At 62.5% G+C, this 55,431-nt stretch carries 55 protein-coding genes and 2 pseudogenes (2 of these 57 running past the window's edge); 31 read left to right on the plus strand and 26 right to left on the minus strand.

The features are described from left to right. A protein-coding gene (locus IB249_RS29115) for an NADH:flavin oxidoreductase (protein ID WP_192309746.1) crosses the window boundary here: on the plus strand, positions 1-581 show its 3' portion. It extends 523 nt beyond the left edge of the window; the window shows 581 of its 1,104 coding nt (coding positions 524-1,104); its start codon lies beyond the left edge, outside the window; the stop codon is at positions 579-581. 122 nt (positions 582-703) lie between these two features. On the opposite strand, the gene IB249_RS29120 is transcribed toward IB249_RS29115, so the two are convergent. Beyond that, positions 704-1,903: a glycosyltransferase family 4 protein gene (locus tag IB249_RS29120; protein WP_192309749.1), complete on the minus strand. Its 1,200-nt coding sequence runs from the start codon at positions 1,901-1,903 to the stop codon at positions 704-706. Between the two features lie 40 nt (positions 1,904-1,943). After that, complete coding sequence (gene cysZ, locus IB249_RS29125) at positions 1,944-2,696, minus strand: sulfate transporter CysZ (RefSeq protein ID WP_192309751.1); 753 nt, start codon at positions 2,694-2,696, stop codon at positions 1,944-1,946. A 313-nt stretch (positions 2,697-3,009) separates the two neighbouring features. Between cysZ and trxB the strand changes: the two genes are divergently transcribed. Beyond that, positions 3,010-3,972, plus strand: coding sequence for a thioredoxin-disulfide reductase (trxB, locus tag IB249_RS29130; RefSeq protein ID WP_192309753.1), 963 nt, complete (start codon positions 3,010-3,012; stop codon positions 3,970-3,972). 174 nt (positions 3,973-4,146) lie between these two features. On the opposite strand, the gene IB249_RS29135 is transcribed toward trxB, so the two are convergent. The 7 genes from IB249_RS29135 to IB249_RS29165 form a co-directional block, all read right to left on the minus strand. Further along, entirely contained in the window at positions 4,147-5,397 is a 1,251-nt protein-coding gene (locus IB249_RS29135; RefSeq protein WP_192309756.1) for an aspartate aminotransferase family protein, read from the minus strand. A gap of 146 nt (positions 5,398-5,543) precedes the next feature. Beyond that, a complete protein-coding gene (locus IB249_RS29140) occupies positions 5,544-5,882 on the minus strand; it encodes a HopJ type III effector protein (protein WP_192309758.1) in 339 nt (112 codons plus the stop codon). After that, positions 5,875-6,171 (minus strand): DUF1244 domain-containing protein, encoded by a 297-nt coding sequence (locus tag IB249_RS29145; protein ID WP_192309761.1) that lies wholly within the window; start codon positions 6,169-6,171, stop codon positions 5,875-5,877. Before IB249_RS29145 ends, IB249_RS29140 begins: the two co-directional genes overlap by 8 nt. Positions 6,172-6,268: 97 nt before the next feature. Continuing rightward, entirely contained in the window at positions 6,269-6,640 is a 372-nt protein-coding gene (gene folX / locus IB249_RS29150; RefSeq protein ID WP_108218231.1) for a dihydroneopterin triphosphate 2'-epimerase, read from the minus strand. Positions 6,641-6,642: 2 nt separating this feature from the next. Then, positions 6,643-7,218: a GTP cyclohydrolase I FolE gene (folE, locus tag IB249_RS29155; protein WP_192309763.1), complete on the minus strand. Its 576-nt coding sequence runs from the start codon at positions 7,216-7,218 to the stop codon at positions 6,643-6,645. Positions 7,219-7,239: 21 nt separating this feature from the next. Further along, a complete protein-coding gene (gene folM / locus IB249_RS29160) occupies positions 7,240-7,950 on the minus strand; it encodes a dihydromonapterin reductase (RefSeq protein ID WP_192309765.1) in 711 nt (236 codons plus the stop codon). A 115-nt stretch (positions 7,951-8,065) separates the two neighbouring features. Next, a complete protein-coding gene (locus tag IB249_RS29165) occupies positions 8,066-8,626 on the minus strand; it encodes an antibiotic biosynthesis monooxygenase (RefSeq protein ID WP_192309768.1) in 561 nt (186 codons plus the stop codon). Between the two features lie 210 nt (positions 8,627-8,836). Here IB249_RS29165 and IB249_RS29170 point away from each other — a divergent pair, with 210 nt between their 5' ends. After that, on the plus strand, positions 8,837-9,793 hold the full coding sequence (locus IB249_RS29170) for a MerR family transcriptional regulator (protein ID WP_192309770.1): 957 nt from the start codon (positions 8,837-8,839) through the stop codon (positions 9,791-9,793). A gap of 1 nt (position 9,794) precedes the next feature. Here the strand turns inward: IB249_RS29170 and IB249_RS29175 are convergent, their stop codons facing one another. After that, positions 9,795-10,400, minus strand: a complete 606-nt coding sequence (locus IB249_RS29175) for a hypothetical protein (RefSeq protein ID WP_192309773.1) — start codon at positions 10,398-10,400, stop codon at positions 9,795-9,797. Positions 10,401-10,472: 72 nt separating this feature from the next. Next, a complete protein-coding gene (locus IB249_RS29180; protein WP_192309775.1) occupies positions 10,473-10,931 on the minus strand; it encodes a PAS domain-containing protein in 459 nt (152 codons plus the stop codon). 100 nt (positions 10,932-11,031) lie between these two features. Here IB249_RS29180 and IB249_RS29185 point away from each other — a divergent pair, with 100 nt between their 5' ends. Next, positions 11,032-11,487 carry a flavodoxin gene (locus IB249_RS29185; RefSeq protein WP_192309777.1) on the plus strand — a complete coding sequence of 152 codons (456 nt, stop codon included), beginning with the start codon at positions 11,032-11,034 and terminating at the stop codon, positions 11,485-11,487. Here IB249_RS29185 and IB249_RS29190 read toward each other — a convergent pair. Beyond that, entirely contained in the window at positions 11,468-12,364 is an 897-nt protein-coding gene (locus tag IB249_RS29190) for a LysR family transcriptional regulator (protein ID WP_192309780.1), read from the minus strand. The two genes, IB249_RS29185 and IB249_RS29190, sit on opposite strands and share 20 nt — an antisense overlap. A gap of 93 nt (positions 12,365-12,457) precedes the next feature. Here IB249_RS29190 and IB249_RS29195 point away from each other — a divergent pair, with 93 nt between their 5' ends. The 5 genes from IB249_RS29195 to IB249_RS29215 all read left to right on the plus strand — a co-directional run bounded on the left by IB249_RS29195 (position 12,458) and on the right by IB249_RS29215 (position 16,518). Further along, positions 12,458-12,844 (plus strand): CidA/LrgA family protein, encoded by a 387-nt coding sequence (locus IB249_RS29195; protein WP_192309782.1) that lies wholly within the window; start codon positions 12,458-12,460, stop codon positions 12,842-12,844. Continuing rightward, entirely contained in the window at positions 12,834-13,520 is a 687-nt protein-coding gene (locus tag IB249_RS29200; RefSeq protein WP_192309784.1) for an LrgB family protein, read from the plus strand. The genes IB249_RS29195 and IB249_RS29200 overlap by 11 nt, the downstream gene beginning before the upstream one ends. Before the next feature lie 131 nt (positions 13,521-13,651). Further along, positions 13,652-14,434 (plus strand): class II aldolase/adducin family protein, encoded by a 783-nt coding sequence (locus IB249_RS29205; protein WP_192309787.1) that lies wholly within the window; start codon positions 13,652-13,654, stop codon positions 14,432-14,434. Next, positions 14,434-15,336, plus strand: coding sequence for an alpha/beta fold hydrolase (locus IB249_RS29210; protein ID WP_192309789.1), 903 nt, complete (start codon positions 14,434-14,436; stop codon positions 15,334-15,336). Before IB249_RS29205 ends, IB249_RS29210 begins: the two co-directional genes overlap by 1 nt. Before the next feature lie 270 nt (positions 15,337-15,606). Further along, entirely contained in the window at positions 15,607-16,518 is a 912-nt protein-coding gene (locus tag IB249_RS29215) for an SDR family oxidoreductase (protein WP_192309791.1), read from the plus strand. Positions 16,519-16,572: 54 nt separating this feature from the next. On the opposite strand, the gene IB249_RS29220 is transcribed toward IB249_RS29215, so the two are convergent. Beyond that, positions 16,573-17,340 carry an N-acetylmuramoyl-L-alanine amidase gene (locus IB249_RS29220; RefSeq protein WP_192309794.1) on the minus strand — a complete coding sequence of 256 codons (768 nt, stop codon included), beginning with the start codon at positions 17,338-17,340 and terminating at the stop codon, positions 16,573-16,575. A gap of 584 nt (positions 17,341-17,924) precedes the next feature. Between IB249_RS29220 and IB249_RS29225 the strand changes: the two genes are divergently transcribed. From IB249_RS29225 to IB249_RS29240, 4 genes are all read left to right on the plus strand, one after another. Beyond that, positions 17,925-19,718 (plus strand): DUF1302 domain-containing protein, encoded by a 1,794-nt coding sequence (locus IB249_RS29225; protein WP_192309796.1) that lies wholly within the window; start codon positions 17,925-17,927, stop codon positions 19,716-19,718. Between the two features lie 23 nt (positions 19,719-19,741). Then, on the plus strand, positions 19,742-21,109 hold the full coding sequence (locus IB249_RS29230; protein ID WP_192309799.1) for a DUF1329 domain-containing protein: 1,368 nt from the start codon (positions 19,742-19,744) through the stop codon (positions 21,107-21,109). A 140-nt stretch (positions 21,110-21,249) separates the two neighbouring features. Continuing rightward, positions 21,250-23,802 (plus strand): helix-turn-helix transcriptional regulator, encoded by a 2,553-nt coding sequence (locus IB249_RS29235; RefSeq protein ID WP_192309802.1) that lies wholly within the window; start codon positions 21,250-21,252, stop codon positions 23,800-23,802. A 192-nt stretch (positions 23,803-23,994) separates the two neighbouring features. Next, entirely contained in the window at positions 23,995-24,321 is a 327-nt protein-coding gene (locus IB249_RS29240) for a hypothetical protein (RefSeq protein ID WP_192309805.1), read from the plus strand. Between the two features lie 24 nt (positions 24,322-24,345). Here IB249_RS29240 and IB249_RS29245 read toward each other — a convergent pair whose 3' ends face one another. Continuing rightward, positions 24,346-25,140 carry an IclR family transcriptional regulator gene (locus tag IB249_RS29245; RefSeq protein WP_192309807.1) on the minus strand — a complete coding sequence of 265 codons (795 nt, stop codon included), beginning with the start codon at positions 25,138-25,140 and terminating at the stop codon, positions 24,346-24,348. A gap of 162 nt (positions 25,141-25,302) precedes the next feature. On the opposite strand from IB249_RS29245, the gene hmgA reads away from it, so the two are divergent. Genes hmgA through maiA form a run of 3 tightly spaced genes read left to right on the plus strand, consistent with a single transcriptional unit; the run spans position 25,303 to position 28,562 of the window. Further along, positions 25,303-26,607, plus strand: coding sequence for a homogentisate 1,2-dioxygenase (hmgA, locus tag IB249_RS29250; protein WP_192309809.1), 1,305 nt, complete (start codon positions 25,303-25,305; stop codon positions 26,605-26,607). Between the two features lie 3 nt (positions 26,608-26,610). After that, the gene (gene fahA, locus IB249_RS29255) at positions 26,611-27,915 is read left to right on the plus strand and encodes a fumarylacetoacetase (protein ID WP_192309812.1); all 1,305 of its coding nucleotides are present in this window, start codon (positions 26,611-26,613) and stop codon (positions 27,913-27,915) included. A gap of 11 nt (positions 27,916-27,926) precedes the next feature. Next, a complete protein-coding gene (gene maiA, locus IB249_RS29260) occupies positions 27,927-28,562 on the plus strand; it encodes a maleylacetoacetate isomerase (protein ID WP_192309814.1) in 636 nt (211 codons plus the stop codon). A gap of 117 nt (positions 28,563-28,679) precedes the next feature. On the opposite strand, the gene IB249_RS29265 is transcribed toward maiA, so the two are convergent. Next, positions 28,680-29,483, minus strand: coding sequence for a SirB1 family protein (locus IB249_RS29265; RefSeq protein ID WP_192309817.1), 804 nt, complete (start codon positions 29,481-29,483; stop codon positions 28,680-28,682). A gap of 173 nt (positions 29,484-29,656) precedes the next feature. Here IB249_RS29265 and IB249_RS29270 point away from each other — a divergent pair, with 173 nt between their 5' ends. Next, on the plus strand, positions 29,657-30,676 hold the full coding sequence (locus IB249_RS29270; protein ID WP_192309819.1) for a Glu/Leu/Phe/Val dehydrogenase family protein: 1,020 nt from the start codon (positions 29,657-29,659) through the stop codon (positions 30,674-30,676). A gap of 176 nt (positions 30,677-30,852) precedes the next feature. On the opposite strand, the pseudogene IB249_RS29275 reads toward IB249_RS29270, so the two are convergent. Continuing rightward, positions 30,853-31,092, minus strand: a pseudogene (locus IB249_RS29275) (YebG family protein); the annotation flags it as partial. Between the two features lie 283 nt (positions 31,093-31,375). Between IB249_RS29275 and IB249_RS29280 the strand changes: the two are divergent. Further along, positions 31,376-31,876 carry a phosphate-starvation-inducible protein PsiE gene (locus tag IB249_RS29280; RefSeq protein ID WP_192309824.1) on the plus strand — a complete coding sequence of 167 codons (501 nt, stop codon included), beginning with the start codon at positions 31,376-31,378 and terminating at the stop codon, positions 31,874-31,876. On the opposite strand, the gene IB249_RS29285 is transcribed toward IB249_RS29280, so the two are convergent. Then, entirely contained in the window at positions 31,873-32,190 is a 318-nt protein-coding gene (locus IB249_RS29285; RefSeq protein WP_192309825.1) for a DUF3509 domain-containing protein, read from the minus strand. The two genes, IB249_RS29280 and IB249_RS29285, sit on opposite strands and share 4 nt — an antisense overlap. A 505-nt stretch (positions 32,191-32,695) precedes the next feature. Between IB249_RS29285 and IB249_RS29290 the strand changes: the two genes are divergently transcribed. Beyond that, complete coding sequence (locus tag IB249_RS29290; RefSeq protein ID WP_192309826.1) at positions 32,696-33,103, plus strand: HPF/RaiA family ribosome-associated protein; 408 nt, start codon at positions 32,696-32,698, stop codon at positions 33,101-33,103. Between the two features lie 84 nt (positions 33,104-33,187). On the opposite strand, the gene fecA is transcribed toward IB249_RS29290, so the two are convergent. From fecA to IB249_RS29305, 3 genes are all read right to left on the minus strand, one after another. Next, positions 33,188-35,521 (minus strand): TonB-dependent Fe(3+) dicitrate receptor FecA, encoded by a 2,334-nt coding sequence (gene fecA, locus IB249_RS29295; RefSeq protein ID WP_192309827.1) that lies wholly within the window; start codon positions 35,519-35,521, stop codon positions 33,188-33,190. Positions 35,522-35,623: 102 nt separating this feature from the next. Then, positions 35,624-36,562: a FecR domain-containing protein gene (locus tag IB249_RS29300; RefSeq protein WP_192309828.1), complete on the minus strand. Its 939-nt coding sequence runs from the start codon at positions 36,560-36,562 to the stop codon at positions 35,624-35,626. Next, a complete protein-coding gene (locus IB249_RS29305; RefSeq protein WP_192309829.1) occupies positions 36,559-37,047 on the minus strand; it encodes a sigma-70 family RNA polymerase sigma factor in 489 nt (162 codons plus the stop codon). The genes IB249_RS29300 and IB249_RS29305 overlap by 4 nt, the downstream gene beginning before the upstream one ends. A gap of 183 nt (positions 37,048-37,230) precedes the next feature. Here IB249_RS29305 and IB249_RS29310 point away from each other — a divergent pair, with 183 nt between their 5' ends. The 6 genes from IB249_RS29310 (at position 37,231) to IB249_RS29335 (ending at position 43,643) form a co-directional block, all read left to right on the plus strand. Further along, entirely contained in the window at positions 37,231-37,536 is a 306-nt protein-coding gene (locus tag IB249_RS29310; protein WP_192309832.1) for a DUF3649 domain-containing protein, read from the plus strand. After that, entirely contained in the window at positions 37,533-39,113 is a 1,581-nt protein-coding gene (locus tag IB249_RS29315; protein ID WP_192309834.1) for a PepSY-associated TM helix domain-containing protein, read from the plus strand. The genes IB249_RS29310 and IB249_RS29315 overlap by 4 nt, the downstream gene beginning before the upstream one ends. Continuing rightward, positions 39,114-39,437 carry a DUF3325 domain-containing protein gene (locus IB249_RS29320; RefSeq protein WP_192309837.1) on the plus strand — a complete coding sequence of 108 codons (324 nt, stop codon included), beginning with the start codon at positions 39,114-39,116 and terminating at the stop codon, positions 39,435-39,437. A gap of 6 nt (positions 39,438-39,443) precedes the next feature. Further along, positions 39,444-40,007 (plus strand): RNA polymerase sigma factor, encoded by a 564-nt coding sequence (locus tag IB249_RS29325; RefSeq protein WP_192309839.1) that lies wholly within the window; start codon positions 39,444-39,446, stop codon positions 40,005-40,007. Next, a complete protein-coding gene (locus IB249_RS29330; RefSeq protein WP_192309841.1) occupies positions 40,004-40,990 on the plus strand; it encodes a FecR family protein in 987 nt (328 codons plus the stop codon). The genes IB249_RS29325 and IB249_RS29330 overlap by 4 nt, the downstream gene beginning before the upstream one ends. A gap of 223 nt (positions 40,991-41,213) precedes the next feature. Next, positions 41,214-43,643, plus strand: a complete 2,430-nt coding sequence (locus tag IB249_RS29335) for a TonB-dependent siderophore receptor (RefSeq protein ID WP_192309844.1) — start codon at positions 41,214-41,216, stop codon at positions 43,641-43,643. Positions 43,644-43,695: 52 nt separating this feature from the next. Here the strand turns inward: IB249_RS29335 and IB249_RS29340 are convergent, their stop codons facing one another. Further along, positions 43,696-44,571, minus strand: a complete 876-nt coding sequence (locus IB249_RS29340) for a helix-turn-helix domain-containing protein (protein ID WP_192309847.1) — start codon at positions 44,569-44,571, stop codon at positions 43,696-43,698. 136 nt (positions 44,572-44,707) lie between these two features. On the opposite strand from IB249_RS29340, the gene IB249_RS29345 reads away from it, so the two are divergent. Continuing rightward, positions 44,708-45,610, plus strand: coding sequence for a DMT family transporter (locus IB249_RS29345; RefSeq protein ID WP_192309849.1), 903 nt, complete (start codon positions 44,708-44,710; stop codon positions 45,608-45,610). A 233-nt stretch (positions 45,611-45,843) separates the two neighbouring features. Here IB249_RS29345 and IB249_RS29350 read toward each other — a convergent pair whose 3' ends face one another. Together IB249_RS29350 and IB249_RS29355 are read right to left on the minus strand one after the other, a co-directional pair. Continuing rightward, positions 45,844-46,818: a 2-hydroxyacid dehydrogenase gene (locus IB249_RS29350; protein WP_192309851.1), complete on the minus strand. Its 975-nt coding sequence runs from the start codon at positions 46,816-46,818 to the stop codon at positions 45,844-45,846. Positions 46,819-46,992: 174 nt separating this feature from the next. Continuing rightward, positions 46,993-47,961: a LysR family transcriptional regulator gene (locus IB249_RS29355; protein ID WP_192309853.1), complete on the minus strand. Its 969-nt coding sequence runs from the start codon at positions 47,959-47,961 to the stop codon at positions 46,993-46,995. Positions 47,962-48,156: 195 nt separating this feature from the next. Here IB249_RS29355 and IB249_RS29360 point away from each other — a divergent pair, with 195 nt between their 5' ends. The 4 genes from IB249_RS29360 to IB249_RS29375 all read left to right on the plus strand — a co-directional run bounded on the left by IB249_RS29360 (position 48,157) and on the right by IB249_RS29375 (position 53,016). Beyond that, positions 48,157-49,656, plus strand: coding sequence for an efflux transporter outer membrane subunit (locus IB249_RS29360; RefSeq protein WP_192309856.1), 1,500 nt, complete (start codon positions 48,157-48,159; stop codon positions 49,654-49,656). A gap of 115 nt (positions 49,657-49,771) precedes the next feature. Next, on the plus strand, positions 49,772-51,952 hold the full coding sequence (locus IB249_RS29365; protein ID WP_192309858.1) for an FUSC family protein: 2,181 nt from the start codon (positions 49,772-49,774) through the stop codon (positions 51,950-51,952). Next, positions 51,942-52,142, plus strand: a complete 201-nt coding sequence (locus tag IB249_RS29370) for a DUF1656 domain-containing protein (RefSeq protein ID WP_192309861.1) — start codon at positions 51,942-51,944, stop codon at positions 52,140-52,142. Before IB249_RS29365 ends, IB249_RS29370 begins: the two co-directional genes overlap by 11 nt. A 10-nt stretch (positions 52,143-52,152) precedes the next feature. Beyond that, the gene (locus IB249_RS29375) at positions 52,153-53,016 is read left to right on the plus strand and encodes an HlyD family secretion protein (protein WP_192309863.1); all 864 of its coding nucleotides are present in this window, start codon (positions 52,153-52,155) and stop codon (positions 53,014-53,016) included. 35 nt (positions 53,017-53,051) lie between these two features. On the opposite strand, the gene IB249_RS29380 is transcribed toward IB249_RS29375, so the two are convergent. The 3 genes from IB249_RS29380 to IB249_RS29390 all read right to left on the minus strand — a co-directional run bounded on the left by IB249_RS29380 (position 53,052) and on the right by IB249_RS29390 (position 54,891). Continuing rightward, on the minus strand, positions 53,052-53,447 hold the full coding sequence (locus tag IB249_RS29380; RefSeq protein ID WP_192309865.1) for a DUF4440 domain-containing protein: 396 nt from the start codon (positions 53,445-53,447) through the stop codon (positions 53,052-53,054). A 124-nt stretch (positions 53,448-53,571) separates the two neighbouring features. Then, positions 53,572-54,396 (minus strand): SDR family oxidoreductase, encoded by an 825-nt coding sequence (locus IB249_RS29385; protein WP_192309867.1) that lies wholly within the window; start codon positions 54,394-54,396, stop codon positions 53,572-53,574. A gap of 30 nt (positions 54,397-54,426) precedes the next feature. Further along, positions 54,427-54,891, minus strand: coding sequence for a multidrug transporter (locus IB249_RS29390; protein ID WP_192309870.1), 465 nt, complete (start codon positions 54,889-54,891; stop codon positions 54,427-54,429). A 159-nt stretch (positions 54,892-55,050) separates the two neighbouring features. On the opposite strand from IB249_RS29390, the pseudogene IB249_RS29395 reads away from it, so the two are divergent. After that, positions 55,051-55,431 (plus strand): annotated as a pseudogene (locus IB249_RS29395) (toxin); its annotated part runs 734 nt beyond the window's last position; the annotation flags it as partial.

Raw genomic sequence — 55,431 nt, forward strand, 5'->3', positions numbered from 1 at the left:
TGGTGGACCAGTTCTTCTGGGAAGGCAGCAACCAGCGCACCGACGAATACGGCGGCAGCCTGGCCAACCGTTCGCGCTTTGCCATCGAGCTGATCCAGGCGGTACGTGCGGCGGTCGGTGAAGGTTTTCCGATCATCTTGCGCTTCTCCCAGTGGAAGCAGCAGGATTACACCGCTCGCCTGGTACAGACCCCGCAAGCGCTGGGGGAATTTCTCAAGCCGTTGTCCGACGCCGGCGTGGACATTTTCCACTGCTCGACGCGGCGTTTCTGGGAGCCGGAATTCGACGGTTCCGAACTGAACCTGGCCGGCTGGACGCGCAAACTGACCGGCAAGCCGACCATCACCGTAGGCAGCGTCGGCCTGGATGGCGAGTTCCTGCAATTCATGGTCAACACCGACAAGGTCGCGCAACCGGCCAGCCTGGAAAAACTGCTGGAGCGCCTGAACAACGACGAGTTCGACCTGGTGGCGGTCGGGCGGGCGCTGCTGGTGGACCCGGACTGGGCGCAGAAGGTGCGTGACGGTCGGGAGGAAGACATCCTGCCGTTCAGCCGTGAGGCGTTGATGACCTTGGTTTAAGCGGCGCCTGGTCTAAAGCTATCGCGAGCGGGCTCGCTCCCACAGGAAATCTTCTGTGCACCAGAGATCCGGTGTGGGAGCGAGCCTGCTCGCGATGACGGCCTCAAATCCAACAAAAAATCTCAAGGCAGGGAAGCAGCTCCACGCACCACCGCCTCCCCCACACACGCCCCCCGCAACTGCCCCTCGAACTGCTCGATAATGGCTGCCCAGCCCTGACGGCTCGCATGCTGGCGCGCATTGAGCCGCACGCAACGCAGGGTCTCGCGCTCCTCCAGCAGCCACGCGGCGGCATCGCAGAACGCTGCTTCATCCCCTGGCATGGCCAGCACGCCGTTGTAGCCGTGGCGAATATGCTGCGCCGCTGCCGCCTGATCGTAGGCCACCACGCCCAGCCCCGACGCCAGTGCTTCAAGCACCACATTGCCAAAGGTTTCGGTCAGACTCGGAAACACGAACACATCACCTGACGCGTAATGAGCAGCGAGGGCTTCGCCACGTTGCGCACCGCAGAAAATTGCCTCCGGCAGGTTCTTCTCCAGCGCGGCCCGTTGCGGGCCGTCGCCGACGATGAGCAATTTTATTTTTCGCTGTGGATAAGTCGTTGTCAGCGTGTCGAGGCAACGCTTGAGCAAGCCGAGGTTTTTCTCCGGCGCCAGGCGTCCGACGTGGATGACGGCAATGTCTTTCTCGCCCAGCCCCCATTGTTCGCGCAGTGATTGCAGGCGCTTGCTCGGGTGGAACAACTGGCTGTCGACCCCTCGGGACAGCAGCGCCAGGCGCTCGAAATGCCGGCGCTCCAGTTCCATCCGCTGGCTGACGCTCGGCACCAGGGTCAGGTTCGAGCGATTGTGGAACCAGCGCAGGTAGTGGGTCAGCAGCCGTGTGAGCAGGCCGAACCCATACTGGTCGGAGTACTGCTGGAAATTGGTGTGGAAACCGCTCACCACGGAAATCCCCAGGCGCCGCGCCGCACGCAACGCGGACAGGCCCAGCGGACCTTCCGTGGCGATGTAGAGCACGTCCGGGCGCTGGCGCGTCCAGCGTCGCAACAGTTTGTGCATCGACGACTGGCCCCATTGCAGACCTGGATACCCCGGCAGCGGCCAGCCGCGGCACAGCAGCAATTCATCGTCGCTGCCCGCCTGCTGATCGCATCCCTGTCGTGGCCGCACCAGCTCCACCTGATGCCCGCGCGCGCGCAGACCGTCGCACAAGCGGCCAAGGGTATTGGCCACGCCGTTGATTTCGGGAGGGAAGGTTTCGGTGATCAGGGTGATATGCAGAGCTGTCGTCATGGCCTCAGTGTCGACTGAGGCCATGTCGCCGGTGTGGCGGTTTGATGATGGATTTGTGACCGGCTCAGCGCTGGCTCACCAGGCTCTCCGCGCCACGCTCACGCACCCAGAACAGCGTAGCGCCAGCCACGGCGGCCGGCATCATCAGGATGTTGACCAGCGGAATCAGCAGCGCCAGGTAAACCATGCCGCCGAAGCTCATGCTCTGCCAGCGCTTCTGCCGCAGCCAGGCGAGCATCTCGTTCCAGCCCAGCTTATGGTTGTCCGCCGGGTAGTCGATGTACTGGATCGCCATCATCCAGACGCCGAACAGCAGCCACAACGGCGCGGCGATGATGTTGACCACGGGGATGAACGAGAGGATGAACAGCCCGATGGCGCGTGGCAGGAAGTAGCCGAGCTTGCGCATTTCCCGGGCCAGGGTGCGCGGGACCATGGCGATCAGTTCGCCCCAGCTGAACGCCGGGAAATCATCGGTGCCGCGCACCACCACTTCGACTTTCTCGGCGAGGAAGCCGTTGAAGGGGGCCGCGATGATGTTGGCGAGCATGGTGAAGGTGAAAAACACCATCAGTACTACCAGCACCACGAAGATCGGCCAGAGGAGGTAACTGAGAAAACCCAGCCAATCGGGCAGGGTTGGCATCAGTGTATCGACCCACAGGCTGAACTGATGGCCGGCCAGATAGATCAATCCGACGAACAGCACCAGGTTGATCACCAGGGGAAGCAATACGAAAAGCCGCAGGCTGGGGCTCAGAACCAGCTTGAGGCCTTCGCGCAGGTATTGTGGGCCGGACAGAACAGGTGCGGGCATATCGTGCTCCGAGAGAGGGGAAACGCGCCGACCTTACCGGCTTTGCCGGGCGGGCGAAAGCACGGGCAATGGATCGACATCAGCGGTAACAAAGGCGCCTGTAAACACGCGGCAACAGGATAGAGACCACCTATGAGCTGGATTGTTAAACCGTATTTCCTTAATCTTCGCCCCCTCGATACATTGCACCCATTCTTTTACAGGACTGTCGAGTTCAAGCCTTCCCCAAGTGCTTTCAATGGTCCTTTTTTATTCACGCCGGCAACCCGGCGTTCCGCGCCAGTCGTTTTGGGCCGGTCAACAGGAGCAGGTCATGTCTGAAGTCCGTCATTCGCGAGTGATTATTCTCGGTTCCGGCCCTGCCGGTTACAGCGCTGCGGTCTATGCCGCCCGTGCCAACCTCAAGCCGCTGCTGATCACCGGCATGCAGGCCGGCGGTCAATTGACCACCACCACCGAAGTCGACAACTGGCCGGGCGACGTCCACGGCCTGACCGGCCCGGTGTTGATGGAACGCATGAAAGAGCACGCCGAGCGCTTTGAGACCGAGATCGTTTTCGATCACATCAACGCCGTGGACTTCGCCGCCAAGCCGTACACCCTGACCGGCGACAGCGCGACCTACACCTGTGACGCCCTGATCATCGCCACCGGCGCCAGCGCCCGCTACTTGGGCCTGCCCTCGGAAGAAGCGTTCATGGGCAAGGGCGTTTCGGCCTGCGCGACCTGCGACGGTTTCTTCTACCGCAACAAGCCGGTGGCCGTGGTCGGTGGCGGCAACACCGCTGTCGAAGAAGCACTGTACCTGGCCAACATCGCCAGCACCGTGACCCTGATCCACCGTCGCGATACCTTCCGCGCCGAGAAGATCCTGATCGACAAGCTCAACGCCCGTGTGGCCGAAGGCAAGATCATCCTGAAGCTGAACTCGACCCTGGACGAAGTCCTGGGCGACAACATGGGCGTGACCGGCGCCCGTCTGAAAAACAACGACGGCAGCTTCGACGAAGTGAAAGTCGACGGCGTGTTCATCGCCATCGGCCATACCCCGAACACCTCGCTGTTCGAGGGCCAGCTGACGCTCAAGGACGGTTACCTGGTGGTTCAGGGCGGCCGCGACGGCAACGCGACTGCGACCAGCGTCGAAGGGATCTTCGCCGCCGGCGACGTGGCTGACCACGTTTACCGCCAGGCGATCACCTCGGCGGGTGCAGGCTGCATGGCGGCGCTGGACACCGAGCGCTACCTCGACGGTCTGCAGAACGCTTCGTTCTGAGACTGTTGAAATGAAAAAACCGGCTTCGGCCGGTTTTTTTGTGCCCACGTTTAATGCCTGATCACGTACCCTGTGGGAGCGGGCTTGCTCGCGAAGGCGGTGTGGCAGTCAACATTGATATCGCCTGACACGACGCTTTCGCGAGCAAGCCCGCTCCCACAAGGGATGGTGTTATCAGGCCAGTTTCTGCAGACATGCTTCAAAAATGTCCAGGCCTTCCTCCAGGACTTCGGCCTCAATGGTCAACGGCGCCAGCAACCGGATGATGTGGCGGGACTTGCCGCTGGGCATCAACAGCAAGCCGGCGTCACGTGCCAGGGCCAGCAGTTGGGTCAACTGGGCCGGGGCTGGCGTGCCGTCGGCGTTGGCCAGTTCGATGCCGCGCATGGCGCCGACGCCTGTCAGGCGTCCCAGGTACGGCGACAGGTTGTCGGCGCGCCAGGCTTCGTAGCGGCTGACGATCGCTTGCTCCTGCTGCGAGCCCCAGTTGTGCAGGTTGGCATCGGTCATTTCGTCCAGCGTCGCCAAGGCGGCGGCGCAGGCAATCGGGTTGCCCGAGTAAGTGCCGCCGAGCCCACCCTTGGGCAAGATGTCCAGCAGCGCCTTGCGTCCAACCACCGCGCCCAGCGGAATGCCACCGCCGATACTTTTGCCGAGCAGGATCAGGTCCGGCTCGATGCCCAGCCGTGTAAACGCAAAGCGCTGACCGGTGCGTCCGAACCCGGACTGGATTTCATCGGCAATCAACAGGATGTTCTTTTCATCGCACAAACGGCGCAGGGCCTTGGCGAACTCGATGTCCAGTGCCAGGAAACCGGCTTCGCCCTGCACCGGTTCGACGATGAAACAGGCGATGTCTTCGATATCGATTTCGACGCTGAACAGCCTGTCCAGCGCCTTCAAGGCGTCCGCACAGGTCACCCCGTTGTCTTTGCTGGGGAAGGGCAGGTGATACACCGGGCCGGGCAGCACGCCAACCTTTTGCTTGTAGGGCGCGACCTTGCCGTTGAGATTGAGCGTGCCGAGGGTGCGGCCGTGGAAGGCGCCGTCGAAGGCGATGACGGCGGTGCGACCGGTCGCGCCACGGACGATCTTCAAGGCGTTCTCGGCCGCTTCCGCGCCGCTGTTGGTGAGCATGCCGCTGACGGGGTAGTCCAGCGGAACGAACCCGGCCAGGCGCTCCATGAAGTCCAGATAGGGCGTGTGCGCAGCGGCATTGAACGCGTAATGGGTCAGCCGCGTGGCTTGCTCGCGGATGGCCTCGACGATGCGCGGGTGACAATGACCGAGGTTCAACACGCCGATGCCGCCCACGAAGTCGATGTAGCGTTTGCCGGCGGTGTCCCAGACCTCGGCATTTCTGCCGTGGCTGAGGGTGACGGGGTGGACGACGTTGATCGACTGGCTGATGGATTCGCTGCTCATGGATGACCGACTCGGAAGAAGGAGAACGTCCATTTATCTAAGCCGCGAGCGGTGGTGCCCGGCAAACGAAATAAAGTTGCCGGGTCAATCTTAAAAGTCGGGATGTGCGCCGTGGGAGCGAGCCTGCTCGCGCCCAGCGTGCAGATTCAGCGGCGGGTCAGTGGCGGCTGGTTGAACTTCACCCCGGCCAGGCCGTGGGCGATCAGTGCGCGGATGTTGCCGTGATCGCTGCCCTCAGGCGTGGCGACGACGCTGCGGTAATGCTCGCCGAAGGCCAGCAGCGCTTCTTCGTCGCTCAGGCCTTCGAGCAGGGCCAAGCCCAGGGTCTTGCACGAACCTTCGTTCTGCCCGGCGGCATTTTCCACGCCGCCGTTGTTGAAAGCCTGCGGCTGGTAGTCGTAACCCGCGGCAATGAACGCCAGGGTGTCGGCAAAGACGTGTTCGCCGCTCTTGAGGCGGGTGCGCAGGGTGTTCAAGTCAGTCATGGGGCTTTCCTTTGGCGAACGCCGCCTGTTGTTCGGCGCTGGCTTCTTTCTGGTATTGGGCTTTCCACTCGGCGTACGGCATGCCGTACACGACTTCGCGGGCGTCATCGAGGCTGACCTCGATCTGGCGTTCGTCGGCGGCGGCCTTGTACCACTTGGAGAGGCAGTTGCGGCAGAAACCCGAGAGGTTCATCAGGTCGATGTTCTGCACGTCCTTGCGGCTGTCCAGGTGCGCGACCAGCCGACGGAAGGCGGCGGCTTCAAGTTCGAGGCGTTGTTGCTCGGTCATGGGGCGTCTCTGCGAGACAGCTGTCAGCGGCGAGCTTCAAGCTGCAGGATGGGTGGTGGTGGATCGAAGTTTACAGCGTGCGGCGTGAAGCTTGTAGCTAGCGGCTCGCTGCCAAGGTGATTGACACCGACTCGGCGAAACGCAGGGCGTGGGGTTTGTCGACCTCCACTTCGGCGTACAGCACCGACGCGTTGGCCATGACCAGGTCAAGAATTTCCTGGGTCAGGCGTTCGAGCAGGGCAAAGCGATTGCCCTCGACGTGGGCGATGATTGCCTTGGTGATGGTCCGGTAATTCAGCGCGTGATCGATGTCATTGTCACGCACCGCTTCCTGGGCTGCGTAAAGGATGGTCAGGTTGATCAACACATCCTGCTTGTTGAGGATCTCGTCCTCGTTGATACCGATGTAGGTGCGCAGGCACAGATCCTTTACCCGGATGCGTGCCATGCCTGGTTGAAGTTGTGGCATTACTACTTGCTCCGTCCAATCAATTGCAGGAACTCCTGGCGGGTGTTGCTCGACTCGCGGAAAGCGCCGAGCATCACCGAGGTGTTCATGGTCGAATTCTGTTTCTCGACGCCGCGCATCATCATGCACATGTGCCGGGCCTCGATGACCACCGCGACACCGGCCGCCCCCGTGACCTGTTGCACGGCGTCGGCGATTTGCCGGGTGAGGTTTTCCTGGATCTGCAGGCGTCGGGCGAACATGTCCACCAGCCGTGCAATCTTCGACAGGCCCAGCACCTTGCCCGTTGGAATATAAGCCACATGCGCCTTGCCGATGAAGGGCAGCATGTGATGTTCGCAGAGCGAGTACAACTCGATGTTGTCGACGATCACCATTTCATCGTTGTCGGAGGCGAACAGCGCGCCATTGACGATCTCTTCGACACTCTGCTCATAACCGTGGCAAAGGTACTGCATGGCCTTGGCCGCGCGCATCGGGGTGTCGAGCAGGCCTTCACGGTCGGGGTTCTCACCCAGGCCGATGAGAATCTCGCGATAGCTTTGGGACAGCGCATTCTGGTGCAGGGAAAACGTCATGGATGATCCTCGCTGCGTCGCCTACTTGAGGTGCCGTCCGCCGTTGACGGTCAGGGTCGTGCCGGTGACATAAGGGTTGTCGAGCAAATAACGCAGGCTCTGGTAAATCACTTCGCTGCCGGGTTCGATGCCCAGCGCCGACTTGGCCAGTGCCTTGGCGCGATACGTCGCGTCGTCGTGCGGATTGAACAGTAGCAGGGCCGGGGCAATCCCGTTGACCTTGATGGCGGGCGCGTACTTCGCCGCAAAGGACAGGGTCAGGCTGTCGAGCCCGGCCTTGCTGGCGCAGTAGCCGATGTGCTGGCTGCTGCCCTTGCGGGTCACGTCATCGCTGATGTGCACGATATCGGCCGGGTTCGAGCGCCGCAGCAGGTCGACGCAGTGCAGGTTGATCAGGTAGGGCGCCAACATGTGCACGCTGAACAGGCGGGTGAAGGCCTCGGCGTCGGTGTCCGGGGTCTCGGCCAGCCATTCGGAGGCGTTGTGGATAATTGCCCGCAGGCTGTCGGTGTGGTTTTTCAGTTCGCCGATGAAAGCGAAAATGCCGGCTTCGCTGGACAGGTCGGCGAACAGCGCCGTTGCACCCAGATCACGCAGCGTCTGGACGCCGGGGCGTTCCGTGCGGTAGCTGAAAATCACCGCATGCCCGTCTTCGAGCAACCGCTGTGCACAGTGCAGGCCGACCCGTTGGGCGGCACCGGTAATGAGGATCGGGGCGGATGAAGAGGTCATGAACGGCTCGCGTTGCGGTCAGTGCAAAACTATACCAGCGCAACGCGAGGTTCACCTATGGGCTGCCATTGCGTCAGCCTTGCCGGCGCACACTCGCTCCGGCAGGAAGGAGACTTCAGCGGATGGCTTCGGTCGACACTCGCCGCAGCGGGGTGCTGTTCAGCCAGCCCGCCAGCAGCCGGGTCGACAACGGAATGAAGAAGTAGACCATCAGCGGCGTCAGGCACAGCGTGCTGATCAGCACCCGTGGCAGCAGGCTCATTTCGCCCAGCAGCGGACCGAGGACAAGGTTGAACAGCAGCGATACCGGAAAGAATGCCAGCCAGATGGCCACTGCCTGTTTCCAGCGAGGCGGGCGCTGGCCGGCCGCACCGAACCAGCCTTCGATGCCGCTCACGCGATGTTCGGTCTTGTGCGCGAACAGGTCGCTGCCGCGGGTCAGCCAGGCCGTGCGCGAGGCCGAGTGCTCCCAGGCGTGCATGGTCTGTTCATTGGCAAAGCGGAAGATAATCTGGAATTCGTCGCCGCCGGGTGGCGGGGCAAGCACGCCAGAGCCGAGATAACCCTGGAAGTCGGTGGCCAGTTGTTCGCCTTCGCGAAGCCAGGCCATCAGGTCCTGATAGCGTCCATCGGCGACGCGGCGCGCAACCATCAGTGTGACGGGTGAGGTAGTCATCATGTAACTCCGTAAGTCGAACGCGTCACTCCGGATAGGAGTTTCGCCAGGCGCAGCGCCGGGGTGGTGGGCTGCGTCTTGGTACAAGCAAGGAATACGCCGGATTCTACAGGTTATCGGATGACAATCCTCATTGACCTATGTCTTGAATGAAGAGGGGGTAGGCGAGGTAAGATAGGATCCAATTTACCCAAAAGCGTTGTCTGCCCAATGCCTGTCTTGATTGACGATGTCACTGGTTCCCCGACGGCTGTTTCCCTGGACCAGGAAGAACTGTTTCCGATTCGCGAGGTGTCTCGGCTGACGGGCGTCAACCCCGTCACGCTGCGTGCCTGGGAGCGTCGTTATGGTCTGATCCAGCCGACGCGCACCGAAAGCGGGCATCGATTGTATGCGCTGGCCGATATCGAGCGGGTCCACAGCATCCTTGGCTGGCTCGACCGCGGCGTTGCCGTCAGCAAGGTTGGCCGGATCCTGGCCAAATCTGCGCCGCTTCAGGCGCTGTCGCACATCATCCCCAATGAACTCGTACAGGCCGACTACGCGCAATGGCAGCAACAGGTCCATGCCGCCGTCAGCGCCTTTGACGACGTTCAGCTGGATCAGGTCTACGGGCAGATCTTTTCCAGCTACTCCCAGTCGGTGGTGTTCCAGGACATTCTGATCCCGCTGTGGAAGCGGCTGCTGCAGCACCAGGACCAGTTTGGCCAGACCAGCGAGTGGCTGTTCTACGACGGCTACCTGCGTACGCGGGTATTGCAACGCCTGCTGCTGATGCGCAATTCACCCCGTCGGGTGATCATCAGCGCCCTGGCGGGCCAGTGCCGTGAGCTCGAATTGCTGATCGCGGCATTGTTCCTGAGTGGCAATGACATGGGGGTGCGGTTGCTGACCATTGGCCAGCCGCTCGATGAGCTGACGCTGGTCTGCGAAAAGATCAAGCCGCAGGCGCTGGTGCTGTTTTCCAATCACGCACCGGCTCCCGACCTGCCGCGCCGGCTCAATCGATTGGCCATGAGCCTGGACTGTCAGTTGATGCTGGCGGGGGATGCGTCCGACCTGGCGCAGGAGAGTTTGGCCGGAACGTCCATCGGATGCCTGGGCAACGAGGGAACGGAAATGCGTCAGCGCTTGAAGCAGTTCCTGGCGGGCACCCTGGATACCTGAATCAGAGGTGCAGGGCGGGATGCGTCAGCCGGTGCTGCTGGAGGATGAACTGGCGCAGGCGCTCGGTTTCGTCCGTGTCGCTCTGGCTCAACTGATAGGCGTAGAAGCCGTTTTCGGCTTCTTTTTCGAAGGTGCCACGCATCGCGATGCGTTCGTAGCCTGAAGGGCTGAACCACAGGGCGAAATGCTTGGGCGGTTTGGTCTTGTTGCGCACTTCCAGCAGGACACCCTTGAACGACACCTCGTGCACCCACAGCGTCCCGGGCTGGCCACTGGCGTTTTCCAGGGCAACCGGTTCCTCGAGTACCAGACGCCATGGCCGTACCGACGGCCCGTCCTCATAGATGCTGGGAACGCCCAGGCGCAGATGCAGGGCATGAAATTCATCTTCCACCAGGTGCAGCGGGAAGGTCATCTGCTGGTTTTCGAAACTGGCCTGGATGGTCACCTGCTCGTGCGCCGCCAGGCGCGTGAGCAGGTCACGGATTTGCGAACCACCGTTGACGAGCAGACTCGACGTTGCATCCCGCACGTTGAGTTGCGGGTTGTGTTGCATGGTCTGGATAAAATCCAGCTCATCCTGGGTCAGGAGTGCGTCACGTTGCATGATCTGCTCGAAAGAAAAAGTTACAAAGGCATCGGTGATTGTAGTTAATGACACTCAATTCTTTATTTTGTTTTAACCGTTCGTCGCTTTTAGTGCGGCCAGCTCGTTTTGCAGCTCGGCGACCTGCGCTTCCAGCTGCGCAACCCGCTGTTGTACCTTGACCTGAAGGGTGATGTCTTTCTGTACGCCGACAAAATACGTTTGGCCGTCTGCGGTGTTTTGCACTGTCGAAAGCGACAGTTCATTCCAGAAGGGGGTGCCGTCCTTGCGGTAATTGCGCAGGGTCTGCCGGCACGCGCCGCCGCGCTGCAAGGTGTCGCGAATCACCGCCAGCCCCTCCTGATCACGGTCGCCGGACTGCAGGAAGCGGCAATCCTGATAGAGGATTTCTTCGCTGCTATAGCCGGTCATGCGTTCGAACGCCGGGTTGACGTAAATCAGGATGTTGTCGTGTTCGCCTTCCTTCTCTGCGATCACAATGCCGTCGTTGGACGCGTTGACCACCATTTGCAGTAGATGGGCGTTGATCATTTGATGTTTTTCTCATTGTTGGACCTGCTGAAGTCTAAAAGAACATTCAGGACGGTGCTGTTAATATCCCGGTCTTTTACACAGCTCCAGGATCAGATTGATGAAAGTCGCCATCCTTTCCGGCTCGGTGTACGGCACGGCTGAAGAAGTCGCCCGCCACGCCGCGAACCTTTTGAAGACCGCAGGTTTCGAGGTGTTCCACAATCCTCGCGCGAGCTTCGCCGATGTCCAGGCCTTCGGCCCCGAAGCGTTCCTGGCAGTGACCTCGACCACCGGCATGGGCGAGTTGCCAGACAACCTGCAACCCTTGTACTTCGCCCTCCGCGATCAGTTACCGGCGGCCTGGCGCGGTTTGCCGGGTGCGGTGATCGGCCTGGGCGATGCGAGTTACGGCGACACGTTCTGTGGCGGCGGCGAGCTGATGCGTGAGTTGCTGGGTGAAATGGGGGTTCGCGAAGTGCTGCCGATGCTGCGCCTGGACGCCAGCGAAAGCGTGACCCCGGAAACCGACGCCGAGCCCTGGCTGGCGCAACTGGTCAGCGCTCTGCACGGCTGACGGGCCGCTCGCGCAACAGCGCGAGCCAGGCTTGTGCGGCCTTTGACAGGTAGGCGCCCTCGCGCCAGATGAACGCGATGTCCCAGCGCAGGTAGGCGGGGGCCTTCAAGGTCAGGCGGACCACGCCCGGTCGCACCAGCCCCCGCGCCACCACTCGTGGCAACAGCACCACGCCTTGACCGGCAGCCACCAGCGCGGCGAGGAAGTCCGCCTGGCCGCTGCGTCCGCCTTCCTTCGGGGTGAAACCCACTTGCTGGCAGGCTTGCAGCAATCGGTCGTTGAGCACGAAGCTGCGCTGATACAACAGAAACGGCGTATCCGCCAATTCCTCCAGCCTGATCGCGGTCTTTGTCGCCAGTGGGTGATCGGTCGGCAACAACGCGTCCATCGGTTCATCGCAAAACGGCTGGAAGGCGAACTGCGGGTCCTTGGGCAGCAAGCTGCCGCCCAGTTCCAGCTCACCGCTCAGGACACCCTGCTCGATGTTCAGGCTGCCGCCTTCGAGCAAGTGAATGCTGATGTTGGGGTAGCGACGCCGGTATTCGGCGAACAACTCGGCGAACAGCGCATCGCTGCCCAGCAGTGGCAACCCCAGGCGCAGTTCGCCCCGGGCCAGTTGGCTCAAGTCATCGAGCTCGCTGAGCAGTTCGTTGCGCAGGCGCAGCATGCCTTCGGCGCGCTGCAGCACCACGCTGCCGGCGGCGGTCAGGCGCAATTGCGAGCCGAGGCGTTCGAGCAGCGGCGTACCGAGGCTCTGTTCCAGTTGGGCGACCTGCTTGCTCACGGCCGACTGACTGATGTGCAGGGTCTTGGCCGCCTGGGTGAAGCCCCCTTGGTGCATGACTTCGACGAAGCTGCGCAGCTGTTTGAATTCCATTGCCTGATTCCATTGTGGAATGGCTTTGAGTCTAACAATTCGCTTCGGGGATGGCAGCCCGCTCCGTAAAATGAGCCGGCGAGGACTGAAGACATGAATGCATCCACCCTGAAAAACCTGGCCCGGCTGGCCACCGAACTGGCGGTCCTGCTGGCGATCTATGGGCTCGGCTGCCGGCTGGCTGTCTGGTCGGGCTGGCCGATTCCCGGTGGTGTCATCGGCATGGCGCTGTTGCTGCTGGCGTTCGCGCTGGGGCTGGTCAAGCCGGCCACGTTGCAGAAGGGCGCCGGTCTGTTGATGGCCGAGATGCTGCTGTTCTTCATCCCGGCGCTGATGAGCCTGCTCGATTACGGGGGGCTGTTGCGTGACGAAGGCTGGCGCATCCTGCTGGTGATCGGCGTCAGCACCCTGGTCGTGATGCTGGTGACGGCGTTCACCGTCGAATGGGTGGTGCGCTTGAGGAGGATCCGTGAAGCTTGAGTGGATGCCGATGTTCTGGCTGATCTTCACGCTGCTGGCGTATGGATTCAGTCGCTGGATCTATCAGCGCACCGGGCGTTACCTGCTGTCGCCGCTGATTCTGGTGCCGGCCTTGCTGCTGGCGCTCGCCGTGCCGCTGCACACTGCGTACGCCGAATACTCGAGCAACACTCATTGGCTGATGGGGGTTCTGGGGCCGGTGACCGTCGCATTCGCGGTGCCGATCTGGCAGCAGCGCCAGGTGCTGATGCGGCATTGGTCGGCCCTTCTGCTCGGGATGCTGGCCGGCAGCGCGGCGTCCATCGGCAGCTCGTTCGGGCTGGCCCGGGCGCTGGCGCTGGACAGCTCGGTGACGATGTCGCTGGTGCCGCGCTCGATCACTACGCCATTCGCCATGCCCCTGGCCCACGACCTGGGAGGCGTGCCTGAGCTGACGGCGGTGTTCGTCATGTTCACCGGGGTGTTCGGGGCGATGCTTGGCGGCATCCTCCTCAAGTGGCTGCCCCTGCGCAGTGCCCTGGCCCGCGGCGCCCTGTTCGGTGTCGGCGCGCACGGTGCCGGGGTCAGTCGGGCGCGTGAAGTCGGCGGCGAGGAAGGCTCGGTGGCGGGGCTGGTGATGGTGCTGACGGGCCTGTTGAATCTGTTCGCTGCGCCCTTGTTGGCGTCGGTCCTTTGACATGGATCCAGACGACTTCGCGGACTGACTCGCTCGGCCATCAAGCTGGCTGCCAATGCAACTACAGGAACCTCGCTGCCTGACTAGACTGCTTCACGTGAGCAGAATAATAAGAACAGGAGTTCCTTGCCGTGAGCGTAGCCCCCGTCCAATCGCCCCACTCTGTCAGAGATCAGGTCAGTGCCGCCGAGTGGCAGACCCGTGTCGACCTGGCTGCCTGTTACCGCTTGGTCGCCCTGCATGGCTGGGACGATCTGATTTTCACCCACATTTCCGCCAAGGTGCCCGGCACCGAAGACTTCCTGATCAACCCGTTCGGGTTGATGTTCCACGAGATCACCGCATCGAGCCTGGTCAAGGTCGACCAGGCGGGCAACAAGCTGATGGACAGCCCTTACGAGATCAATCCGGCGGGCTATACCATCCACAGCGCCGTGCACGAGGTGCGCCACGATGTGGCCTGCGTGCTGCATACCCATACGGCATCGGGCGTTGCCGTGTCGGCGCAGAAGCAGGGCATCCTGCCGATCAGCCAGCAGTCGTTGTTCGTCCTGTCCAGCCTGGCCTTTCATGCCTACGAAGGTGTCGCGCTGAACCCTGAAGAGAAGGCGCGGTTGCAGGCCGACCTCGGTGAAAGCAATTTCCTGATGCTGCACAACCACGGCCTGCTGACCTGCGGCGGCACCATCGCCGACACGTTCCTGATGATGTTCATCTTTCAGCGCACCTGCGACATCCAGGTCATGGCGCAGAGCGGCGGTGCCGAACTGATTGCCATCCAGCCGCCGATTCTGGCGGGCGCCAAGGCGATGATCGCCGGTGTCACCAAAAGTGCTCAAGGGATGGGCGGCGCACTGGCCTGGCCAGCGTTGCTGCGCAAACTCGATCAACAAGACGCGGGATACAAACTCTGATGCCTCTTGCCGAGATTCCCCTGAGTGTCTGGCGCAAACGCGGCCAGTCGTTCGTGTTCCATGGCCAGACCGTGCGTTACTGGACGGCCGGGCAGGGTGAGCCGCTGCTGCTGATCCATGGCTTTCCCACCGCCAGCTGGGACTGGCATTACCTGTGGCAGCCCCTGGCCCAGCGCTATCGCCTGATCGCCTGCGACATGCTGGGCTTCGGTGATTCGGCCAAACCGCTGAACCACGAATACAGCCTGCTGGAACAGGCCGATCTGCAGCAGGCGCTGCTGGAGCATCTGGGTGTCGAGCAACCGGTGCACGTGCTGGCCCACGACTACGGGGACAGCGTGGCTCAGGAATTGCTGGCCCGGCACTACGAAGCGCGCATTCATCTGGCCAGTTGCGTGTTTCTCAACGGTGGCCTGTTTCCGGAAACCCATCGCCCGGTACTGATGCAGAAACTGTTGCTCAGCCCGCTGGGCTGGATGATCGGTCGTGCGTTCTCTCGCGATGCGCTGGTAAAAAGTTTCCGGCAGATCTTCGGTCCGCAGAGCCGGCCAACCGAAAGTGAACTGGATGATTTCTGGAGCCTGGTGGAGAGCAATCGCGGACCACGGATCCTGCACAAACTGATCAGCTACATTCCCGAGCGGCGGGTCCAGCGCGACCGCTGGGTCAGCGCCATGCAGCGCGGCGAAGTGCCGTTGCGGGTCATCGATGGCGAAGTCGATCCAATCTCCGGCGCGCACATGGTCCAGCGCTATCGGCAACTGATCCCCAGCCCGGACACGGTGTTGTTGCCCGGCATCGGCCACTACCCGCAGACCGAGGCGCCGGCACAGGTATTGGAGCACTACCTGGCGTTTCGCGACCGGCTGACGCCTGCGCCGCTCAAAGTCGCGTGCTCGTAGGACCAGCTTCGGCTGCTGTGGCAACGAGCTTGCTCGCGAAAAGCGTCCGGACATCTCGCGCTTTCATTGAAGACCCTCGCCGGAACGCCGCCCGGAGCCGGCGCGCGCTCCCACGCGTTCCCCCATAAAGGGCATGCAGACAGTCCAGTCCGCAGGCGCATCATCCCCCAGCCTTATCGCACACCATTCAGCCTTGCCCGGGATCATTGTGACCCGACCCTGCGTGGCCGACACTCGGATTCATAGTCCCTGGCCTGCTGGAGTCCCGCAATGAACGAGTCTGTGCGTTTCGAAGATAAAGTCGTGATCATTACTGGCGCCGGCGGCGGCCTGGGGCGTGCCCACGCGTTGCTGTTCGCCCGCCACGGGGCCAAGGTGCTGGTCAACGACCTCGGCGGCTCGACCCAGGGTGAAGGTGCCAACGCATCGGCCGCCGATCGCGTGGTGGCGCAGATCCGCGAGGCGGGTGGCATTGCCGAAGCCAACCACGACTCCGTCACCGACGGCGAAAAAATCGTTCAGAACGCCCTCGATGCCTTCGGCCGTGTCGACGTCGTGGTCAACAACGCCGGCATCCTGCGCGACAAGACCTTTCACAAGATGGACGATGCCGATTGGGACCTGGTGTATCGCGTGCACGTCGAGGGTGCCTACAAAGTCACCCGCGCCGCCTGGCCACACCTGCGCGAGCAAAACTACGGTCGGGTGATCTTCACGGCGTCGACCTCGGGCATCTACGGCAACTTCGGTCAGTCCAACTACGGCATGGCCAAGCTTGGCCTCTATGGCCTGACTCGCACCCTGGCCATCGAAGGTCGCAAGAACAACATCCTGGTCAACGCCATTGCCCCCACCGGCGGCACCCGCATGACCGAAGGCCTGATCCCGCCGCAGGTGTTCGAGCAACTCAAGCCGGAACTGGTCAGCCCGCTGGTGGTGTACCTGGCCAGCGAAAACTGCCAGGAAACCTCCGGGCTCTTCGAGGTGGGCGGCGGCTGGATGGGCAAGGTGCGCTGGGAGCGCAGCCTCGGCGCGGGGTTCGATCCACGGGCCGGGTTCTCGCCTGAAGACGTGGCCGCCCACTGGCAGCAGATTTGTGATTTTGAAGGCGCGGCGCACCCGAAAGACAACATCGAAGCGCTGAAGGAAATGATGAACAACCTGCAGAAGTACGCGATCTGACGATCCGGCCTGTGGGTGGGAGCGAGCAGGGTCGCTCCCGCAGTGTCTCAACATTTACGCAAAGTACTTGCTGACCAGCGCCGCCAGGTTCGCCGCGGTTTGCACATCCATGACCCCGTCGTATCGCTCGGGGCGGAAGTGCAACTGAAACGCCCGCACCAGTTGGGTGAAGCCTTGATCGTTGACCGCGCCGCAAACGTCATAGCCATAGGTCTTGAACAGCCTGAGCAATTCGGCCCGCTCCGGCATTGCCGTTTGCGTGTACTGATCCTGGAAAGTCTGTTGGGTGGCTTCATCGAACCAGGCGCCGACGCCCTTCAAATACAGCGCATGCCAGGGAAACCTCGGTCCCGGGTCGCTTTTGCGACCGATTGAAATGTCCGAATGACCGAGAACCTGGGTCGGAGCGATATCCGGGTAACGTCCCAAGATGTTCAACGCCAGCGTTTCAATCGCCTCGATCTGCGCCGGATGATAGGGCGGAAACGTGAACACGCCATCCTTGAAGGATGCAAGGTTGACGATTTCCACGCCTATCGCGGTGTCGTTCAAACTGGTTCGACTGCCCCAGGCGCTGACGCCCGCGTGCCACGCGCGATGCTGTTCGTCGACCAGATTGAAGACTTCCTGCTCACGATAGCCCGCATCCAGATAACTCTGGTCCGTCATGTCGGGGATCAGGTAGTGGGCGCTCACATTCGGACCCGTCAGTGTGCTGAGGGAATTGGAAAAGTTGCCGGCGGTGTAATGGAAAACAAGAAAGCGGATGCGGCTGTTGTAACTTTTTATGGAGCGGAATTTGTTATAGAGGATGGGCTTCATAAAAATGCTCTTGTATGAGTGGGTTGATCCTGCGATTGCGGCAGTGATCAGCTTTGCTCATTCGGCATTTCGCGTGGTTACAGATTCCTGTAGTCACTTTCCTCAAGTGACGTCAGTCATCAAAAACTCACCCAAAAAAAAGGCCGCTGCAAACGCAGCGGCCAAGGTAAGACGTTGGATTAAGGAGCTACAAATCAACGTCAGTGCACACAGGGTGAAGAGCCGAAAACCTTCGACTCCTCTGAATGTTGTCGCCGCATCACACCGCGTCGCGACGGGCTTCCAGGCGGTCCTCGTGAAAGCCAGACAAGAATAAGCGACTGAACCCAAAGGAAAAATAGCGATTCCCGACATGCAGTATTGCAGGCTGAGCAACAGTCGGGGGCCGGGGATTCGATTGGCTCTGTTACATCATGCGTCTGAATGATCAGCCCCTATCCACTGCGTCCATGCCTGGCGCAATCCCGTGCGCTGCAAGGCCATTCATCCTTTCGAGCGACACCGCAAATACCTCCTTCGTGCGCTTATCGCCTCCCGGCGGCGGCAGTAGGGTGTGGCCTTCTGTCACTCACCGGGGAAGACGCATGACAAAAACAACAATGCGCGCCATCTTCACGCCGCAGGCGCTGGCCACTGCGGTGGCCTTGGGTTGCTGTGCCCAGGCGCAGGCAGTCTCATTCAACATCGGAGAAATCGAGGCCACGTTCGACTCTTCGCTTTCGGTCGGCGCGAGCTGGGGCATGCGCGATGCCAAGCAGTCGCTGGTCGGCACCGTCAACGGCGGCAGCGGGCAGGCATCGACCGGTGACGACGGACGCCAGAACTTCACCAAGGGTGAAACCTTCTCGAAGATCTTCAAGGGCATCCACGACCTCGAGCTGAAATACGGCGACACCGGCGTGTTCGTGCGGGGCAAGTACTGGTACGACTTCGAACTGAAGGATGAAGACCGGCCGTTCAAGCCGATCAGCGATCACAATCGCAAAGAGGGTTCCAAGTCGGCCGGTGCGGAAATCCTCGATGCCTTCGTCTATCACAACTATTCGATCGCCGACCTGCCGGGCTCGGTGCGTGCCGGCAAGCAGGTGGTCAGCTGGGGGGAAAGCACGTTCATCGGCAACTCGATCAACAGCATCAACCCGATCGACGTTTCCGCGTTTCGCCGTCCGGGCGCCGAGATCAAGGAAGGCCTGATACCGGTGAACATGCTGTTCGCCACCCAGGGCCTGACCGACAAGCTGACGGTGGAAGGCTTCTATCAACTGGAGTGGGACCAGACCGTTCTCGACAACTGCGGCACCTTCTTCGGCGGTGACGTCGCGGCGGACGGTTGCACCACCGGCTACACCGTCGCCAGCCCTGCAATCGCCCCGTTGCAACCCATTGCCGCAGCGTTTGGCCAGGGCTTCCAGGTCGGCAGGGAAGGGGTGATCGTGCCCCGTGGCGGCGACCGCGATGCCCGCGACTCCGGACAATGGGGCACGGCGCTGCGCTGGCTGGGTGACGACACCGAATACGGCCTGTACTTCATGAACTACCACAGCCGCACGCCGTACGTCGGCACCAGCACCGCCGGGCTGGGTACGCTGGCGCGGCTGCCGGCGATCATCGCAACCGCGAACGCCATCGCCCCCGGCAGCGGTGCAGGCTTGGCCCAGAGCGTGATGCTCGGGCGCGGCCAGTATTACCTCGAATACCCGGAAGACATCCGTCTCTATGGCGCCAGCTTCTCCACCACCTTGCCCACCGGCACCGCGTGGACCGGCGAGATCAGTTACCGGCCCAACCTGCCGGTGCAGATCAACAGCACCGACCTGACCCTGGCCATGATCAACCCGATTGCAGGCGGCGCGGCATCGCCGATTGCCACTCGGCCCGGGGCTGACAACAAAGGCTATCGGCGCAAGGAAGTGACGCAGGTCCAGAGCACCCTGACGCATTTCATCGATCAGTTCGCCGGGGCCGACCGGCTGACCCTGGTGGGCGAAGCGGCGGTGGTTCACGTCGGTGGCCTGGAGGACAAAAGCAAACTGCGTTACGGCCGTGATTCGGTCTACGGCCAATACGGCTTCGGCGGCGACACCGACGGTTTCGTCACGTCGACCTCCTGGGGTTATCGCGCCCGCGCGATCCTCGATTACAACAACGTGATCGCCGGGATCAACTTCAAACCCAACCTGTCGTGGTCCCATGACGTCGCCGGTTACGGCCCCAACGGTCTGTTCAACGAAGGCGCCAAGGCGATCAGCGTCGGCGTCGATGCGGACTACCGCAACACCTACACCGCGAGCCTGAGTTACACCGACTTTTTCGGTGGTGACTACAACACTCTGGAAGACCGTGACTTCCTGGCGTTGAGCTTTGGCGTGAACTTCTGATCTGGCTGAGAAGGATGATTTCAATGCGCAAGATGATTTTTCAGTGCGGCGTTCTGGCCCTGGGCCTGTTGGCTGCCAATGTAATGGCCGCGGTGTCGCCGGAAGAAGCGAACAAGCTCGGCACCAGCCTGACACCGTTGGGCGCAGAAAAGGCCGGCAATGCCGATGGCTCGATTCCGGCCTGGACCGGCGGCCTGCCGAAAAATGCCGGCGCGGTGGACAGCAAGGGCTTCCTGGCAGACCCCTTCGCCAATGAGAAGCCGCTGTTCACCATCACGGCGGCCAACGTCGATCAATACAAGGACAAGCTGTCCGACGGGCAGGTCGCGATGTTCAAACGCTACCCACAGACCTACAGGATTCCGGTCTATCCGACGCATCGTACGGCGGCGGTGCCGGCGGACATCTACGAATCGGCCAAGCGCAGTGCGCTGAACGTAACACCGATCAACGACGGTAACGGCCTGGCCAATTTCACCGGCAATCGTTACTACGCCTTTCCGATTCCGAAGAACGGCGTCGAAGTGATCTGGAACCACATCACCCGTTATCACGGCGGCAACCTGCGTCGCACCATCACGCAGGCCACGCCGCAGGCCAATGGCGATTTCACCGTCATCCGCTTCAAGGATGAAGTGGCCGTGCCTTCGCTGCTGGGCGATCTCAAGCCGGGCAGCGACGATAACGTGCTCAATTACTTCAAACAGGAAGTCACGGCGCCGGCGCGGCTGGCGGGCAACGTGCTGCTGGTTCACGAGACCCTCGACCAGGTCAGGGAACCGCGCAAGGCCTGGATCTACAACGCTGGCCAGCGTCGGGTGCGGCGTGCGCCGCAGGTGGCGTATGACGGCGTCGGCACCTCGTCCGACGGGTTGCGCACCACCGACAACTTCGACATGTTCTCCGGCGCGCCGGATCGCTACGACTGGAAGCTGATCGGCAAGAAGGAAATGTACATTCCCTACAACAGCTACAAGCTCGACTCGCCGGACCTCAAGTACACCGATGTGATCAAGGCCGGGCACATCAACCAGGACCTGACCCGCTACGAACTGCACCGGGTCTGGGAGATCGTCGCCACGGTCAAGCCCAACGAGCGCCACGTCTATGCCAAGCGCCACATGTACATCGACGAAGACACCTGGCAGGTGGCACTGGCGGACCACTACGACGGTCGCGGGCAACTGTGGCGTGTGGCCGAAGGGCACGCGCAGAACTACTACGATCATCAGGTGCCGGCCTATACCGTTGAAGCGTTGTATGACCTGATCGCCGGACGCTACATCGCCCTGGGCATGAAGAACGAGGAGAAGCGCAGTTTCGAGTTCGGCATCGAAGCCAAAGCGGGTGACTACACGCCGGCAGCGCTGAGGAGTACAGGCGTTAGGTAACCATTCCTACGTGCTCAACAGAAAAAGGTGACTTTGCGGTCACCTTTTTTATAGGGGCCAATCAGTGTGTTGAATACTTCTTCAACAAGCCGTGTGGAGAGGACTAGGGTGACGCTACAAAAATAACAAGGCGCACCGCTATGACCGCCATGACAGCATGGCCGGACCGTCCTGGATTCCTGCCCCGTCTATCCACCCATCACCTGTCTCGCGAGCGACTGACCGAGCCTCTGCTGGCCTCGAACGCACGGGTCAAGCTGATCTGCGCACCGGCCGGCAGCGGCAAGAGTGCGCTGCTCATCGAATGCCTGTTGCGTGCGCCGGCGTCCTGCCAGGTCTGTTGGCTGCCGTTGGCCGGGGCGTCGATCAGTGCCGCTGAGTTTGTCCTGCGCCTGGCGCAGGGGCTGGGATCGGACGCGGTGGACGAGGCCGGATTGCGCGCGCACCTGGCACGGGTGCAAACGCCGATCTGGCTGTGCCTGGATGACTATTGCCGCACGCCCAATCCGGAGCTGGACCCGTTGCTCGACCGCCTGCTGGCCGACAGCAGCCCGGCGGTCACCTGGTGGTTGAGTGCGCGCCGGCGCCCGCTGTGCAATTGGCCACGGTTATTGCTCGCGGACGAACTGTACGACTGCGAACGTGAAACCCTGGCGTTCACCCAGGCCGAAATCGCCGGGCTGCTGCGTCACCTGGAGCCGGAGCAGGCCGCCAGGCGTGCCGGTCGAATCATCGAATTGAGCGGCGGCTGGTGCGCGGGCGTGCGCATTGCCCTGCTGCAAAAGTGTGACAGGTCGCGCAATGAGCAACTGCACGGCCGGCCGGACACCCTGCATGACTACCTCGAACACGAGCTGTTCGGCATTCTCACCCCGCAACTCAGTGAGGCCTGGCGCGTGCTGGCTCATTTGCCGCGATTCAACGCCCGCTTGTGCGAACACCTGTTCGGTGCCGGGGAGGGGGCCCAGTGCCTGAGTACGTTGCAGGCGTTGGGTTGTTTCATCGAACCCTGGCGGGACTCCACGGACTGGTTGCAGGTTTTCGCGCCGCTGACCCAGTTGATGCGTGAGGAACAGTGGCCGCAGGCGCGATCCTGGCATCGTCGCGCCTGCCAGTGGTTCACGGCCGAGCACGACTGGAAAGCGGCCTTCGAGCAGGCCTTGCTGGCCGAAGAATTTGAAGTCGCGGTCAGCCTGTTGCGGCATTTCAGTTTCGAGCACCTGTTCGAGGAACAGACCATCGTGCTGTTGTTGCGCCTGCATGAGCGCAAGGGGGAGGCCCTGATGCTGGGTTCGCCCCAACTGGTGGGGCTGATCAGCGCTGCCCTGCTGGTCGCCGGGCGTTTCGAGCAGGCGGGTGAGTGCATCGACAATCTGTCGCGCTTCCTGCCTCAGCCGTCGGCGCTGCTGCAACGCCAACTGATCGCGCGCTGGCAGACATTGCAGGGGTGGCTGCTGCATTTGCAGGGGCGCATGGAACCGTCGCAGGCCCATTTACAGGCAGCGCTCGGCGAGCTCGGCCCCGAGGTCTGGAATGCCCGGGTGATGTGCCTCTCGGGGCTGACTCAGCAGGCCCTGTTGCGTGGCGAGCTGGATGTGGCGCAAGCCCTTAACCGTGAAGCCTTGTGCCTGGCGCGTGCGCAGGATTCGCTGGTGTTCGAGGGGCTGCTGGAACTCGATCATGCGCAGTGCCTTGAGCAGCGAGGGGCGCCGTGTCGGGCGGAGAATCTGCTGGCCCATCTTCACCAATGGTTGAGTGATCGCGCCGAGTGCGCCGTTCCGCTGTTGGGGCGAATCGCCCTGCGGCGAGGTCGTCTGGCCCTCAGTCGTGGCGAGGACGAGGTCGCTCGTGGTTTCTTTCAGGCCGGCCTCGAGCATTGCCTGCACAGCCAGGATAAACGCGTGCTGTATGGGTTTCTCGGGCAGGCGCAGCTGGCCGCCAATCAGCGCGATTACGCCCAGGCGTTCAATCGCCTGCGCGACGCCGAGCGGTTGATGCAACAGCGGCAGATTCCGGACACCGTCTACCGGGGGGCGTTGCTGCAATTGAGCAGTCAGTTCTGGCTGCAACAGGGGCGCCCGGAACTGGCCTGCGAGGCCCTGACCCGGGTGCTGCGGCATTACCGCGGGCCTCACGCACGCCAGGCCCCGCCGGCCACGTTGCAATTGATCGCCCGTATCGAGTACCAGTTGGTGCTGGCCGAGACCTATCTGCAAAAAGCGCAAAACCCCCTCGACACGCTGGGGGCTTTGCTCGAACGCGCGCAGGCTCAGGGGATGCTGGCCCTTGAGTGCGAGCTGCATCTGGCCATCTGCGAAGTGGCGGACCTGACAGGCCAACCCGCGCGCGCCAGCGCTGCGCTGCAGACAGGCCTGGAGCTGGCGGCCCGCTGTAATTTACAGCAACCCCAGCGCGAACTGCGCCTGCGCCGGCCGAGCCTGTTCAGTCGATCGCAAGAGGGAACGCACGTGATCCCGGGGACAACGGACGCCCACTTGCTCAGTGGACGTGAGCTCGAAGTGTTGAGCCTGATTGCCCAGGGCAACTCCAATCAACAGATTGCCGAGCAATTGTTCATTTCGCTCCACACCGTCAAAACCCATGCGCGGCGAATTTACAGCAAGTTAGGTGTAGAACGACGTACGCAGGCGGTGGCACTGGCAAAAAAGTCTGGGTTCATTACTTTGGCCTGATGCAAGTTTTGTCCTGTTTGTCGTCTGTCTTTGTTAGTTGCTGTTTTATTGTTTTCTGCGCAACAAATTAAAACACACCGCACGATTACAAGTGTCGTTGTTTTAACTAATATCCGCTCCAGTGCTTAAATATCAAACAGTCATGGAATGGCTGGGTGGGCACTGTCATTTTATTAATTAAGGATTGAAGAAATGGAAAGTCTTAATATTGATCGCGTGCGTGCCATCCTGCATGCGCGGGTAAGTGGTCGCGGCATCGATGTCGATAAAGTTTATATTACCGGTGTCAATACGCCTCAGGAAAAGTTGGTTATCTACTCGGAGTCCCTGGTGTGGGCGTGCTTTCTAATGTTGCAGGAAGGACAAGTACCAAAGTTCGGCGGCGAGCACATGGGCGTTTTCTCCGAACGTCATACATTCGACGATAAATACCGCTTCAAAGGTCTGGAGTTTGATGAAATCAATGGCCTGGGTGCGGACATGGCCAAGGTTTTTCTGGCTGAACCTGCGATGGCCTGAAACCGGGTGGTAAACCCCCGTCTTTCATGAACCCGGAGCGGTGGATTCAAATCCCATCCGCCAACTCACGGCCCGTGTCGCCGCCAGCAATCGCTGCGCCGCCGGGCCGTTTTCGTCGGCGTGAAACAGGGACGCCGGGCCAACGATGGTCATCACCGCAACCACGTTGCCCAGTGCATTGAACACCGGCGCCGACAACGCGTCGACACCCGGCATCAGCAAGCCATGCACATGGTGCAGGCCACGCTGACGGATCTGCTCGCACAGTGTGGCGTAAGCCTGATCATCCGCCAGTGCATGGGCCTTTACGTTGTGCAGTTCCTGGACGCGCAAGTCGATGGTTTCACGCTTGGGCAAAAAAGCGCCGAACACCAGCCCGGTGGATGAACTGAGCAGCGGCAGCACCGAGCCCAATTGCGTCACCACGGTCACCGCGCGCACGGCCGGCTCGATGTGCACCACCGTTGCCCCCTGATTACCCCACACCGCCAGGAAGCAGGTTTCATTCAGCTCGTCGCGCAACTCGGCCAGGGGCAGGGCGCCGACTTTCAGCACGTCCATACTGTTGAGTGCGGCCAACCCCACGCGCAGGGCTTCGCGCCCCAGGCCGTAGTGGTTGGTGGTGACATTCTGTTCGGCAAAACCGCTGGCGATCAGTGCCTGCAAATAACGATGGACCTTGCTCGCCGGCATCTGCACGTGCTCGGCCAGGCGCGACAGCGAAGTCGACGGCGCCAATTCGGCCAGTGCCTTGAGGATGTCGGTGCCGACCTCGGCCGAGCGGACTTTCTGTTTATCGTTGTTGCGCGGCGTTTCCATGGTGGCGATCTGATCCGGGACGAATGGGCGTCTTTATAGCTTGACGGTCAATACCGATCAAATTACGTTAAGCGTAATTGAATTACGATAAAATAACCCAGGCGTGCCGCCACCTCTGCAACAGAGTGCCGGCCATTGCCTACGCCCTGTTCAGGAGGCTCCATGAACCTCGATTCAACGTCGCCAGCGCTGGCTTATCAGTCGGGCTTCGGCAACGAATTCAGCAGCGAAGCGTTACCCGGCGCGCTGCCCGTCGGCCAGAACTCCCCGCAAAAAGCCCCCTACGGCCTGTACACCGAACTGCTGTCCGGCACCGCGTTCACCATGCCCCGCAGTGAAGCGCGACGCACCTGGATGTATCGCATCCAGCCCTCGGCGAATCACCCCGCCTTCGTCAAGCTCGAGCGGCAACTGTCCGGTGGCCCGTTGGGTGAAGTGACGCCCAATCGCCTGCGCTGGAATGCCCTGGAGATGCCTGCCGAACCGACGGATTTCATCGATGGCCTGGTCAGCATGGTGGCCAATGCCGATGCCGATAAACCGACCGGCATCAGCATCCACCAGTACCGCGCCAATCAATCGATGGAGCGGGTGTTCTACAACGCCGACGGCGAACTGTTGCTGGTCCCGCAACTCGGGCGCCTGCGCATTGCCACCGAACTGGGCATGCTGGACGTGCAACCGCTGGAAATCGCCGTGCTGCCACGGGGCCTGAAATTTCGCGTCGAGTTGCTTGATCCGCAGGCGCGCGGGTACGTCGCCGAGAACCACGGTGCGCCGCTGCGTCTGCCGGACCTGGGGCCTATCGGCAGCAACGGCCTGGCCAATCCGCGAGACTTCCTGACCCCGGTCGCGCACTACGAACACCTCACGCAACCGACGATGCTGGTGCAGAAATTCCTCGGTCAGTTGTGGGGCTGCGAACTCGATCATTCGCCCCTCAACGTGGTCGCCTGGCACGGCAACAACGTGCCGTACAAGTATGACCTGCGTCGGTTCAACACCCTCGGCACGGTCAGCTTCGATCATCCAGACCCGTCGATTTTCACCGTCCTGACGTCGCCGACCAGCGTTCACGGCCTGGCCAACCTGGACTTCGTGATCTTCCCGCCCCGTTGGATGGTGGCCGAGAAAACCTTCCGGCCGCCGTGGTTCCACCGCAACCTGATGAACGAGTTCATGGGCCTGATCACGGGCGAGTACGACGCCAAGGCCGAAGGCTTCGTGCCCGGTGGTGCGTCGCTGCACAGCTGCATGAGCGCCCACGGCCCGGATGGCGAAACCTGCACCCGGGCGATCAACGCCGAACTGGCCCCGGCAAAAATCGATAACACCATGGCTTTCATGTTCGAGACCAGCCAGGTGCTGCGTCCGAGCCGTTTCGCCCTGGATTGCCCACAACTGCAAACCCGCTACGACGCCTGCTGGGCCACGCTGCCCGCCACTTTCGACCCGACCCGGAGATAACCCATGACTCAGACTTCCATCACTCGCAGCTGGGTAGCCTCCGCCAATGGTCATGGGGATTTCCCCCTGCAGAACCTGCCGCTGGGCGTGTTCAGCGTGCAAGGTTCGGCGCCGCGCAGCGGCGTAGCCATCGGTGAGCATATCTTCGATCTGGAAGCGGCACTGGAGGCCGGCCTGTTCGAGGGCGCTGCGAAAGCCGCCGTGCAAGCCACCCGTGGCGGTCAGCTCAATGCCTTTTTCGAACTGGGCCGCGACGCACGCATTGCCTTGCGTGAACGCTTGATCGAGCTGCTCGGGGAAGGCAGCACCCTGCACGGCAAGATCGAAGCCCAAGGCGCAAAACTGCTGCCGCTGGCGGCCCACTGCGAGATGCACCTGCCGGCCAGGATCGGCGACTACACCGACTTCTATGTCGGTATCGAGCACGCGCAAAACGTCGGCAAGTTGTTCCGCCCCGATAACCCCCTGCTGCCGAATTACAAGCACGTGCCGATTGGTTATCACGGTCGGGCCTCGACCGTTCGCCCCTCCGGCACCGACGTGCGTCGTCCCAAGGGCCAGACCCTGCCGGCCGGTCAGACCGAGCCAACGTTCGGCCCGTGCGCACGCCTGGACTACGAGCTGGAACTGGGCATCTGGATCGGCCAGGGCAATGCGATGGGCGAGCCGATTGGCATTGCCGAGGCTGGCGACCACATCGCCGGCTTCTGCCTGCTCAACGACTGGTCGGCGCGGGACATCCAGGCCTGGGAGTACCAGCCGCTGGGACCGTTCCTGTCCAAGAGTTTCATCACCAGCGTTTCGCCGTGGGTGGTGACCGCCGAAGCGCTGGAGCCGTTCCGCCGTGCGCAAGCGGCGCGACCCGAAGGCGACCCGCAGCCGCTGCCCTACCTGTTCGACAGCCGCGACCAGGCCGCGGGCGCTTTCGACATCGAGCTGGAAGTGCTGCTGATCACCGAAGGCCTGCGCGAGCAGAATTTGCCGGCCCATCGCCTGACACTGAGCAACACCCAATACATGTACTGGACCGTGGCGCAGATGGTCGCGCACCACAGCGTCAACGGCTGCCAGTTGCAGGCCGGCGACCTGTTCGGTTCGGGCACGTTGTCGGGGCCGGAAAGTGGCCAGTTCGGCAGCCTGCTGGAAATCACCGAAGGCGGTAAAAAGCCGATCGAACTGGCCTCTGGCGAAGTGCGCAAGTTCCTGGAGGACGGCGACGAAATCATCCTGCGCGCGCGCTGCCGTCGCGACGGCTTTGCCTCCATCGGTTTCGGTGAATGCCGTGGCAAAGTGCTGTCGGCGCGTTAGGAGGACGAGGTATGGAGCTCTACACCTACTACCGTTCGACTTCGTCCTATCGGGTGCGGATTGCGCTGGCGCTCAAGGGGCTGGATTACCAGGCATTGCCGATCAATCTCGTCGCACCGCCCGGCGGCGAGCATCGCCAGGCGCCTTACCTGAGCATCAACCCACAAGGCCGGGTGCCGGCCTTGCGCACCGAAGAAGGGGAGCTGCTGATCCAGTCACCGGCGATCATCGAGTACCTGGAAGAACGTTATCCACAGGTGCCGCTGCTGTCGAAAAGCCTCGCTGCCCGCGCCCGTGAGCGCGGTGTGGCGGCGGTCATCGGTTGCGACGTACATCCGCTGCACAACGTCAGTGTGCTCAACCGCCTGCGCCAGTGGGGGCACGATGAAACGCAGGTGAGCGAGTGGATCGGTCACTGGATCGGCCAGGGTCTGGCGACGGTCGAGCAGTTGATTGGCGATGAAGGCTTTTGCTTTGGCGAGAAGCCGGGCCTGGCGGACGTGTATCTGATTGCGCAGCTCTACGCCGCCGAGCGCTTCAAGGTTTCGCTGGAGGCGTACCCACGGATTCGTCGGGTGGCGGAGCTGGCGGCGCAGCATCCCGCGTTTATCAAGGCTCACCCATCGAATCAGCCGGACACACCTTGAGGCACACGCACGAGATTGTGGGAGCGAGCCGGCTCGCGAAGAGGCCCGCTCAGTCAACGTCCATGGTGCCTGATACGCCGCCATCGCGAGCCGGCTCGCTCCCACAGGAGTTTGGGGTCAGTGGACGATCGAGTTGGGCGGCAAATGCCCCAGCCGTTCGGTCAGGCGAATCCGCTGGATCGGGTCGTCGGTGAGCAGCAGGGCATGCTCCAGGTCGAAGCGCTCGGCGTTCGGGCAGTCCAGCCGCTGGTAAAGACTGGCACGGGCCAGGTAGTCGGCCGTCGTGCCATTGCCCAGCTCCAGCACACGCTCGGCGTCGACCAGCGCACTGATGTAGTCGTCGTGGGAAAGGTACAGCTGGCGCAGGTTGCGCGACAGCCGTTGCAACATTTGCCTGGGTTCGGCGGTGAGCAGGTGCTCGGCGCTGAGCTTCAGGTTCGGGCCGTATTGGCGTTGCAGCAGTTCGCGGCAATCGTTGGGGTACAGCCGGCGTCCGCCGCACGGGTCGAGCAGGTGGTCGGCCCCTGGCACCCGCAACAGGAAATGCCCCGGAAAGTTGACGCCCACCAGGGGGATTTCCAGGCCCCTGCCCAGTTCCAGCGCAATCAGCCCCAGAGCCAGGGGTTGACCGCGCCGGCGCTCCAGCACCTTGTCGAGCAATGCAGCTTGCGGGCGCAGAGGAGTGAAGTCGTCCTGGGCGAAGCCCAGGTCATTCAGGCGGCGCAACAACGGTTGCGCCAGCTCGCTCACGGACAGCATCGGCAGGCCCTGACTGACGCGCTGTTGCAGGTCCCGCAGGTTGGCCAGTACCGTCGCTGGATCCACTTCCCTGTCGTGTTCGACGGCGATCCACAGCGCTGCCTCGAACAGCGCGGGCGGTGATCGTTGCAGGCAATCGAAGAAGTGTTGGCGCGGCGTCATCAGAATCTCCGGTGAATGCCTCGTTTTAGCCCCGTCGCCGACATTCGTCCAGTGGCAGGCCAGGTTATGTCCGAAACCCCGAATAGTGTCGCTGCTTATTCCGGCGTGCTTCAGCAATTTTTGGGCGCGAGCCTATACTGGCGACTACAAGAAGTGATTCGGGAGCCCTTACGATGTTCGCTCTCATGCAAAGCACTCGCCTTGAATCGCTGCATCTGAGCGTCGACCCGGTCACCGGGTTGAAGGCGGTCATTGCCATCCATAACAGCCGTCTGGGGCCCGCCCTGGGAGGTTGTCGTTACCTGGCCTATCCCAGCGACGATTCAGCGGTCGAGGATGCGATTCGCCTTGCCCGGGGCATGAGCTACAAGGCGGCGCTGGCGGGACTCGCGCAGGGCGGCGGCGTGGCGGTGATTGTCCGTCCGGTTCACGTGGAAAATCGCGCCGCGCTGTTCGAAGCGTTCGGCCGCTGCATCAATCAGCTCGACGGTCGCTACATTACCGCGATCGACAGCGGCACCTCGGTGGCGGACATGGACTGCATCGCCCAGCAGACCCAGCATGTCACCAGTACCACCTCGGCCGGCGACCCGGCGCCCCACGCGGCGATGGGCGTGTTCACCGGCATCCGCGCCACGGCCATGGCCCGCCTGGGCAGCGATAACCTTGAAGGTCTGCGCGTGGCCATCCAGGGCCTGGGCAATGTGGGTTACGCGTTGGCCGAACAGCTGCACGCCGTGGGTGCCGAACTGTTGGTCAGCGACATCGATCAAGGCAAGGTGCAACTGGCGATGGAGCAGCTCAACGCCCATCCGATTGCCAACGACGCATTGCTCAGCACCCCGTGCGACATTCTTGCGCCATGCGGCCTCGGCGGCGTGCTCAACAGCCATAGCGTGTCGCAACTGCGTTGCTCGGCGGTGGCCGGTTCGGCGAACAATCAACTGACCCATCTGGACGTCGCCGATCAACTGGAGCGACGGGGCATCCTCTATGCGCCGGATTACGTGATCAACTCCGGTGGGCTGATCTACGTGTCGCTCAAGCACCGGGGCGAAGAGCTGGCGACCATCACGGCCCACCTGTCGAAAATCAGTTCACGGCTGACCGAAGTGTTCGCTCATGCCCAGGCGGAAAAACGCTCTCCGGCGCGGGTGGCGGACGAATTGGCAGAGAAAGTCCTGTACCGCTGATACCTCGCCTTTAGCCCGGGCATGAAAAAGGCCCTGAGCCATTCGACTCAGGGCCTGTTCAATCCTGGGGCCTACTTCGCTGTTTTAGCGGCCTTGGCCGGCTTGGCCGGCGCAGGTGCTTGCGCCTCTTCAACGGCCGGGGCCTGTTCTTCGGCAACTTCAACCGGCGCATGAATCAGTTCGGACAGGGCGTCCGGCTGGCTCTTGAACGCCTTGGCAAATACCTCGCGGTTCTTCGCCATGTAGATCCCGACCTCGTCCACCTGCTGTTCGCTCAGGGACGGGACGGCTTTTTGCAGCACTTCAGCCAGCAATTCGGCCAGTTCGAGCATTTTGTCATGACGGTCAGCTTCGGCTTTATCCATGAACAAGCGCTCCAGATCTCGGCTGCTGCGGTATACCACTTCGACGGCCATTCACCACCTCACATGCCTTCACGATAGTTGTCTGTTTCGACCACTGTATTTATATACAGCGAAAAGGATAAGCGAATCCCTGCGCTTTGGGTAGTGGCTTTTTAATGTAGACCGGAATCAGGATTTGTCAGCATCCCTGGCAGGTGCGACCAAACGCCACGGCGCGCGTTTTCGGGGCGCTCGCCATCATGTTGCGGGCGCCCCTGGCCTTTTTTCTGCATGCAGAACAACCGTCACGTCCAACCCGCATCATCCGCTCGAACCGAGCTAAGGAAGAATCATCGTGAAAATCAACTGGGCCGAAAACCTGCGGCAGAACGTGCATGAACTGGCCGAGTCACTGGGCAATCTGTTTGTCGAGAGCTTCCACTACCTGGCGCTGTTCGCCATTGGTGCGGTGACCGCCTGGGCGGCGGTGATGGAATTCCTGGGAATGCTCGACAAGGGCCACATCAAGATCGACGACATCCTGCTGCTGTTCATCTATCTGGAGCTGGGGGCAATGGTCGGGATTTACTTCAAGACCAACCACATGCCGGTGCGTTTCCTGATCTACGTGGCAATCACGGCGTTGACCCGCCTGCTGATCTCCAACGTCTCGCACCATAACCCGCCCGACCTCGGCATCATCTACCTGTGTGGCGGCATTCTGCTGCTGGCGTTTGCGATCCTGGTGGTGCGTTATGCCTCGTCGCAGTTCCCCTCGGTGAAGATCGACCACCCGCAACGCAAGATCGGTGCGGGTTCCGCCGAGCATCCCGAGGTGGAGAAGGGCGAACTCTAAAGGCGCAGGTCCGGCCGTTGCTGCCCCTTGGCGGGCGGTGGCGGCAGGGTGCGGCTGTCGCCATCGGTCATGGCTTCGAGGATGGTCATGGCGCTATGACCCTGCTCGATGGCAATGCCGAACTGGATGCTTTGCACCAGGCGCTTGAGGCGCTTGGGGTCGTTGCGCTGTTCGCTGCTGATCATCCGCTTGGCCACGATTCGACCGCTGTTGGACAGGGTCAGCATGATGCTGCCATCAAGCCCCTGAATGCTCAGGTTGATCTGGTAGTCCGGTGCGAAGGCATCGGTAATGATCTGAAAAGGGTTGTCCATGATGCGTCACCGCCTGATTGAACGTGCAGTTGTTGACCGGCCACGATCGGGTTGGTTCGCAACTCCGGACCACTGGGCACGTTGCAAGCGGCATGCCCATCGCAAGCGCCGCTTCTCCGGCAGGAGCGAGCTCGCTGGCGAAAAACGCGAGAACCACTCGGTACAGCGGGCTGAACGCAAGCCGCAACCGTTCATCGCAAACGGAAATTGCCGTCGAAATGTCTTCGGATTGATTGCCCGATTCAGGGCATGGAGGGGGTTTGATGAGCGCTGAAGGAGCGGCAGATGTGAGCAATTATGACAGGGAAGCGAAGCGACCCAACTCCCGACCTTACCAGCGCTTTTACCCGTTGTCCGGCTTTTTTTGCGAATGAATATTTATCTTTTTTTAGGGGTTGAATTGTTCGGCGCGCAGACCGATTGTGTAAGCAAGAGGTCACGGTGACGACGCCCAAGGGCCAGCCGAAGGGGCCTCTAGCGAGCTAGCTGAAATAAGGGATGAACTATGCAAATCCAAGTCAACAGCGATAACCATATTCAAAGCAGCATCCGACTGGAGGAGTGGGTACGTACTACCATTGAGAGCACGCTCGAACGATATGAAGAGGACCTGACACGCGTCGAGGTTCACCTGCGGGACGAGAACGGCGACAAGCCGGGTCCCCACGATTTGCGCTGCCAGCTGGAGGCGCGGCCAAAAGGCCATCAACCAGTTTCCGTCACTCACAAAGCCGACACCCTGGAGCAAGCGATCGACGGTGCGGCGGAGAAACTCGAACACGCACTGGAGCACCTGTTCGGCAAACTGCGAGGCAAGCCACGTGCCGCAGTAGTGCCATTCGACAGGGGCACCGCCGATGCGCTGCTCGAAGATGAATTTCTCGAAAACGAACAGGCTGCACAAAACGGCTGATGCCTGATTCGCCTGTTACTGTCCACCACTGAAAACGGGCCTGCTGATGCAGGCCCGTTCTTGTTTGTGCCCTTGCGATTGTGATCAGAAAGCGACCGAAGTCTGCACATACACCGTCCGCGGTTCTCCCACGTACTTGCCCTTGTTGTTGTCGTCGAATGAGCGGGTAAAGTACGGGTGGTTGAAAATGTTCTTCACCCCGACCGCCACGTTCAGGTCCGACAGCTTTGGCCCGAAATCATACGCTGCCCGGCTGCTGAACAGCATGTAGCCCGGGATCTTGCCGGTGCTGCCATCGGCGGATTCGCTCGAAGTGTTGGCGTTGTCGGCGAACTGGTCGCTCTGATAGCTGCTGTCCAGGTTGAGCTTCCACGCGCCTTCGGTGTAGCCGAGCCCCAGGGTGCCCTTGTGTTTCGAGGAGAACGGCACGCGATTGCCCTTGTTCGGTCCGTCCTCGCGGATGGTCGCGTCCACGTAGGCGTACGTGGCGTAGACATCGAAGCCGGCCAGCGTCGGGCTCAAGTCATCCAGCGCATAATTGATGCTGGTTTCGATGCCCTGGTGACGGGTCTCACCGCGAGCGATGACCGAGTCGTTGGTCTGGTTGCTTTCGTACTGATTGTCGAAGTTGATCAGGAATGCGCCGATTTCCGCACGCAACGCACCGTTGTCGTAACGGGTGCCCAGTTCCCAGGTCCGCGCCTTTTCCGGTTTCACTTCACCGCTGGTGACTCGGTTGGGCATCTGGCTGTACTGCACGCTACCGAACGAGCCTTCGGTGTTGGCGTACAGGTTCCAGCTGTCGCTCAGGTGATAAAGCACATTCAACGCCGGCAGCGCGGTGTTGTAGTCGCCCTTGTATTTCTGGTCCGTCAGGTTGTTGGTCTGTTGCGAGTCGATCATTTCGTAGCGGATGCCCGGCGTGATCGTCCATTGGCCGATGTCGATCCGGTCGTCGAGGAACAACGCGTTGGCCTCGGTGCCGCCGCGGGTGTCGCGGTCGTTGCGGCTGTTGGTGGTCGGGTACTGGTTGCTGGCAATCGGCGTGCGATAGCGTAGTTCGTGACCGGCCTCGTTGATGTAGCGGTAGCCGACGCCGACTTCGTGACGGGTCGGGCCCAGGTCGAATCCCTGGGCGAAACGGGTTTCCAGGCCCCTTACCCAATACTCGCGCGGTGACAGCGAGAGGAAGGTACCTTGGTCCAGGTAGCCGCTGCGCAGGGTTTTGGTGAAGAAGGTGCTGGCCGTGAATTCGCGGCGATCCTGTTGATAGCGATAGCCGAAGTTGAACATCGTGCGGCGCCCCCAGAACTGGTCTTTCGGGCGGGTGGACTGGTAGGGGTCGGCGTCATAATCGGCAACGCTCAGGCCACCGGGCATGTCGGCCTTGCCTTCGTAATACTGCGCCATGGCGTTCAAGCTGTTGGCGTCGTCGAGTTGATAGTTGCCCTTGAGGATCAAGTCATCGATTTCAGTGTCGCTGTGCTCGCGCCAGTCGCCACCGCGCGTGCCGGAGTACAGCACGGCGCCACCCAGGCCATTGTCGGCGGTGCCGCCGGCCAGCAGGTTGCCGGTGGTCTTGAAACCGTCATGGCTGGAGGACGGGCTGGTTTCGGTCTGGAAGCCGCCCTTGACCGTCGGTTCATCGGGAATCGCGCGGGTCACGAAGTTGACCACGCCGCCCACGTTCTGCGGGCCGTACCGCACGGCACCGCCGCCGCGCACCACGTCGACCGCGTCCATGTTGCCCATGCTGATCGGTGCGAACGACAGTTGCGGTTGGCCATAAGGCGCAAAGGGCACCGGTATGCCGTCCATCAACACGGTCGAGCGTGAAGCCAGGCGCGGGTTGAGGCCACGGATGCCGAAATTCAGCGCCATGTCATGGCTGCCGGTGCCGTTGTTGTCCGGTGCGTTGACACCGGGGATACGGTTGAGCACGTCCCTGGCCTGCGTCGCGCCCTGGCGTTCGAACGCTTCGCGGCGGATCACGTCACGGGCGCCAGGATGCTCGAACACGTTGATCTGCGCGGCGTCGCCCAGCCAGTCGCCGACGATCTTCGAGGCGTCCAGTTCCAGTGGCGCGTCGATCGTCGGATGCAGGCTGAACGCCTTGTCACCCTCAGCGCGAGCCTGCAGGCCCGTGCCTTCGAGCAGGGCGTTCAAACCCTGTTCGGTGGTGTAGTTGCCTTCCAGCCCACGGCTTTGCACGCCGTGGGTGACCTGCGACCCAAACGAAATCAACACGCCAGCCTGCCGGCCGAACTGGTTGAGGGCGGTTTCCAGCGAGGACGGGGCAATGTGGTACGACTTGGCGTCGTCGGCCAATGCGAGCGGCAGAGCACCGAAGCTCAGGCTGGCGCCCAGCAGCAGTTGACGCAGGGTGCGGGCCAGCGGGGTGAGACGAGTGGGTTGCATGAAGGACAATCCTGAGAAGGTGAAATCAAGGTGGCTTTCCTTCTCTGTCACGCCAGCTCCGCAAATCGGCTCATTTATTTTTTCATCGGTGAACAAGCGTGTTCAGGCCCGTGCTTCGACCGTTACCCAATACCGGGTAAAGCGCCGGACTTTCACCGGCAGGCTGATTTCCAGCAAATCCAGAATTCGCTCGCTGTCGTCCAGCGGATAGGTTCCGGAGATCAACAGGTCGGCAATCTTTGCCTCGCACTTGAGGTGGCCGTGACGGTAGCGGGCGAGTTCGGCGAGGAAATCCGCGAGGCGCATGTGGGCGGCCACCAGCATGCCATCCGCCCAGGCGCCGCTGTTGGCGTCCAGCGCTTGTGGTGGGCTGATGTCATGGGCGCTGAAGCTCGATTGTCGGGTGCTCGCCAATGTCAGTGGCGAGCCCCTGTCCGGGTTCAACCGGACACTGCCTTCGAACACCGCGACCTGGGTGCGGTCGGCAAACTGCCGAACGTTCAGGCGCGCCCCGTTGGTGCTCAGCAGGCCCTGGGCGGTGCGCACCTGGAAGGCTTTGGCGGTCGTCAGCAGCATCTCGCCTTCGAGCAAACGGATCAGCCGTTGTGCACCGTCGATCTGCACGTCCGCCGAGCTTGCGGTGTTGAGCTGCAATTGGCTGCCGTCATCGAGGGCGATTGTGCGGCGCTGGCCGACCGGGCTGCGATAATCCGCCAGCAACGGCGGCAGCAGGTCGCGCTCGCGCACGCCCCAGGCCACGGCACTGCCGGCGCCCAGGATCAGCAACAGCTTCAGTGCCTGGCGACGGGCGCTAGAGGTCGGTGCGTTCAAGGCGGCGTGGGCCAGCGGCGAGGACAGGCCCCGCAGCCGCTGGTTGACCCGTTGAATATGCTCCCACGCCCGCTGATGTTCGCTGTGCCCCTCCAGCCAATGCTGCCAGGCGACTTGCTGGCGCGGGCTCAACGGTCCCTGCTGCATTTTCATCAGCCATTGCACAGCCTGCTCGGCGATCTGGGGCGAGAAATCCGTGGGTCGATTCATAGGGCGAAGTAGCAGCGCATCGCCGCTTTGTTCAGGTGGCGCTTGACCGTGGCGATGGAAATCCCCAGTTCGTTGGCGATCTGTGGATAAGTCAGGCCGTCGACCTGTGCCAGCAGGAACGCACGCTTGACCAGGTGCGGCAAGCCGTCAAGCAACTGGTCCAGTTCCATCAGGGTTTGCAGGATGATCGCCCGTTCTTCTTCGGACGGCGCGACGTTCTCCGGCATCTGGGCCAGGGCATCGAGGTACGCGCGCTCCAGATCCTGGCGACGATAGTGGTTGAACAGCACGCGTTTGGCGAGGGTCGTGAGGAACGCGCGCGGTTCGATGATCTGTGGGGCTTCCCTTGCGTTCAGGATCCGCATGAAGGTGTCCTGGGCCAGATCTGCCGCGCTGTCAGGGCAGCCGAGCTTGCGCCGCAACCAACCGGTGAGCCAGCTGTGATGGGCGTGATAGAGACCTTCGACGGGATTGTCTGGCTGCAACGGGATACTCCGAGCGCACACGGATACGTTAGAGAACAAGAATTGTTCGCATTGTAGTGGGGTCGATCTGCATCAGGCAATCGGATCTGTTTTGCGTATGAGAATATTTATCATTAATATTGCAGCTTGGCTGGCCCGCAGGGCTGGCGGTGAATTCGCTTCCGAGCATCTCCAGGTCTGAACATGAAAGGCAAAACCCGTTCGCTCCCCGTGTCCTATCGGCTGGCCGTTGCCTCACGGGTGCTGGCCGCCGTGTTGGGCGGCTACATCGTCGCTGCACTGGCCAGCGTCAGCCTGAGTTCGTGGGTGCCCATGGCCCGGGCGGACGCCGTGGTCACCGGCATGATGACTTCTTTTCTGGCTTACCTTGGCGCGGTGATCTGGTGTTTCGCCTGTCGCACGGCAGGTCGGGCCTGGCTCGGATTGATCGTGCCGGGCCTGATGCTGGCGGCGGTGTCGGGGTTGGCGTATTGGGTGGAGCGCTCATGAAAGAGGGTTTTCGTCAGGCGATGGCCTGGCTGCACACCTGGGCCGGCCTGACCTTCGGCTGGTTGCTGTTCGCGATTTTCCTGACCGGCACGCTCGCCTACTTCAATGATGAAACCAGCCACTGGATGCAGCCGGAAATCCCGGCCCGTTCGGTGAGCTCCGAAGCCAGTCTGAACGTGGCGCAAAACTACCTGGAGCAACACGCGGCCGGTGCCTCGCGCTGGTTGATCGAGCTGCCGAATGCCCGTGAACCCGGCCTGTCGGTCCGCTGGCAACAGACGCCCGCCAAGCGCGGCGAGCGTGGCCAGTTCACGGAAAAACGCCTCGACCCGCAAACCGGTGCCGAAGTGCAGGGCCGGGAGACCAGCGGCGGCGAGTTCTTCTATCGCTTCCACTTCCAGCTGCAAATGCCTTATCCGTGGGGCCGCTGGCTGTCGACCATCGCGGCGATGGTGATGTTTGTCGCGCTGATCAGCGGGATCATCACTCACAAGAAAATCTTCAAGGACTTCTTCACCTTCCGCCCGCGCAAGGGCCAGCGTTCCTGGCTCGATGGCCATAACGCGGTGGCCGTGCTGGTGCTGCCGTTCCATTTGATGATCACCTACAGCAGCCTGGTGATCTTCATGTCGATGGTGATGCCGGCCAGTATTCTGGCCTCTTACAAAGGCGATGTTCGGGGGTTCTTCGACGAGGTGTTCCCGGCTTCGACGACGCCTGAGCTGTCAGGCCAGCCCGCCGCGCTGGCGCCGTTGGCTCCGCTGCTGGACAAGGCTCGCGAGCAGTGGGGAGGGGGGCGGACCGGGCGTCTTACGGTGAACAATCCGGGGGACACGAACGCCTCGGTGGTGCTGGTGCGTGACGGTGCCGATCGCGTGGTGCATGACTTCGGCAGCGCGGTGACCTTCAATGGCGTCACCGGGCAGTTGCTTGGCACGACCCCGGAGCCGTCGCTGCCGAGGGCGATTGCCGGCAGTTTCTACGGTTTGCACATGGGCCATTTCGCGGGCCCGGTGCTGCGCTGGCTGTACTTCGTTTTCGGGTTGGCGGGCACGGCGATGATCGGCACCGGGTTGGTGATCTGGCTGGGCAAGCGTCAGCTCAAACATGCCAAGAGCGCGGCGATGCCGTTCGAGTTGCGGCTGGTGGAGGTGCTGAACATCGCTGGCATGTCCGGGCTGATGGTCGCGGTGGCGGCATTTTTCTGGGCCAATCGTCTGTTGCCGCTGGGGCTGGCCGGACGTGCGGCGTGGGAGGTGAACGCTTTTTTCATCGTCTGGGGCTTGAGTTTGCTGCACGCCGTGGTGCGCCGTGGCCGTCGGGCCTGGGTCGAGCAGTTGGCGCTGGCGGCGTTGCTGTTTGGCGCGGTGCCGCTGTTGAACGCCCTGACTACGCCGTATCACCTGGGCGCCAGCCTGGCACAGGGCGATTGGGCCATGGCCGGTTTCGATCTGACCTGCCTGGCCACGGGTGTGTTCTTTACCTGGGCTGCCTGGAAAATGCAGCGTGCCGCACAGCCGGAACGCGTGATCCGGGTGCGCGCACAACCGATCACCCTTGAGCAGGAGGCGCACTGAATGCTGCTCGCCCTGTTGCTCTGTTATGTGGGTTTTACCGCCCTGTGTCTGGCGATGGATCGGCACCATGTCGAACTGTTGGGGCGTCAATCGTCCCCGCACCGTCGTCAGGGCCTGAGGCTCGGCGGTGGATTGTTGCTGGCCTTGGCGTTGTGGCCGGCGGTGGCGTCCTCCGGTTGGGGCCTGGGGCTGGTGCAGTGGTGTGCCGTGTTGATGCTCAGTGCGTTGCTGCTGGTGCTGTTGATCCCGTACCGGCCACGCCTGGCCCTGTCGCTGGCTGGCCTGAGTCTGCTCGCCAGTCCCGTTGCCATTTTGGCGCAGTAGGCATCGATGATCAGTACGCCTCCGGACGCCCGTGACGACGAACCGCACGGCGCCCGTGCGCATTTCCTCAAGGTGTTTCTGTCCCAGCGCTCGCAAATGGAGGCGTTGGTGAACCGTCGCGTGGGCTGTCGGGCGACGGCGGCGGACCTGGTGCAGGATCTGTTTCTGCGCTTCTGGCGGCGGCCGCTGGTGCAGGTCGAAGAGCTCAGCACCTACCTGTTGCGCTGCGCCGGCAACATCGCCATTGACCATTTGCGCAGCGAAGGCACGCGGGTCCGGGTCAACGAGGGCTGGCAACCGGATGAACCGGACAGCCACGGCAGTGAACCGCAGGCGGCGCTGGAGGCCGGCAATGATTTGCGCCATGTCGAAGCGGCGTTGCGCGCATTGCCCGAGCGCACGCGGCAGATTTTCCTGCTCAATCGCATCCATGGACGCAAGTACGCCGAGATAGCCAAGGCAATGGGCTTGTCCCAAAGCGCCGTGGAAAAACATATGATGCGCGCCCTCGACGCCTGCAAGGCCAGCCTGCGGGACCATGAACCGCGCACGCCAAGGAAAGCCCCGTGAACCAGCTTGATCACGTCACCCCGACGCCCGCCCAGGAGCAGGCTGCTTTCGCCTGGCTGAGCCTGTTGCACGATCAACCCAGCAGCGGTGACCAGGCAACGTTCAGCCAATGGCTGCAAGCCGATCCGGCCCATGCCGAGGCCTACGCCCGGGCGCAGGTGGTGTGGGAGTTGAGCGAGGGGCCGGCGCGCACCCTGGCCGATGAAGACGCCTTGGCCTTGCAGCGCTACCTCAACGTGATGAATGCGCCTCGTCGCCCCAGCATTCGACGCGTGGGCGGGGCGCTGGCGATGGCGGCCTGCCTGATGTTGATGATCAGCCTCGGTGCCGGCTGGCAGCCGTTGCGCTGGGTCGATGACCTGGGGGCTGACTACGTGTCGGCGCCGGGTGAAATCCGCACCGTGACACTGGCCGATCAATCCCGGGTGACCCTCGACGCGGACAGCGCCATCGCAGTGGATTTCAGCGCTGGCGAACGCCATGTGCAGTTGCGTCGCGGCGCGGGCTTTTTCAGCGTGACGCACACCGGTGAGCCGTTCGTGGTCGACGCCGAAAAGGGCCAGGCGCGGGTGCTGGGCACGCAATTCGAAGTGCGCCTGCAGGACCACGGTGCCCAGGTCACGGTGTTGTCCGGGCGAGTGGGCGTGACGGCGCACAGGCACGCTGAACAGCAAGTCCTGAGCGCTGGCCAGCAAGTGGCTTACGGCAACGGCGTCGCGGAAAAACTTCACGCCGTGGACAGCGAGGCGCAGTTGGCGTGGCGCCAGGGCTGGCTCAATTACTACAAGGCGACCCTGGCCGAGGTGGTGGGGGATTTGCAGCGCTACTACCCGGGCAGGATTGTGCTGCTCAATGATCAACTGGCGGCGCGTCGGGTCAGTGGCAGTTTTCCGAGCAAGGATCCGCAGGCGGTGCTGGGATCATTACAAGGCGTGATGGGGTTTGAGCAGCACAGCGTGGGGCCGCTGATCATTTTGCGGTGAGGCAGCCGGCCCCATCGCGAGCAGGCTCGCTCCCACAGTGATCGGTGGGGTTCGCAAAACCTGTGGGAGCGAGCCTGCTCGCGATGGGGCCAGAACAAACCCCCCATTACGCAACTAAAAATAATTTCAAAAATCCAGTGAGGTAAACCCGAACCCCATCCGTGTAGTGACTGAAACTGCGAGTCATTCGCATCCGTAGCGGTTCTACACAGGTCATTGAGCAATGAAGTCCAGGGCAAAATCCGGTTCGGTCAAACAGTGGTTGGGTGCTTCGGCACTGGGTATTTCGGCGTTGGCGTTGCTGCCGTTGAGCGTGGCACTGGCTGCCGAGTCCGGCGCGGCGCAACAGCAGGCGCAGTTTCGTTTCGCAATGGCCGCCAAACCGTTGCCCCAGGCCCTGAGCGACTTCAGCCGGATCACCGGCCTCAGCGTGGTCTACACCGATGAAGCCCCCTATGGTCTCACCGCACCGGCGGTCAGCGGGCAGATGAGTGCCGAACAGGCGCTGCAGCGTTTGCTCAGCGGTTCGAATTTCACCTTCCGCCGCACCGACGCCCACACCCTGGCACTGGAACCGCTGCCGACCGCAGGCGCCTTGAACCTGGGCGCCACCACCATCACCTCGGTGATGGATCAATCCATGAGCTACCAGCCGCCACCCACCAGTTCGGTGATGCGCTCCTCGGCCCTGCTCCAGGAAACGCCCCAGACCGTCAACGTGATCCCGGCCCAGGTCATCCGCGACCAGGCCCCGCGCAACCTCGACGATGCGCTGGCCAACGTCAGCGGCATCACCCAGGGCAACACGCTTGGCAGCACCCAGGACTCGGTGATGACCCGGGGGTTTGGCGACAACCGCAACGGTTCGATCATGCGCGACGGCATGCCGGTGGTGCAGGGGCGTGGCCTGAACGCCACGGTCGACCGGGTCGAAGTGCTCAAGGGGCCGGCCTCGTTGCTCTACGGCATCCAGGACCCGGGCGGTGTGGTCAACATGGTCAGCAAGAAGCCTGAACTGCAGCAGTACAACGCCCTGACCCTGCGCGGCTCGACCTACGGCGACGGCAAGAACGGCAGCGGTGGCGGCCTCGACAGCACCGGCGCGCTGGGCGATTCCGGGTTGGCGTACCGCCTGGTGCTGGACCACGAGGACGAAGATTACTGGCGCAACTTCGGCACCCACCGCGAGTCCCTGGTGGCGCCTTCGCTGGCCTGGTTCGGCGAGCGCACCACGCTGTTGTTCGCCTACGAACACCGCGAATTCCTGACCCCGTTCGACCGTGGCACGCTGATCGACCCGCGTGACAACCATCCGCTGGACATCTCCCGCGACCGGCGGCTCGACGAGCCCTTCAACAACATGGAAGGGCGCTCGGACCTCTATCATTTCGAAGCCGATCACGAGCTCAACGACAACTGGAAGGCTCACCTGGGCTACAGCTGGAACCGTGAAACCTACGACGCCAGCCAGGTGCGCGTCACGGCCATCAACACCGACAAGGGCACGCTGACCCGCAGCATGGACGGCACCCAGAACGCGATCAGCACCGACCGCTTCACCACCGCCAGTTTCGAAGGCAAGGTCACTGCGCTGGGCATGCAACATGACCTGGTGTTCGGCATTGACGACGAGTACCGCAAGATCTATCGCGAGGACCTGATTCGCCAGAAGAGCCTGACCACCTTCAGCTACCTCAACCCGGTTTATGGTCGCGAAGTCGAAGGCACCACCGTCAGCCCGGCCGACAGCGCGCAGACCGACGAGCTGCGCAGCAATTCAGCGTTCATGCAGGACTCCATCCACCTCACCGACCAATGGATTCTGGTCGCTGGCGGGCGTTTCCAGACCTATGACCAGTACGCGGGCAAGGGCGTGCCCTTCAAGGCCAACACCGACGGCAATGGCCAGAAGTGGGTGCCGCGTGCCGGCCTGGTCTATCGCTACACCGATGAACTGTCGTTCTACGGCAGCTACACCGAATCGTTCAAGCCCAACTCGACCATCGCTCCGCTCAGCGGCAGCAGCACGGTGCTCGACGGCAGCGTGGCGCCGGAAGAAGCCAAGTCCTGGGAGATCGGCGCCAAGCTCGACATGCCGGGGCGCATCACGGGTAACGTCGCGCTGTTCGACATCAAGAAACGCAACGTGCTGGTGGCCAACTCCGAAGGCCCGGTAACGCTCTACAGTGCAGCGGGTGAAGTGCGCTCGCGTGGCCTGGAAGTGGATGTGTCCGGCCAGCTCAGCGACCGCTGGAGCCTGATCGGCAGCTATGCCTACACCGATGCCGAAGTCACCGAAGACCCGACCTACAAAGGTAAAGCGCTGCAGAACGTGGCAAAGAATTCCGGCTCGCTGTCGGCGGTCTACGACTTCGGCGCCCTCATTGGCGGCGATCAGTTGCGGGTCGGCGCGGGCGCGCGGTATGTCGGTGAACGGGCGGGTAACGCCGTGAATGATTTCGACCTGCCGAGCTACACCGTGGCCGACGCGTTCGCCACCTACGAGACCAGACTCGAAGGGCAGAAGGTCAAGTTTCAGCTCAACGTGAAAAACCTGTTCGACCGTACTTACTACACGTCGGCGGCGAGTCGGTTCTTTGTGTCGATGGGGGATTCGCGGCAGGTGACGTTGTCCAGCACCTTGGAGTTCTGATCCTGGACCGTGTCGCTTCTATCGCGAGCAGGTCAGGCAGCTAAAAACTCACTTAGCGCAAAAACGCCTGCCGATACTCCCCGGGCGTCCCACCCAGCACCTGGCGGAACCGGTTGGTGAAGTGACTGGCGCTGGCGAACCCGCAGGCCAGCGCGACCTCCCCCAGAGGCTGCGAAGTGCTGCGCAACAACTCCCGCGCCCGCTCCAGTCGCCGCGCCAGCACATACTGGTGCGGCGGCAAGCCGAAGCTCTCGCGGAACATCCGCGCAAAGTGATATTCGGACAGCGCACACAACCCGGCCAGTTGCCCCAGGCTGATGGCCTCGGCCAATTGGTTGTCGATGAACTCCACCAATTGCCGGCGTTGATGCGCGGCCAATCCACCCTTGAGCCGCAGGCCGTCGCGCAGGCCCACTTGGCCGAGCAGGACGTGGCTGAGCATTTCGTGAGCCAGGCTGCTGGTGAGCAGGCGCTCGCCCGGCTCATCCCAATCGAGCGTGAGCATCTGGCGAAAGCGCCGGGCCTGCTGCGGGTCGTCGAGGAAGGTGCGCTCGCGCAACTGCAGCTCACGGGGCTCGCGATCCAGCAACGTGACGCAGCCAAGGGCGAACTGTTGCGCGCTGAAATACAGGTGGGCCAGGCGAATATGGCCGTTGATCACCCAGCCCGACTGGTGCTCGGCGGGCAGGATGCACAGCTTGTCCGGGCCGCCCTTGGTGCCGGGCTGGTCGCGGCGAAAGGTGCCGGTGCCGCCGGCGATGTAGCAGGACAGCGTGTGGTGGCCCGGCGCTTGGTACTCCTGGGCGTCGTGGTGGTTGCTCCACAGGGCTGCAGCCATGCCGTCACCGAGCTCGGCGCTGTGCTCGAGGCGAGCATGGGGCGAGCGGTTGAGGGCTTGAAAGACTTGCAGTGATTCCAGTGCGGGCATGATCTGTTCTCCAACGCCTTGCATCCTACTCCGTAGACGCCGGCCTGCCAGCCCGTGCGCCGACAAAAGCGCAAGTTTGTGCAAGTGCGAAGGCAACGGGCACGGGACACTGGAGGCCTATCGAGGAGTGTGTGCCATGAACCTTTCGCTGTACCTGCTGACCGTGCTGATCTGGGGCACCACCTGGATTGCCCTGAAATGGCAATTGGGCGTGGTGGCCATACCGGTGTCGATCGTCTATCGCTTCGGCCTCGCCGCGCTGGTGCTGTTCGTCATGTTGCTGCTCAGTCGCAAGCTGCAAGTGATGAATCGGCGCGGGCACCTGATCTGCCTGGCGCAGGGGTTGTGCCTGTTCTGCCTCAACTTCATGTGTTTCCTGACCGCGAGCCAGTGGATACCGAGCGGCCTGGTGGCGGTGGTGTTTTCCACGGCCACGCTGTGGAACGCCCTGAATGCGCGGGTGTTCTTCGGCCAGAAGATCGCGCGTAACGTGCTGTTGGGTGGCGCGTCGGGGCTGCTCGGGCTGGGGCTGCTGTTCTGGCCGGAACTGGTGGGCCACACCGCGAGCCCGCAGACCTTGCTCGGCCTGGGCCTGGCGCTGCTCGGCACGCTGTGCTTCTCGGCGGGCAACATGCTCTCGAGCCTGCAACAGAAGGCTGGCCTGAGGCCATTGACCACCAACGCCTGGGGCATGGCCTATGGCGCGGCGATGCTGTCGGTGTGGTGCCTGTTCAAGGGCATTCCCTTCGAGATGGAATGGAATGCGCGCTACATCGGCTCGTTGCTGTACCTGGTCATCCCCGGCTCGGTGATCGGTTTCACCGCCTACCTGACACTGGTCGGGCGCATGGGCCCCGAACGTGCCGCCTATTGCACGGTGCTGTTCCCGGTAGTGGCGCTCAATGTGTCGGCGTTCGCCGAAGGCTACCAGTGGACGGCCCCTGCGTTGGCCGGGCTGGTGCTGGTGATGCTGGGCAACGTGTTGGTGTTCCGGAAACCCGGTCCGCTAAGGGTGCCGGGCAACGGCAAGCTGGCGTGAACATCGGCGGATCGAGCGCATTGATTCAGCGTTCGATCCGCATCACCAGATAAATCAATAGCGGCAGGATGAACACGACGATATGCCGAGCCCATTCCTTGTCATTCCAGTGTTTCGATTCATCCCTATTGAACACGCGACGCCGATGACGTGAAAGCACACGTAGACTGCGGGCTGGACTGAATTGCAAGGTGTGCGACGGGGCAGACGCCGACAACGTCTGCCCGTGTTGATCAGCCTTTCCAGACTTGCGGGTTCACCAGGTCCTGCGGGCGTTCACCCAACAGCGCGCTGCGCAGGTTGGCCAGGGCGCGATTGGCCATGGCTTCACGGGTTTCGTGGGTCGCCGAGCCGATGTGCGGCAAGGTCACGGCGTTTTTCAGCTGGAACAGTGGCGATTCGCCGAGGGGTTCCTTCTCGTACACATCCAGGCCGGCGCCGCGAATCCGGTTGTTTTGCAGCGCCTCGATCAGCGCCGGTTCGTCCACCACCGGGCCACGGGCTATGTTGATCAGAATCGCGCTGGACTTCATCAGCGCCAGTTCGCGATGGCTGATCAGATGCCGGGTCTTTTCGCTGAGCGGCACCACCAGGCAGACGAAATCGGCTTCGGCCAGCAACTCGTCAAGGCTGCGGAACTGCGCGCCGAGTTCCTGTTCCAGCGCGGTCTTGCGGCTGTTGCCGCTGTAGAGGATCGGCATGTTGAAGCCGAGTCGGCCGCGACGGGCAACGGCGGCGCCGATGTTGCCCATGCCGACGATGCCCAGGGTCTTGCCATGCACGTCGGTGCCGAACAGCGGGGCGCCGACCGAGGCCTGCCATTGGCCGGCCTTGGTCCAGGCATCCAGTTCAGCCACGCGGCGGGCGCTGCTCATGAGCAGGGCGAAGGCCAGGTCGGCGGTACTTTCGGTGAGCACATCGGGCGTGTTGGTCAGCATGATCCCGCGTTCGTTGAAGTACGGGACGTCATAGTTGTCGTAGCCCACCGACACACTGGACACCACTTGCAGCTTGCTCGCGTTCTCCAGCTGCGCCCGGCCGAGCTTGCGGCCCACGCCAATCAGGCCGTGGGCGTGGGGCAGGGCTTCATTGAATTGCGCATTGATGTCACCGGCCTTGGGGTTCGGCACGATGACCTCGAAGTCCTGCTTGAGGTGTTCGATCATTTCAGGCGAGATGCGGCTGAAGGCGAGGACGGTCTTTTTCATGGGTGGCGGGCTCGTCGGGCATGGAGAATGCCAAGCACGCTAACATTCTTTCCCCTGTGGGAGCGAGCCTGCTCGCGATGAGCCCACTGACAACGCGCACGAGCAGACTGAAAGCGTCATCGTTGACGATCATCGCGAGCAGGCTCGCTCCCACAAGGGGGGGCGGGAGCGAAATCAGGTGGCCAGTCGCGCGCCGCTCAGGCTTCCGCTCAGCTCATACGCCGCCAACTCTGCCTGATGCGCCGCGAGGATTTCCGGCAACGAACCACGCAGGTACTCGACCCAGGTCTTGATCTTCGCGTCCAGGTACTGGCGCGACGGGTAGATCGCATACAGGTTCAGTTCCTGCGAGCGGTAGTTGGGCATCATGCGCACCAGCGAGCCGTTGCGCAGTCCTTCAATCGCGGCGTACACCGGCAGCACGCCAACCCCCATGCCACTGATGATCGCGGTCTTCATCGCGTCGGCGGAGTTCACCAGGAACGGCGAGCTGTTGATGGTGACTATCTCCTGGCCTTCCGGGCCGTCGAAGGCCCACTTCTCCAGTGGAATCACCGGGCTGACCAGGCGCAGGCAGGCATGGTTGAGCAGGTCGCTGGGCTTTTGCGCACAGCCGTTGGCTTTTACATAGGCTGGCGAGGCGCAGACGATGCTGTAGGTGATGCCCAGGCGCTGGGAAACAAACCCCGAGTCCGGCAACTCGCTGGCCAGGACGATGGACACGTCGTAACCCTCGTCCAGCAGGTCCGGCACACGGTTGGCCAGGGTCAGGTCGAATGTCACGTCGGGATGCGTCTTGCGGTAGCGGGCGATGGCATCGATGACGAAGTGCTGACCGATACCGGTCATGGTGTGCACCTTGAGCTGGCCGGCCGGGCGCGAATGGGCATCGCTGGCCTCGGCCTCGGCTTCTTCGACATACGCCAGGATCTGCTCGCAACGCAGCAGGTAACGCTTGCCGGCCTCGGTCAGGGCGATGCGCCGGGTGGTGCGGTTGAGCAGGCGGGTTTGCAGGTGGGCTTCCAGGTTGGAAACCGCGCGCGAGACGTTGGCCGTCGTGGTATCGAGTTGTACGGCGGCAGCGGTGAAGCTGCCCGCTTCGGCCACGTAGCTGAAGGCGCGCATGTTTTGCAGGGTGTCCATGGAGTGCTCTCGGGTGCGATGGCAAATTGTGACACGAAGTTTCAGGGTCTGAGACCCCCGACTTAGGGATTATCGCGCGAACGGTAATAAAGATTCACAGGAATTCCAGCTTATCGCCGTCCGAGGCCACCCCTAGAATTACGCCGTCCCGCCCTCCGCCCTCGTGCCTCTCCCTATTTTCAGGAAATTGCAGCAGTGCCGCGTCGCATTAAAGGAGCGTTTCAGACGCTCAGTGTTCTGGCTTTAACCCTGGCAATCAGCGGCTGCATCGGAACCGGAGGCATTGCCCCGCAAGGCAAGGCACTGGAAGCCAATTCTCTGGCCACCGACGAAGCGATCCAGAGCGCCGCGCAAGACGCCAACTGGCCCTCGACGCAATGGTGGCAAGCCTACGGCGACCCGCAACTGAACCACTGGATCGACCGTGCGTTGCAAGGCAGTCCGACCATGGCGATGGCGGCGGCGCGGGTACGCCAGGCCAAAGCCATGGCCGGCATCGCCGAGTCGGCCGAGTCGCTGCAGATCAATGGCGAGTCGACCCTCAAACGCCACAACTGGCCCACCGACCCGTTCTACGGGCCTGGCGACCTGGCCAACACCACGACCTGGGACAACAACGCCGCGCTGGGCTTCAGCTACACCCTCGACCTGTGGGGCCGCGAAAGCAACAGCACCGAGCGTGCCGTCGACCTGGCGCACATGAGCGCCGCCGAGGCGCGCCAGGCCCAGCTCGAGTTGCAGAACAACATCGTGCGCGCCTACATCGAACTGTCGCTGCACTACGCACAGCGCGACATCGTGGCGGCGACCCTGCAACAGCAACAGCAGATCCTCGACCTGGCACAAAAACGCCTCGACGGCGGCATTGGTACGCACTTCGAGGTCAGCCAGGCCGAGACGCCATTGCCGGAAACCCATCGCCAGCTCGACGCGCTCGACGAAGAAATCGCCCTGAGCCGCAATCAACTGGCGGCCCTGGCGGGCCTTGGCCCGGGTGAGGGGGCGCCGTTGCAGCGACCGACGCTGATCCTGGGCGCGCCATTGAAACTACCGTCGTCGTTGCCGGCGCAATTGCTCGGCCAACGCCCGGACGTGGTCGCCAGTCGCTGGCAAGTGGCGGCGCAGGCCCGTGGCATCGACGTCGCGCACGCCGGTTTCTACCCCAACGTCGATCTGGTCGGCAGCCTCGGCTACATGGCCACCGGTGGCGGTGCACTGGAGTTCCTGACGGGCAGGAAACTCAACTACAGCGTCGGCCCGGCGATCTCGTTGCCGATTTTCGACGGTGGCCGCCTGCGTGCCGAACTGGGCGAAGCGTCCGCCGGGTATGACATCGCCGTGGCCAGGTACAACCAGACACTGGTCAATGCGTTGAAGAACATTTCCGATCAATTGATTCGCCGCGAATCCATGGACAAGCAGCAGGCCTTCGCCGCCGAGTCCGTCGCCACCGCGCAGAAAACCTACGACATCGCGATGATCGCCTACCAACGCGGGCTCACCGATTACCTCAACGTGCTCAACGCCCAGACCCTGCTGTTCAAGCAGCAACAGGTCCAGCAGCAGGTCCAGGCCGCGCGCCTCAGCGCCCATGCCGAGCTGGTGACGGCGCTCGGCGGCGGGCTGGGCGCGGGCAATGATGTGCCCAAGGACAGTCGGACGCTGCCCCCGAAAAAACCGGCCATGCTCAAATGAACATCGTATCCAGGGTGGGAGCGAGCCTGCGCGCGACAGCGGCCTGTCCGCCAATGCACATCTCGCCTGACACACCGCCATCGCGAGCCGGCTCGCTCCCACAGGGGGCGGCTCGTTGACGACTTTACGCTGGCTGTACTCGCTTGACTGGCGCCGGGGTTTCTTCGACTGGGCACGCAGCGACGGCGTGACCTGGGTCTACATCTTCAAGGTGTTGCTGGCCGCGTTCCTGACCCTGTGGCTGGCGATGCGCCTGGAGTTGCCGCAGCCGCGCACGGCGATGATCACCGTGTTCATCGTCATGCAACCGCAGAGCGGCCAGGTGTTCGCCAAGAGCTTCTACCGCTTTCTCGGCACCTTGACCGGTTCGGCGGTGATGGTGGCCCTGATTGCCCTGTTCGCGCAGAACACCGAGCTGTTCCTCGGTTCGCTGGCGATCTGGGTGGGCATCTGCTCGGCAGGGGCGGCGCGTTATCGCAACTTTCGCGCCTACGGCTTCGTGCTCGCCGGCTACACCGCCGCGATGGTCGGTCTGCCGGCCCTGGCCCATCCTGACGGCGCGTTCATGGCGGCGGTGTGGCGCGTGCTGGAAATTTCCCTGGGGATTCTTTGCTCCACCCTGGTCAGCGCCGCGATCCTGCCGCAAACCGCCAGCGCGGCGATGCGCAACGCGTTGTACCAGCGCTTCGGTGTGTTTGCGTTGTTCGTCACCGACGGGTTGCGCGGTCGCAGCCAACGCGAGGCGTTCGAGGCGGGCAACGCGCGTTTCAGTGCCGAGGCGGTCGGCCTGGAGGGGCTGCGCAGCGTCACCGTGTTCGAAGACCCGCACATGCGCCGGCGCAACGGGCGGTTGAGCCGTCTCAACAGTGAGTTCATGGGTGTCACCACACGCTTCAACGCCTTGCACCAGTTGCTCGAACGGTTGCGTGGCGCTGCCGCCGAGCATGTCGTGGCCGCCATCAAGCCCGGGTTGCAGGACCTTGCCGAAGTGCTCGACGGTTTCAGTGGCCGCGCCCTGACCAGCCCGGATGCGGCGCGTCTGGTGCTGGCCCTGGCCGCCTACAAGGAAGCGCTGCCGGCGCGGGTGCGCAGCCTGCGGGCGACGTTCCAGGAGCGCGCGCCGAGCGACGCCGAGTTGCTGGACTTTCATACGGCCTACGAACTGCTGTATCGCTTTGTCGACGACCTGCACGGTTATGCACAGACTCACGCCTCCCTGGCCGATCACCGTCACGAGCGCGAGCAGTGGGACGAGCCTTTCACACCGCAAACCAACTGGATGGCCTCGGCGGCGTCGGGCATTCGCGCGGCGTTCATCCTGGTGGTGCTGGGCAGTTACTGGGTGGCGACGGCATGGCCGAGCGGGGCGACCATGACCCTGATTGCGGCGGCCACGGTCGGCCTGTCCGCCGCCACGCCGAACCCGAAACGCATGGCGTTCCAGATGGCTTGCGGCACGTTCCTCGGCGCGCTGATCGGTTTCGTCGAGATGTTTTTCATCTTCCCGTGGATCGATGGTTTTCCCTTGCTGTGCGTGATGCTGGCGCCGGTGATCGTGCTCGGTTCGTTCCTGACCTCACGCCCGCAATACGTCGGGGTCGGACTTGGCCTGCTGATCTTCTTCAGCACCGGTTCGGTGCCGGACAACCTGACGATCTACAACCCCTACGCCTTCATCAACGACTACATCGCCATGGTGCTCGGGATGCTGGTCTGCGCCGCTGCCGGGGCGATCATCATGCCGCCCAACAGCCGCTGGTTGTGGCGTCGACTGGAGCAGGACCTGCGCGAACAAGTGGTGTACGCGATCAGCGGCAAACTCAAGGGCCTGGCGTCGAGTTTCGAAAGTCGCACCCGGGACCTGTTGCACCAGGCCTACGGTTTCGCCGCCGGCCAGCCGCAGGTGCAGCGGGACTTGCTGCGCTGGATGTTCGTGGTGCTGGAAGTCGGCCACGCGATCATCGAATTGCGCAAGGAGCAGGCGATCCTGCCGGTGCACCCGGCCTACGCCGAATCCCAGCCCTGGCGCCAGGCGATCCGCGTGATGGGGCGCTCGCTGGTGCGCCTGTTCCTGCAACCGAGCGCCAGTAACCTGGAGCGTGGACTGGTCGCGGTGGACCATGCGATCAGCCGGGTGCAAGCCACCGACGAACCCTTCGCCCCGCACTTCGACACCTCGGCGTTGCGCCGGGTGAAGAGCTACCTGCACTTCATCCGCAGCTCATTGCTCGATCCGCAATCGCCGCTCGCCGCCTACGTGAATACCTCGCCCCAAGGACTTGCCCATGCCCCGTGAGATCGCCTTCCACGGCGTGTACATGCCGACCATGACGCTGATGTTTCTGATCGCTGCGGTCCTGGCCTGGGCGCTGGACCGGTTCCTTTCCGGCTTCGACCTGTACCGTTTTTTCTGGCACCCGGCGTTGCTGCGCCTGAGTCTGTTTACCTGTCTGTTCGGCGCCCTGGCGCTGACGGTCTACCACTGAGAATGCCCTGATGAAAAAGCTTTTCAGCCTGCTCGCCACATTGCTGGTGCTGGCCCTCGCGATCTGGGTCGGCCGGACCCTGTGGGAGCACTACATGAACACGCCCTGGACCCGCGACGGCCGGGTGCGCGCCGACATCATCAATGTCGCCGCCGACGTCACCGGGGAAGTGGTGGACGTGCCGGTGCGCGATAACCAACAGGTGAAGAAGGGCGATCTGTTGATGCGCATCGACCCCGAGCACTACCGCCTCGCGGTCAAGCAGGCGCAGGCACTGGTGGCTTCACGCAAATCGACCTGGGAGATGCGCAAGGTCAACGCCCACCGCCGCGCCGACATGGACAACCTGGTGATCTCCAAGGAAAACCGTGACGACGCCAGCAACATCGCCGATTCGGCCCTGGCGGATTACCAGCAGGCGCAAGCCCAGCTGGAAGCGGCCGAACTGAACCTCAGGCGCACCGAAGTGCGCGCGGCGGTGGACGGTTACGTGACCAACCTCAATGTCCATCGCGGCGACTATGCGCGCATCGGCGAAGCCAAAATGGCCGTGGTCGACATGCATTCCTTCTGGGTCTACGGCTTCTTCGAAGAGACCAAGCTTCCGCATGTGCGAGTCGGCGACAAGGCCGACATGCAACTGATGAGTGGCGAGGTGATGAAGGGGCATGTGGAGAGTATTTCCCGCGGCATCTACGACCGCGACAACCCGCAAAGCCGTGAGCTGATCGCCGACGTGAACCCGACGTTCAACTGGGTGCGGCTGGCGCAACGGGTGCCGGTGCGGATACACATCGACGAAGTGCCGGAGGGGGTGCTGCTGGCGGCGGGGATCACCTGCACGGTGGTGGTGAACCCGTCCGAAACCCTGTAGGCGCGTATCGCTCCCACAGTCGAAACTGGCGGGACTCACTCCTTGCAGAACGTCTCGTGAAGGTGCCGCCAGAGAATCCTGCCGTCCACCTTCTCGAACACCACTGTCGAGCGCCGGTCGGAGTGCAGACCGGTGGCATCGGTCTGCTGTTCGCGGTAACTGACGGTGGCGCCGGTGTCGTGCAACGCCAGGCCACATAACTCGCTCAGCTCGATGCGGAACCCGAGCTTCTTGCCGCCGGCCAGCAGGAACAGTTCGTTCAGCGCGGCGAAATCCAGCGCCCGACCCAGGGGCGAGACCATGGAGAACTGCGGCGAAAAACGCATCAGCAGGTGTTCGAGTTCGGCGGCGTCGCGTTCTTCGGCCAGCCATTGCTCGATGGCCACGTGGGCCTGGATCACTTCGTCGAAGTATTGGGTGTAGTCGGTCATGGTGTTTCCTTCAGAGCTTCAGCGTCTGTTCTGCCGTCATCGCGAGCAGGCTCGCTCCCACAGGGGGCGGCGTGCACGGTCAAAATGTGGGAGCGAGCCTGCTCGCGATAAGGTCGCTGCGGTATCAGAGCTGGCCACGCAACCCAAACCGCCGCATCAACGTCGACTCCAGCACCCCTTTGGGCAACAACCCCGCCATCAGCGGCAACGCCCGGCTGCCATTGCCCAACCGCACCAACCTCGGCGGCTTGTCCTGCCGGACGGCCTTGAACACCCCGGCCGCGAATTCACTGGCCGGCGTCGGGTTGTCCTGGGATGCCTTGGCCCGGGCGCGGATGCCTTCACGCAAAGCGAACCAGGGCGATTGCTCGCTGATCAACTGCTCGGCTTCCTGCCCGGCATTGCGGGCGAAACTCGAGGCGATAGCCCCCGGCTGCACTTCCATCACCCGCACACCGAACGGGGCGAGTTCCATGCGCAACGCATCGCTCAAGGCATGCACCGCTGCTTTCGAGGCGCAATAGGCGCCGGCGAACGGCGTGACCAGTACGCCCGAGACGCTGCCGATGTTCACCACGATCCCCCTGGCCCGGCGCAATACCGGAAAGAAAGCCCGGGTCACGCCGACGATGGCAAACACATTGGTTTCGAACTGGCGCTGCATGGCGGGTACACCGCCGTCCAGCAGCGGACCCATGGCGCCGTAACCGGCGTTGTTGATCAGCACATCCAGGCCACCGTGCTGTTGATTGATCTGCTCGCTCAACTGCTCCAGCGCCCGGCCATCATTGACGTCCAGTTGCACGGCGTTGAAACCCGCCGCCGCCAATGCCGCGACATCTTCGGTCTTGCGCGCGCTGGCCCAGACCTGGTATCCGGCCGTCTTGAACACATCGGCCAGTGCGCGGCCAATGCCGCTGGAGCAACCGGTAATCAACGCAACAGGCATGGCGCGTTCCTTGTGTAGAAAGAGAAGGGGTCAGTCGGAGAAACTGCCTTGCAAATGCTCGGCACGAAACTCCAGGGTTTGTGGACGATAACCGGGTCGCAGGGGCGGCATGGGCAAGCAATCCTCCCAGCTGGCGCCGGCCTGCAACTCGCCGGGTCCACGATAGCGCGGCGCGCTGTACTGATTGTCCGCGAGGTTGACCGTGTCGCCCGGCGCATAAGCGGCGACACGCCAGCGCAATTCGGTGAGCGGCACCTCGTTGCCGTTGTTCATCGTCAGTTGCAACGGACGATCTGCCGGGCATTGTTGCGGCGCGTAGGCGATGCGCAACTCAAGGCGCGCCAGTTGCTTGACCTCGCGATTGTCCATCCAGATCACCCAGCTGGCGACCAGCCCCAGGCCAATGGCAGCCGCCACCGAGACGGGCAAGGCTTTGGCCGGGTAACGGACTAACAGAATCAACCAGGTGATGACCAGCAGGACGCCAATGAACATGTCGCACAACCTCGCGCAAGAGAGGGCCATCCTACCTAAGGGCAGGTGAGCTTGGCGATGGGCGAGCGCGGTTGACCGTTTGTCGAGCCTGTAATTTGTGACAGTAGATACACGTCGCGTTTGAGCATTAGCTGCTGCAAACCGACTTGAAGACGCGTGATGCAACCTCCGCTCGCTTCCCTGCACCGCGACACACCAAAACTGGCGGTCGTTGAACCGAGGGGACTGGCTGTGCGCGTGGTGGACTATCACCGTGCAGCCGCCAGCGATACGGTACAAGCACAGGTCAATCACACGGCCCATGACCCGCAAGGGCGAGCGAACGATCTGCGGGATCCGCGGTTGTTCCTTGAGGCGTCGTCACCGGCCAACCTGAGCATGACCCATAGCCTGAGCGGCGCTGTCTTGTGCAGCGTCAGTGTGGACGCGGGCCTGCGTCTCAGGCTGTTGGGCGAGGACGGCCAGCCGGTGCACGATTGGGATGGCCGGGGCGCCCGGCGCTTGATGCATTATGACGCTCAACGACGGCTGACGACCTTG

The organism is Pseudomonas sp. PDM04, from assembly GCF_014851765.1.
In the GTDB taxonomy this organism is placed as follows: domain Bacteria; phylum Pseudomonadota; class Gammaproteobacteria; order Pseudomonadales; family Pseudomonadaceae; genus Aquipseudomonas.

What these genes read in the sequence shown, in the direction of transcription:
- IB249_RS29120 (WP_192309749.1), bottom strand. Translation starts at nt 1,903, where the DNA reads ATGGCCTCAGTCGACACTGAGGCCATGACGACAGCTCTGCATATCACC.
- cysZ (WP_192309751.1), bottom strand. Translation starts at nt 2,696, where the DNA reads ATGCCCGCACCTGTTCTGTCCGGCCCACAATACCTGCGCGAAGGCCTC.
- trxB (WP_192309753.1), top strand. Translation starts at nt 3,010, where the DNA reads ATGTCTGAAGTCCGTCATTCGCGAGTGATTATTCTCGGTTCCGGCCCT.
- IB249_RS29135 (WP_192309756.1), bottom strand. Translation starts at nt 5,397, where the DNA reads ATGAGCAGCGAATCCATCAGCCAGTCGATCAACGTCGTCCACCCCGTC.
- IB249_RS29140 (WP_192309758.1), bottom strand. Translation starts at nt 5,882, where the DNA reads ATGACTGACTTGAACACCCTGCGCACCCGCCTCAAGAGCGGCGAACAC.
- IB249_RS29145 (WP_192309761.1), bottom strand. Translation starts at nt 6,171, where the DNA reads ATGACCGAGCAACAACGCCTCGAACTTGAAGCCGCCGCCTTCCGTCGG.
- folX (WP_108218231.1), bottom strand. Translation starts at nt 6,640, where the DNA reads ATGCCACAACTTCAACCAGGCATGGCACGCATCCGGGTAAAGGATCTG.
- folE (WP_192309763.1), bottom strand. Translation starts at nt 7,218, where the DNA reads ATGACGTTTTCCCTGCACCAGAATGCGCTGTCCCAAAGCTATCGCGAG.
- folM (WP_192309765.1), bottom strand. Translation starts at nt 7,950, where the DNA reads ATGACCTCTTCATCCGCCCCGATCCTCATTACCGGTGCCGCCCAACGG.
- IB249_RS29165 (WP_192309768.1), bottom strand. Translation starts at nt 8,626, where the DNA reads ATGACTACCTCACCCGTCACACTGATGGTTGCGCGCCGCGTCGCCGAT.
- IB249_RS29170 (WP_192309770.1), top strand. Translation starts at nt 8,837, where the DNA reads ATGCCTGTCTTGATTGACGATGTCACTGGTTCCCCGACGGCTGTTTCC.
- IB249_RS29175 (WP_192309773.1), bottom strand. Translation starts at nt 10,400, where the DNA reads ATGCAACGTGACGCACTCCTGACCCAGGATGAGCTGGATTTTATCCAG.
- IB249_RS29180 (WP_192309775.1), bottom strand. Translation starts at nt 10,931, where the DNA reads ATGATCAACGCCCATCTACTGCAAATGGTGGTCAACGCGTCCAACGAC.
- IB249_RS29185 (WP_192309777.1), top strand. Translation starts at nt 11,032, where the DNA reads ATGAAAGTCGCCATCCTTTCCGGCTCGGTGTACGGCACGGCTGAAGAA.
- IB249_RS29190 (WP_192309780.1), bottom strand. Translation starts at nt 12,364, where the DNA reads ATGGAATTCAAACAGCTGCGCAGCTTCGTCGAAGTCATGCACCAAGGG.
- IB249_RS29195 (WP_192309782.1), top strand. Translation starts at nt 12,458, where the DNA reads ATGAATGCATCCACCCTGAAAAACCTGGCCCGGCTGGCCACCGAACTG.
- IB249_RS29210 (WP_192309789.1), top strand. Translation starts at nt 14,434, where the DNA reads ATGCCTCTTGCCGAGATTCCCCTGAGTGTCTGGCGCAAACGCGGCCAG.
- IB249_RS29215 (WP_192309791.1), top strand. Translation starts at nt 15,607, where the DNA reads ATGAACGAGTCTGTGCGTTTCGAAGATAAAGTCGTGATCATTACTGGC.
- IB249_RS29220 (WP_192309794.1), bottom strand. Translation starts at nt 17,340, where the DNA reads ATGAAGCCCATCCTCTATAACAAATTCCGCTCCATAAAAAGTTACAAC.
- IB249_RS29225 (WP_192309796.1), top strand. Translation starts at nt 17,925, where the DNA reads ATGACAAAAACAACAATGCGCGCCATCTTCACGCCGCAGGCGCTGGCC.
- IB249_RS29230 (WP_192309799.1), top strand. Translation starts at nt 19,742, where the DNA reads ATGCGCAAGATGATTTTTCAGTGCGGCGTTCTGGCCCTGGGCCTGTTG.
- IB249_RS29235 (WP_192309802.1), top strand. Translation starts at nt 21,250, where the DNA reads ATGACCGCCATGACAGCATGGCCGGACCGTCCTGGATTCCTGCCCCGT.
- IB249_RS29240 (WP_192309805.1), top strand. Translation starts at nt 23,995, where the DNA reads ATGGAAAGTCTTAATATTGATCGCGTGCGTGCCATCCTGCATGCGCGG.
- IB249_RS29245 (WP_192309807.1), bottom strand. Translation starts at nt 25,140, where the DNA reads ATGGAAACGCCGCGCAACAACGATAAACAGAAAGTCCGCTCGGCCGAG.
- hmgA (WP_192309809.1), top strand. Translation starts at nt 25,303, where the DNA reads ATGAACCTCGATTCAACGTCGCCAGCGCTGGCTTATCAGTCGGGCTTC.
- fahA (WP_192309812.1), top strand. Translation starts at nt 26,611, where the DNA reads ATGACTCAGACTTCCATCACTCGCAGCTGGGTAGCCTCCGCCAATGGT.
- maiA (WP_192309814.1), top strand. Translation starts at nt 27,927, where the DNA reads ATGGAGCTCTACACCTACTACCGTTCGACTTCGTCCTATCGGGTGCGG.
- IB249_RS29265 (WP_192309817.1), bottom strand. Translation starts at nt 29,483, where the DNA reads ATGACGCCGCGCCAACACTTCTTCGATTGCCTGCAACGATCACCGCCC.
- IB249_RS29270 (WP_192309819.1), top strand. Translation starts at nt 29,657, where the DNA reads ATGTTCGCTCTCATGCAAAGCACTCGCCTTGAATCGCTGCATCTGAGC.
- IB249_RS29285 (WP_192309825.1), bottom strand. Translation starts at nt 32,190, where the DNA reads ATGGACAACCCTTTTCAGATCATTACCGATGCCTTCGCACCGGACTAC.
- IB249_RS29290 (WP_192309826.1), top strand. Translation starts at nt 32,696, where the DNA reads ATGCAAATCCAAGTCAACAGCGATAACCATATTCAAAGCAGCATCCGA.
- fecA (WP_192309827.1), bottom strand. Translation starts at nt 35,521, where the DNA reads ATGCAACCCACTCGTCTCACCCCGCTGGCCCGCACCCTGCGTCAACTG.
- IB249_RS29300 (WP_192309828.1), bottom strand. Translation starts at nt 36,562, where the DNA reads ATGAATCGACCCACGGATTTCTCGCCCCAGATCGCCGAGCAGGCTGTG.
- IB249_RS29310 (WP_192309832.1), top strand. Translation starts at nt 37,231, where the DNA reads ATGAAAGGCAAAACCCGTTCGCTCCCCGTGTCCTATCGGCTGGCCGTT.
- IB249_RS29315 (WP_192309834.1), top strand. Translation starts at nt 37,533, where the DNA reads ATGAAAGAGGGTTTTCGTCAGGCGATGGCCTGGCTGCACACCTGGGCC.
- IB249_RS29320 (WP_192309837.1), top strand. Translation starts at nt 39,114, where the DNA reads ATGCTGCTCGCCCTGTTGCTCTGTTATGTGGGTTTTACCGCCCTGTGT.
- IB249_RS29325 (WP_192309839.1), top strand. Translation starts at nt 39,444, where the DNA reads ATGATCAGTACGCCTCCGGACGCCCGTGACGACGAACCGCACGGCGCC.
- IB249_RS29335 (WP_192309844.1), top strand. Translation starts at nt 41,214, where the DNA reads ATGAAGTCCAGGGCAAAATCCGGTTCGGTCAAACAGTGGTTGGGTGCT.
- IB249_RS29340 (WP_192309847.1), bottom strand. Translation starts at nt 44,571, where the DNA reads ATGCCCGCACTGGAATCACTGCAAGTCTTTCAAGCCCTCAACCGCTCG.
- IB249_RS29345 (WP_192309849.1), top strand. Translation starts at nt 44,708, where the DNA reads ATGAACCTTTCGCTGTACCTGCTGACCGTGCTGATCTGGGGCACCACC.
- IB249_RS29350 (WP_192309851.1), bottom strand. Translation starts at nt 46,818, where the DNA reads ATGAAAAAGACCGTCCTCGCCTTCAGCCGCATCTCGCCTGAAATGATC.
- IB249_RS29355 (WP_192309853.1), bottom strand. Translation starts at nt 47,961, where the DNA reads ATGGACACCCTGCAAAACATGCGCGCCTTCAGCTACGTGGCCGAAGCG.
- IB249_RS29370 (WP_192309861.1), top strand. Translation starts at nt 51,942, where the DNA reads ATGCCCCGTGAGATCGCCTTCCACGGCGTGTACATGCCGACCATGACG.
- IB249_RS29375 (WP_192309863.1), top strand. Translation starts at nt 52,153, where the DNA reads ATGAAAAAGCTTTTCAGCCTGCTCGCCACATTGCTGGTGCTGGCCCTC.
- IB249_RS29380 (WP_192309865.1), bottom strand. Translation starts at nt 53,447, where the DNA reads ATGACCGACTACACCCAATACTTCGACGAAGTGATCCAGGCCCACGTG.
- IB249_RS29385 (WP_192309867.1), bottom strand. Translation starts at nt 54,396, where the DNA reads ATGCCTGTTGCGTTGATTACCGGTTGCTCCAGCGGCATTGGCCGCGCA.
- IB249_RS29390 (WP_192309870.1), bottom strand. Translation starts at nt 54,891, where the DNA reads ATGTTCATTGGCGTCCTGCTGGTCATCACCTGGTTGATTCTGTTAGTC.